The 57033-nt window shown below is 72.2% G+C and carries 54 protein-coding genes (1 of these 54 only partly in view); 19 read left to right on the forward strand and 35 right to left on the reverse strand.

Annotated features, from left to right (window positions below; genetic code table 11):
• Together dnaG and MXD60_RS13245 are read right to left on the reverse strand one after the other, a co-directional pair.
• The coding region (dnaG, locus tag MXD60_RS13240) for a DNA primase (protein ID WP_248819346.1) at window positions 1–1048 on the reverse strand (1048 nt) is incomplete at its 3' end.
• Between the two features lie 417 nt (window positions 1049–1465).
• Window positions 1466–2728, reverse strand: a complete 1263-nt coding sequence (locus tag MXD60_RS13245; RefSeq protein ID WP_248819347.1) for a deoxyguanosinetriphosphate triphosphohydrolase — start codon at window positions 2726–2728, stop codon at window positions 1466–1468.
• A gap of 94 nt (window positions 2729–2822) precedes the next feature.
• Between MXD60_RS13245 and MXD60_RS13250 the strand changes: the two genes are divergently transcribed.
• Window positions 2823–2978, forward strand: a complete 156-nt coding sequence (locus MXD60_RS13250) for a hypothetical protein (RefSeq protein ID WP_248819348.1) — start codon at window positions 2823–2825, stop codon at window positions 2976–2978.
• Between the two features lie 40 nt (window positions 2979–3018).
• Window positions 3019–3558, forward strand: a complete 540-nt coding sequence (locus MXD60_RS13255) for a PH domain-containing protein (RefSeq protein WP_248819349.1) — start codon at window positions 3019–3021, stop codon at window positions 3556–3558.
• A 185-nt stretch (window positions 3559–3743) separates the two neighbouring features.
• Here the strand turns inward: MXD60_RS13255 and MXD60_RS13260 are convergent, their stop codons facing one another.
• The 6 genes from MXD60_RS13260 to recO all read right to left on the reverse strand — a co-directional run bounded on the left by MXD60_RS13260 (window position 3744) and on the right by recO (window position 12293).
• Window positions 3744–5618 carry a transketolase gene (locus tag MXD60_RS13260; RefSeq protein WP_248819350.1) on the reverse strand — a complete coding sequence of 625 codons (1875 nt, stop codon included), beginning with the start codon at window positions 5616–5618 and terminating at the stop codon, window positions 3744–3746.
• Window positions 5619–5978: 360 nt separating this feature from the next.
• Window positions 5979–6665 (reverse strand): YdcF family protein, encoded by a 687-nt coding sequence (locus MXD60_RS13265; RefSeq protein WP_248819351.1) that lies wholly within the window; start codon window positions 6663–6665, stop codon window positions 5979–5981.
• 91 nt (window positions 6666–6756) lie between these two features.
• The gene (locus MXD60_RS13270) at window positions 6757–9810 is read right to left on the reverse strand and encodes a glycine--tRNA ligase (RefSeq protein WP_248819352.1); all 3054 of its coding nucleotides are present in this window, start codon (window positions 9808–9810) and stop codon (window positions 6757–6759) included.
• Between the two features lie 325 nt (window positions 9811–10135).
• Window positions 10136–10570, reverse strand: a complete 435-nt coding sequence (locus MXD60_RS13275; RefSeq protein WP_248819353.1) for an antibiotic biosynthesis monooxygenase — start codon at window positions 10568–10570, stop codon at window positions 10136–10138.
• Window positions 10563–11360: an isoprenyl transferase gene (locus tag MXD60_RS13280; protein ID WP_248819354.1), complete on the reverse strand. Its 798-nt coding sequence runs from the start codon at window positions 11358–11360 to the stop codon at window positions 10563–10565. The genes MXD60_RS13275 and MXD60_RS13280 overlap by 8 nt, the downstream gene beginning before the upstream one ends.
• A 201-nt stretch (window positions 11361–11561) precedes the next feature.
• The gene (gene recO / locus MXD60_RS13285) at window positions 11562–12293 is read right to left on the reverse strand and encodes a DNA repair protein RecO (RefSeq protein ID WP_248819355.1); all 732 of its coding nucleotides are present in this window, start codon (window positions 12291–12293) and stop codon (window positions 11562–11564) included.
• A gap of 181 nt (window positions 12294–12474) precedes the next feature.
• On the opposite strand from recO, the gene MXD60_RS28780 reads away from it, so the two are divergent.
• A complete protein-coding gene (locus tag MXD60_RS28780) occupies window positions 12475–13404 on the forward strand; it encodes an NUDIX domain-containing protein (protein WP_308222463.1) in 930 nt (309 codons plus the stop codon).
• A 36-nt stretch (window positions 13405–13440) separates the two neighbouring features.
• Here the strand turns inward: MXD60_RS28780 and era are convergent, their stop codons facing one another.
• The 9 genes from era to hemW all read right to left on the reverse strand — a co-directional run bounded on the left by era (window position 13441) and on the right by hemW (window position 22469).
• A complete protein-coding gene (era, locus tag MXD60_RS13295) occupies window positions 13441–14388 on the reverse strand; it encodes a GTPase Era (protein WP_518467890.1) in 948 nt (315 codons plus the stop codon).
• Window position 14389: 1 nt separating this feature from the next.
• Window positions 14390–14794, reverse strand: coding sequence for a cytidine deaminase-like protein (locus tag MXD60_RS13300; protein ID WP_248819356.1), 405 nt, complete (start codon window positions 14792–14794; stop codon window positions 14390–14392).
• Window positions 14791–16209 carry a hemolysin family protein gene (locus MXD60_RS13305; protein WP_248819357.1) on the reverse strand — a complete coding sequence of 473 codons (1419 nt, stop codon included), beginning with the start codon at window positions 16207–16209 and terminating at the stop codon, window positions 14791–14793. Before MXD60_RS13305 ends, MXD60_RS13300 begins: the two co-directional genes overlap by 4 nt.
• A gap of 19 nt (window positions 16210–16228) precedes the next feature.
• Window positions 16229–16783, reverse strand: coding sequence for an rRNA maturation RNase YbeY (gene ybeY / locus MXD60_RS13310; RefSeq protein ID WP_248819358.1), 555 nt, complete (start codon window positions 16781–16783; stop codon window positions 16229–16231).
• A gap of 28 nt (window positions 16784–16811) precedes the next feature.
• Window positions 16812–17855, reverse strand: a complete 1044-nt coding sequence (locus MXD60_RS13315) for a PhoH family protein (protein ID WP_248819359.1) — start codon at window positions 17853–17855, stop codon at window positions 16812–16814.
• A gap of 189 nt (window positions 17856–18044) precedes the next feature.
• Complete coding sequence (locus MXD60_RS13320) at window positions 18045–18803, reverse strand: 16S rRNA (uracil(1498)-N(3))-methyltransferase (protein WP_248819360.1); 759 nt, start codon at window positions 18801–18803, stop codon at window positions 18045–18047.
• Window positions 18804–18848: 45 nt separating this feature from the next.
• Window positions 18849–19988 carry a molecular chaperone DnaJ gene (gene dnaJ / locus MXD60_RS13325; RefSeq protein ID WP_248819361.1) on the reverse strand — a complete coding sequence of 380 codons (1140 nt, stop codon included), beginning with the start codon at window positions 19986–19988 and terminating at the stop codon, window positions 18849–18851.
• Window positions 19988–21007, reverse strand: coding sequence for a heat-inducible transcriptional repressor HrcA (gene hrcA / locus MXD60_RS13330; protein ID WP_248819362.1), 1020 nt, complete (start codon window positions 21005–21007; stop codon window positions 19988–19990). The genes dnaJ and hrcA overlap by 1 nt, the downstream gene beginning before the upstream one ends.
• Window positions 21008–21233: 226 nt before the next feature.
• On the reverse strand, window positions 21234–22469 hold the full coding sequence (gene hemW, locus MXD60_RS13335; RefSeq protein WP_248819363.1) for a radical SAM family heme chaperone HemW: 1236 nt from the start codon (window positions 22467–22469) through the stop codon (window positions 21234–21236).
• A gap of 223 nt (window positions 22470–22692) precedes the next feature.
• Here hemW and MXD60_RS13340 point away from each other — a divergent pair, with 223 nt between their 5' ends.
• On the forward strand, window positions 22693–22854 hold the full coding sequence (locus tag MXD60_RS13340) for a hypothetical protein (protein WP_248819364.1): 162 nt from the start codon (window positions 22693–22695) through the stop codon (window positions 22852–22854).
• Window positions 22855–22935: 81 nt separating this feature from the next.
• Here MXD60_RS13340 and lepA read toward each other — a convergent pair whose 3' ends face one another.
• Window positions 22936–24783, reverse strand: a complete 1848-nt coding sequence (gene lepA / locus MXD60_RS13345; RefSeq protein ID WP_518467894.1) for a translation elongation factor 4 — start codon at window positions 24781–24783, stop codon at window positions 22936–22938.
• A 359-nt stretch (window positions 24784–25142) separates the two neighbouring features.
• On the opposite strand from lepA, the gene rpsT reads away from it, so the two are divergent.
• Window positions 25143–25412 carry a 30S ribosomal protein S20 gene (gene rpsT, locus MXD60_RS13350; RefSeq protein ID WP_248819365.1) on the forward strand — a complete coding sequence of 90 codons (270 nt, stop codon included), beginning with the start codon at window positions 25143–25145 and terminating at the stop codon, window positions 25410–25412.
• Window positions 25413–25574: 162 nt separating this feature from the next.
• Here the strand turns inward: rpsT and MXD60_RS13355 are convergent, their stop codons facing one another.
• The 4 genes from MXD60_RS13355 to MXD60_RS29390 are packed head-to-tail and all read right to left on the reverse strand — an operon-like array spanning window position 25575 to window position 30845.
• On the reverse strand, window positions 25575–25997 hold the full coding sequence (locus MXD60_RS13355) for a hypothetical protein (protein ID WP_248819366.1): 423 nt from the start codon (window positions 25995–25997) through the stop codon (window positions 25575–25577).
• Entirely contained in the window at window positions 25994–26992 is a 999-nt protein-coding gene (gene holA, locus MXD60_RS13360) for a DNA polymerase III subunit delta (protein ID WP_248819367.1), read from the reverse strand. The genes MXD60_RS13355 and holA overlap by 4 nt, the downstream gene beginning before the upstream one ends.
• A gap of 12 nt (window positions 26993–27004) precedes the next feature.
• The gene (locus tag MXD60_RS13365; protein ID WP_248819368.1) at window positions 27005–29560 is read right to left on the reverse strand and encodes a ComEC/Rec2 family competence protein; all 2556 of its coding nucleotides are present in this window, start codon (window positions 29558–29560) and stop codon (window positions 27005–27007) included.
• A gap of 19 nt (window positions 29561–29579) precedes the next feature.
• Window positions 29580–30845 (reverse strand): ComEA family DNA-binding protein, encoded by a 1266-nt coding sequence (locus MXD60_RS29390; RefSeq protein WP_248819369.1) that lies wholly within the window; start codon window positions 30843–30845, stop codon window positions 29580–29582.
• A 366-nt stretch (window positions 30846–31211) separates the two neighbouring features.
• Between MXD60_RS29390 and MXD60_RS13375 the strand changes: the two genes are divergently transcribed.
• The 3 genes from MXD60_RS13375 to MXD60_RS13385 all read left to right on the forward strand — a co-directional run bounded on the left by MXD60_RS13375 (window position 31212) and on the right by MXD60_RS13385 (window position 32817).
• Entirely contained in the window at window positions 31212–31775 is a 564-nt protein-coding gene (locus MXD60_RS13375) for a YceI family protein (protein WP_248819370.1), read from the forward strand.
• 125 nt (window positions 31776–31900) lie between these two features.
• Window positions 31901–32095: a ferredoxin gene (locus MXD60_RS13380; protein WP_248819371.1), complete on the forward strand. Its 195-nt coding sequence runs from the start codon at window positions 31901–31903 to the stop codon at window positions 32093–32095.
• A 146-nt stretch (window positions 32096–32241) separates the two neighbouring features.
• Window positions 32242–32817, forward strand: coding sequence for an HdeD family acid-resistance protein (locus MXD60_RS13385; protein ID WP_248819372.1), 576 nt, complete (start codon window positions 32242–32244; stop codon window positions 32815–32817).
• 72 nt (window positions 32818–32889) lie between these two features.
• Here MXD60_RS13385 and MXD60_RS13390 read toward each other — a convergent pair whose 3' ends face one another.
• The 3 genes from MXD60_RS13390 to MXD60_RS13400 form a co-directional block, all read right to left on the reverse strand.
• A complete protein-coding gene (locus tag MXD60_RS13390; RefSeq protein ID WP_248819373.1) occupies window positions 32890–33678 on the reverse strand; it encodes a tyrosine-protein phosphatase in 789 nt (262 codons plus the stop codon).
• A gap of 224 nt (window positions 33679–33902) precedes the next feature.
• A complete protein-coding gene (locus MXD60_RS13395; protein WP_248819374.1) occupies window positions 33903–34820 on the reverse strand; it encodes an SOS response-associated peptidase in 918 nt (305 codons plus the stop codon).
• A gap of 77 nt (window positions 34821–34897) precedes the next feature.
• Complete coding sequence (locus MXD60_RS13400; protein WP_248819396.1) at window positions 34898–35590, reverse strand: M50 family metallopeptidase; 693 nt, start codon at window positions 35588–35590, stop codon at window positions 34898–34900.
• A 324-nt stretch (window positions 35591–35914) separates the two neighbouring features.
• On the opposite strand from MXD60_RS13400, the gene MXD60_RS13405 reads away from it, so the two are divergent.
• Window positions 35915–36631 (forward strand): lysophospholipid acyltransferase family protein, encoded by a 717-nt coding sequence (locus tag MXD60_RS13405; protein WP_248819375.1) that lies wholly within the window; start codon window positions 35915–35917, stop codon window positions 36629–36631.
• A 213-nt stretch (window positions 36632–36844) separates the two neighbouring features.
• Entirely contained in the window at window positions 36845–37423 is a 579-nt protein-coding gene (locus tag MXD60_RS13410; RefSeq protein WP_248819376.1) for a hypothetical protein, read from the forward strand.
• A 121-nt stretch (window positions 37424–37544) separates the two neighbouring features.
• On the opposite strand, the gene MXD60_RS13415 is transcribed toward MXD60_RS13410, so the two are convergent.
• Both MXD60_RS13415 and MXD60_RS13420 read right to left on the reverse strand, forming a co-directional pair.
• A complete protein-coding gene (locus tag MXD60_RS13415; protein ID WP_248819377.1) occupies window positions 37545–37844 on the reverse strand; it encodes a hypothetical protein in 300 nt (99 codons plus the stop codon).
• A gap of 113 nt (window positions 37845–37957) precedes the next feature.
• Complete coding sequence (locus MXD60_RS13420) at window positions 37958–39190, reverse strand: alkane 1-monooxygenase (protein WP_248819378.1); 1233 nt, start codon at window positions 39188–39190, stop codon at window positions 37958–37960.
• A 254-nt stretch (window positions 39191–39444) separates the two neighbouring features.
• Here MXD60_RS13420 and MXD60_RS13425 point away from each other — a divergent pair, with 254 nt between their 5' ends.
• The 4 genes from MXD60_RS13425 to MXD60_RS13440 all read left to right on the forward strand — a co-directional run bounded on the left by MXD60_RS13425 (window position 39445) and on the right by MXD60_RS13440 (window position 43002).
• Complete coding sequence (locus tag MXD60_RS13425) at window positions 39445–39642, forward strand: hypothetical protein (protein WP_248819379.1); 198 nt, start codon at window positions 39445–39447, stop codon at window positions 39640–39642.
• A 126-nt stretch (window positions 39643–39768) separates the two neighbouring features.
• Window positions 39769–40671, forward strand: coding sequence for an AEC family transporter (locus tag MXD60_RS13430; RefSeq protein ID WP_248819397.1), 903 nt, complete (start codon window positions 39769–39771; stop codon window positions 40669–40671).
• A gap of 189 nt (window positions 40672–40860) precedes the next feature.
• The gene (locus MXD60_RS13435; RefSeq protein ID WP_308222467.1) at window positions 40861–41766 is read left to right on the forward strand and encodes a 3-hydroxybutyryl-CoA dehydrogenase; all 906 of its coding nucleotides are present in this window, start codon (window positions 40861–40863) and stop codon (window positions 41764–41766) included.
• A gap of 72 nt (window positions 41767–41838) precedes the next feature.
• Complete coding sequence (locus MXD60_RS13440) at window positions 41839–43002, forward strand: acyl-CoA dehydrogenase family protein (RefSeq protein WP_248819380.1); 1164 nt, start codon at window positions 41839–41841, stop codon at window positions 43000–43002.
• Window positions 43003–43024: 22 nt separating this feature from the next.
• Here the strand turns inward: MXD60_RS13440 and MXD60_RS13445 are convergent, their stop codons facing one another.
• Window positions 43025–44869, reverse strand: coding sequence for an LCP family protein (locus tag MXD60_RS13445; RefSeq protein ID WP_248819381.1), 1845 nt, complete (start codon window positions 44867–44869; stop codon window positions 43025–43027).
• A 457-nt stretch (window positions 44870–45326) separates the two neighbouring features.
• Window positions 45327–46298: an NAD-dependent epimerase/dehydratase family protein gene (locus MXD60_RS13450; RefSeq protein ID WP_248819382.1), complete on the reverse strand. Its 972-nt coding sequence runs from the start codon at window positions 46296–46298 to the stop codon at window positions 45327–45329.
• A 254-nt stretch (window positions 46299–46552) separates the two neighbouring features.
• Between MXD60_RS13450 and MXD60_RS13455 the strand changes: the two genes are divergently transcribed.
• Both MXD60_RS13455 and MXD60_RS13460 read left to right on the forward strand, forming a co-directional pair.
• A complete protein-coding gene (locus tag MXD60_RS13455; RefSeq protein ID WP_248819383.1) occupies window positions 46553–47491 on the forward strand; it encodes a proteasome assembly chaperone family protein in 939 nt (312 codons plus the stop codon).
• Between the two features lie 235 nt (window positions 47492–47726).
• Complete coding sequence (locus MXD60_RS13460) at window positions 47727–48599, forward strand: hypothetical protein (protein ID WP_248819384.1); 873 nt, start codon at window positions 47727–47729, stop codon at window positions 48597–48599.
• A 168-nt stretch (window positions 48600–48767) separates the two neighbouring features.
• Here MXD60_RS13460 and MXD60_RS13465 read toward each other — a convergent pair whose 3' ends face one another.
• A complete protein-coding gene (locus MXD60_RS13465) occupies window positions 48768–49181 on the reverse strand; it encodes a DUF7715 family protein (RefSeq protein ID WP_248819385.1) in 414 nt (137 codons plus the stop codon).
• Window positions 49182–49382: 201 nt separating this feature from the next.
• Between MXD60_RS13465 and MXD60_RS13470 the strand changes: the two genes are divergently transcribed.
• The gene (locus MXD60_RS13470; RefSeq protein WP_248819386.1) at window positions 49383–50585 is read left to right on the forward strand and encodes a sensor histidine kinase; all 1203 of its coding nucleotides are present in this window, start codon (window positions 49383–49385) and stop codon (window positions 50583–50585) included.
• Between the two features lie 12 nt (window positions 50586–50597).
• On the opposite strand, the gene MXD60_RS13475 is transcribed toward MXD60_RS13470, so the two are convergent.
• The gene (locus tag MXD60_RS13475; RefSeq protein WP_248819387.1) at window positions 50598–52088 is read right to left on the reverse strand and encodes an MDR family MFS transporter; all 1491 of its coding nucleotides are present in this window, start codon (window positions 52086–52088) and stop codon (window positions 50598–50600) included.
• A gap of 210 nt (window positions 52089–52298) precedes the next feature.
• Here MXD60_RS13475 and MXD60_RS13480 point away from each other — a divergent pair, with 210 nt between their 5' ends.
• The gene (locus MXD60_RS13480; RefSeq protein ID WP_248819388.1) at window positions 52299–53141 is read left to right on the forward strand and encodes a TetR/AcrR family transcriptional regulator; all 843 of its coding nucleotides are present in this window, start codon (window positions 52299–52301) and stop codon (window positions 53139–53141) included.
• 21 nt (window positions 53142–53162) lie between these two features.
• On the opposite strand, the gene MXD60_RS13485 is transcribed toward MXD60_RS13480, so the two are convergent.
• The 3 genes from MXD60_RS13485 to MXD60_RS13495 all read right to left on the reverse strand — a co-directional run bounded on the left by MXD60_RS13485 (window position 53163) and on the right by MXD60_RS13495 (window position 55202).
• On the reverse strand, window positions 53163–53582 hold the full coding sequence (locus MXD60_RS13485; protein ID WP_248819389.1) for a pyridoxamine 5'-phosphate oxidase family protein: 420 nt from the start codon (window positions 53580–53582) through the stop codon (window positions 53163–53165).
• Window positions 53583–53668: 86 nt separating this feature from the next.
• Complete coding sequence (locus tag MXD60_RS13490; protein WP_248819390.1) at window positions 53669–54499, reverse strand: carbon-nitrogen family hydrolase; 831 nt, start codon at window positions 54497–54499, stop codon at window positions 53669–53671.
• On the reverse strand, window positions 54489–55202 hold the full coding sequence (locus MXD60_RS13495) for an MBL fold metallo-hydrolase (RefSeq protein WP_248819391.1): 714 nt from the start codon (window positions 55200–55202) through the stop codon (window positions 54489–54491). The genes MXD60_RS13490 and MXD60_RS13495 overlap by 11 nt, the downstream gene beginning before the upstream one ends.
• Before the next feature lie 46 nt (window positions 55203–55248).
• Between MXD60_RS13495 and MXD60_RS13500 the strand changes: the two genes are divergently transcribed.
• Entirely contained in the window at window positions 55249–55998 is a 750-nt protein-coding gene (locus MXD60_RS13500) for a MerR family transcriptional regulator (RefSeq protein ID WP_248819392.1), read from the forward strand.
• 55 nt (window positions 55999–56053) lie between these two features.
• Here MXD60_RS13500 and MXD60_RS13505 read toward each other — a convergent pair whose 3' ends face one another.
• Window positions 56054–57033: the 3' portion of a CE1 family esterase gene (locus MXD60_RS13505; RefSeq protein ID WP_248819393.1), read on the reverse strand. Its footprint extends 46 nt past the window's final position; the window shows 980 of its 1026 coding nt (coding positions 47–1026); its start codon lies beyond the right edge, outside the window; the stop codon is at window positions 56054–56056.

Below are 57033 nucleotides of genomic sequence, written 5' to 3' on the forward strand. Positions count from 1 at the left end.
CCGCGACGAACGTCTGCGTGGCGAAGCGCTCCTCGTGCTCGAAGGCGCGCATGGCCGCCTTCTGCCCGGCGGCGTCACCGTCGAAGGTGAAGATGACCTCGCCGCGGCGCTCGTCCGAGTCCATCAGCAGTCGACGCACGACGCCGACATGCTCCGGACCGAAGGCCGTGCCACAGGTGGCCACAGCGGTGGTCACGCCGGCCAGATGGCAGGCCATGACATCCGTATACCCTTCGACCACGACGACCTGGTAACGCCGGGCGATATCGCGGCGGGCCAGCTCGGCGCCGTAGAGCAGCGTCGCCTTCTTGAACAGCGGTGTCTCGGGCGAGTTGAGGTACTTCGGGCCCGCGTTCGGCGTTCCGTCGGCGGCCAGCAGCCGGCCGCCGAAACCGACGACCTCACCGGCGAGGTCCTTGATCGGCCACATGAGACGGTGGTGGAACCGGTCGATCAGGCCGCCCCGGGAACCCTGCTTCGACAGGCCGCCGAGCACCAGTTCCTCGCCGGTGAAGCGGCGGGCCAGCAGCTGCCGGGTGAGTGCGTCCCAGCCGGTCGGCGCGTAGCCGACGCCGAAGCGGCGGGCGGCCTCGAGGTCGAACCCGCGGGCGGTCAGGAAGTCCCAGCCGGCCCGGGCGTCAGGATGGCTGGTGAGCTGCTCGGCGTAGAACTCGGCCGCGATCCGGTGCGCCTCCAGCAACCGCTGGCGCTGACTGGCGACCGTGCGGTCGGTGGTGCCGCCGCCCTCGAAGGTCAACGTGACGCCGGCCCGCCGGGACAGCCGCTCGGCCGCCTCCCGGAAGCTCAGCCCGTCGATCTCCCGGACGAAGGAGTAGACGTCGCCACCCTGCTGGCAGCCGAAGCAGTGGAACAGGCCGGTGGCGACGTTGACGTAGAAGGAGGGTGACTTCTCCTCATGGAACGGGCACAGCCCGACCAGCTCGTTGCGCCCGGCGGGGCGCAGTTGGACGTGTTCGGAGACGACGTCCGCGATCGGCGAGCGCTCCCGGACCAGGGCGACATCGGCATCACGGATGCGTCCGGCCATCCGCCCCTCCCCTCGTCCGTGCCGGGCGAGGTACCTCACCCGGGGCAGATCGCCCACCAGTCGTGTGCCAGGTCATACCCACTTGACCGATCTTCGGAACGCTGCCGCCGGAACCCCCGACCGAGGCCGGCGGCCACTTACGCGGCGCCCCGCACATCGGTCCTACCGGTGCGATGGTACGTGTCGTAAGCGCGACAGTACGGATCATGCCACGGGAATGTTGGGGACAGGGGCCGCGACCTGCGATCCCATCCGGTTCGGCGCCGCCGCGCGCGGGGCTCGCGAAGCCGCCCGCACCCGGGGGCGCGGACGTCCCTCCGGCGGGGGCGGCGGGGGCACACCGACGGCGGAACGCGACGCAACCTTTTACCTCCCGCCGCGTCGCCGCGGCCGGGATGGTCGCCGCTGCCCGGACGGTCACAGGATCCGGGGCATCGGCCGACCGCGCAGCGTGGCGTGGCGCCGCTCGGCGCTGGCGTCGGTCAACCGGGCGACCTGGTCGATGACCACCCGTAGTCGGGCCGCGTCGTCCGCGGCGGCGGCGAAGAACGGCCGCAGCGACGGGTCCAGCGTCCGCGGGGCGCCGAGCAGGACCAGTTCCACGAGCTCGCCGATGACCTCCCGCTGCCGGGCCTGGCGCGCCCGCGCCCCCGGTCGCTCCATGACGTACCAGGCGGTGACGCCCTTGAGGGCCGCGCACTCGGCCACGGTGGCCGCGTCCACCGCCAGGTCCGCGCCGAAGCGCCGCGGTGGCCCGCTCGGGTGGCGCTCGCGGGTGGCGCGGACGGCGGCCCGGGAGAACCTGGCGATGAGTTCGCTCGTCATCGCCCGCAGCGCCGCCTGGCCGCGCGCCGAGGTGATCTCCGAGCGGATCCACCAGGGCTGGGCACGCAGTGCGTCCAGGGCGGCGGCGACCGCCGCGGCGGGAGACTCCGGGAACCGCAGTGCCGTCGCGGTGGCCAGTTCCTCGCGGTGTCCCGGGTCGTCGAGGGCCGCCAGTTCGATGTGGCCGGCGACGACTCCGTCCTCCAGATCGTGGACCGAGTAGGCGACGTCGTCCGCCCAGTTCATGATCTGCGCCTCGAAGCAGCGCCGCCCGGGCGGCGCGTCCGCCCGCAGCCAGGCGAGGACGGGCAGGTCCTCGGTGTACGCGCCGTACTTCGTCGCGACCGGGTCGGGCCCGTGGCCGCGGGCCCAGGGGTACTTGGTCGCCGCGTCGAGGCTCGCGCGGGTCAGGTTCAGGCCCGCGCTGCTCCCGTAGACGTCGACGATCTTGGTTTCCAGCCTCGTCAGCTCGCGCAGGCTCTGGGCGTTGCCCTCGAAACCGCCGCAGGCGGCGGCCGCCCTGTCCAGTGCCTGCTCACCGTTATGCCCAAAAGGGGGATGGCCCAGGTCATGGGCGAGACAGGCCGCGTCGACGAGGTCGGGGTCGGCCCCGAGCTCCGCCGCGAGCTCCCGCCCGACCTGCGCCGTCTCCAGCGAATGCGTCAGCCGCGTACGCGGGAAGTCGTCGTCGAGCGGGCCCACGACCTGCGTCTTTCCGGCGAGCCGGCGCAACGCGCTGGAGTGCAGCACCCGCGCGCGATCCCGGGCAAACGGGCTGCGCGACTGCGGTGTAGCCTTCGGACGTTCATCAACCCGACGGACGATGTCCAAGGCGTCATACCACTCAGCGACCACGAGCTTGAGCGTATCGGCGCGATTCGGGGACCTCGGCGGATCGCAGCGACGATACTTTGTGCGCACCCTTCACCAATCGGCCCGGAGGCCCGCCGTGGACAAGATCATCAAGTATGGCGCGATCGCGTTCGTCATCTTCTTCGTGGTGACCGCACCCAACAGTGCGGCCAGCATCATCGACCGCGTGTTCGGATGGTTGCAGTCCTGGGCGGATGGGGTGTCCCAGTTCGTCACCGACACCGCATTGTGATCCCTGTCCGGGCGGCCCGGATGTCTGGGACACTGCCAGCGTGGTGAGACTCCAGCTTCCGGATCCGGCGCAGCGCGACGCCAAGTACCTGGCATCCCAGGAGCGCCTGGTGATGATGGTGCGGCTGCACTGGGCCGTCCTGCTACCCGTGTTCCTGCAGACGCTGGGTGCCGTACTGCTCGCCCTGGTGGCGAACATCCTGTTCGCCGCCCAGGACGTCGACGCGGGCTTCATCACCCCGCTGCTGTGGTACTTCGCGCTGGTCATGATCCTCCGGATGCTCTGGAAGGTCGCGGACTGGCAGTTCGATCATCTGATGATCACCGACAAGCGGCTGCTGAAGGTGTCCGGGATCTTCTTCCGGAAGGTCCAGACGATGCCGCTGTCGAAGATCACGGACCTGACCTACAACCGGGATCCCCTCGGCCGCCTGCTCGGGTACGGCGAGTTCGTGGTCGAGTCGGCCGGCCAGGACCAGGCGCTGTCGAAGATCCAGTTCCTGCCTCGGCCGGACCGGCTCTACCTCACCCTGGTCGACATGACCTTCGGTGGAGCGCCCTCCCCCGCAGGCGACGACTGAGCCGGTCACCGGCGGGACACGGTGGCCGGCAGGCACTGACAGGGCACGATTGATGACCGAGCACCACTGATGACAGCGCACCGCTGATACTGCACACCGTCGGCGCTGAACGCCATGAGGGGCCGGGGAGCAACTGCTCCCCGGCCCCTCATGGTTGTGCTGTCAGGCCGGCTGCCGCGGCGCGCTCAGCGCAGCAGGTCGCGCGCGGCGTCGACGATGTGCTTCGCCGAGATGCCGGCGGCGTCGAGCAGCTCGGTGGGAGTGCCGGAACCCGGCAGCGACCGCACCGCGAGGTGGCGCACGTTCAGCGCCAGGCCGCTGTCGTCCAGCGCGGACAGCACCGCGCCGGCCAGCCCGCCCTCAGGGTAGTGGTCCTCCGTCACGACGATCTTCCCGCCGGTGGCCCGGGCGGCCTCCAGCAGGGTCGCGGCGTCCACCGGCTTGACCGAGTAGAGGTCGATCACCCGCGCGGCGACTCCCTCGGCGGCCAGCGTGTCGGCCGCGGCCAGGGACTCGTGCAGGGTGACCCCGGCACCTACGAGCGTGACGGTGTCGCCATCCGAACGGCGCAGCACCTTCGACCCGCCGGGCGCGAACGGCTCGTCCGGACCGTAGAGCACCGGGTAGGCACCGCGGGTCGTGCGCATGTAGCTCACGCCGGACAGGTCGGCCATCGCCTCGATGAGCGCGGCGGCGGACGTCGCGTCGCTCGGGTACAGCACCGTGGACCCGCCGACGGCCCGCATCATCGCGAGGTCCTCCAGCGCCATCTGCGACGGGCCGTCCGCACCGATCTCCACGCCGGCGTGGCTGCCGGCCAGCCGGATGTCGACCTGGGAGATCGCGGCCATCCGGATGAAGTCGTAGGCGCGGGAGAAGAACGCCGCGAACGTCGACGCGAACGGCACGTAGCCGCGCACCGACAGACCGACGGCCGTGGCGACGAGCTGCTGCTCGGCGATGAAGATCTCGAAGAAGCGGTCCGGGTAGGCCTTGCCGAAGTCCTCGGCGTACGTCGAGTTGCTGACCTCAGCGTCCAGGGCGACGACGTCGGTGCGGGCACCGAGCGCCGCGAGCGCCTGCCCGTACGCCCGCCGGGTGGCCACCTTGGCACCCAGCTCGTAGCGGGGCAGGGTGATCGCGGGGCGCTGGATCGGCTCCGGCCGGGGCTGGTCCGCCGCCGGGATCGGGCCGCGCACGCGCAGGTCGCGCTCACCGCCGAGCTCGGCGATGGCGCGCTCGGCCATGTCGGCGGGCAGCGGCTTGCCGTGCCACCCCTCCGCGTCGGCGACCTCGGAGAAGCCCTCGCCCTTGCGGGTACGGGCGAGGATGACCGTCGGCCGGGAGGCGTCCTCGGCGTCGGCGAGGGCGGCGTCGATGGCGTCGACGTCGTGGCCGTCGATGACGACCGCGCGGGCACCGAACGCCTCGACCCGCTTGGCGTAGCGGTCCATGTCCCAGCCGAACTCCGTCGGGCCGCGCTGGCCGAGCCGGTTGACGTCGACGATCGCGACGAGGTTCGACAGCTTGTAGTAGGCGGCCTTGTCGAGCGCCTCCCAGATCGAGCCCTCGGCCATCTCGCTGTCACCGCACAGCACCCAGACGCGGTACGGCGACTTGTCGAGGTACTTGCCGGCGATCGCGACACCGACGGCGTCCGGCAGGCCCTGGCCGAGCGAGCCGGTGGCGACGTCGACCCATGGCAGGATCGGCGTCGGGTGCCCCTGCAGGCGCTCGCCGAACCGGCGGTAGCCGTTCATCAGCTCGTCGTCGCTGACGACCCCGACCGCCTTGTAGACCGAGTAGAGCAGCGGGGAGGCGTGCCCCTTCGAGAAGATGAGGTGGTCGTTCGCCGGGTCCTCGGGGTTGTCCCAGTCGTAGCGCAGGTGCCGCGCCACCAGCACGGCCAGTATGTCCGCCGCGGACATCGATGAGGTGGGATGCCCGGAGCCAGCCGACGTGCTGCTGCGCACCGAGTCGACGCGCAGCTGCGCCGCGAGTTCGCGGACCGTCTTCAGATCAGCCGTCCCGACCGCGCTTTCGGATACGGGAGTTGCCACACCAGTCTCCTTATTGTGATCCGCAGGGTGTTGTCACACGCGTCGCGTGCCCGTCTCCGCCGGTTGCATCGCCGCCGCCTGTCGCACTACCCTTTCGCCCGGCGATCCGAACCGTACCAGCGTGGGTGAGCACCGAAGAGGGTCGATGGGATCCCGCATAGGTCACACTCACGATCCACCCGAGCCGGCCCCGGTGGCGCGGCGGCCGATCTCGCCACCGGTGTCGACGTCCGCGCCGGTGGGAACCGTCCACGCACCGGCAGCCGGGGCGGGTCGCTCGCCGGATGGTGGCGCCGGGCGCGACGCCGGTCGGTGCCGCCGCGCCCGTGTCGGCAGCGCGGACAGGCCCCGGCGGCACTCTCACACCCCTGGGGTTTTCGCCTCCGGCGGTGAGGCCCGGTGGAAGAGCTGGTACCAGCGATAACCCAGGCCCTCCCGGATGATGTAGTGAATCTTGGTGTCCACTCCGTGGACGGACGGCCCGGTGGTGACCGGCGACGTGCTCGCGGTCAGGCCCAGGTCACGGGCCATCGTGCGGGACCGCAGGCTGTGCCAGGGATCGGTGACCAGCACCGCCGAGCGCCAGTGCCGCGAGTTCATCACCCCGGCGACCGCGGTCAGCGAGCCGAGCGTGTCCGATCCCTCCGGCACGACGATCACCTCGCCCGCCGGCACGCCCCGGCGGCGCAGGTAGGCCGCGCCCGCCTCGGCCTCGGTGTAACGGTCTCCCGGCTGCTTGCCGCCGATGGTGATCACGGTGGGTGCCACCCCTTCGCGGTACAGCGCCAGGGCGTGGTCGAGCCGGGTGGCGAATACCGCGGAGGGGCGCCCGTCGTACTGGGACGCTCCCAGCACGACCAGCACGTCGGAGCGCGGGTGATGGTCCTCCCGGCCGACCCACCACACCTGGACGAGCGTCGTCAGGGACGCGACGACAAGGGCCGCGACGAGCGCGGCCACCACCCGCACGGCCCACCGCCACCACGGCACCCGGTACCAGTCGGCGTGAAACGGACGGATGGCGAGACGAGGACGGGACAGACCCACGCAAAGGACGTTAGACCCCTACGGCGCATTCCATCGTGCCCGGGACCACCTCCGCCCGCCCCTTCCGCCCGACGGCCCGTAGCTGCCGGCCTCAGTGACCGGCTGATGCGAGAGAGCCGAGGGCCTCCCAGTCAAGAGTGCCCGCGGTGAGGTCCCGGATGGTGGCGAGCAGACCGAGGCGGGCCTGGCGGACAGCCGGGTCCGGGTCCATCACCATCAGCGCGTCGAAGAAGCCGTCCACGGCAGCCGGCAGGTCCGCGGCGACGGTGACCAGGTCCGCGAGCGGGACGAACGCCGCGCTGGCGGGCGTGCCAGCGGCCACCGCCCGGTCGCCGAGCTGGCGGGCGAGGTCCGTGACGACGCTCAGCAGCCGCTGCGCGGCCGGCTCGACGAGCCGTTCGCCGTCGAGGACGGCCGCCGTGCCCGCCGGCACGATCCGGCGCACCCGCTGCAGCGCGGCGGCGAGGGCGGCGAAACTCCTGCTGTCCGCCGGCGCCGACGCACTGCCGGTCAGCGTCCGCAGCGTCGCGAGGGTGGCCGCCGCGCGGGCCGGGATGCCGGTGAGCGGACCGACGGCGCCGACCAGCCGGTGGTCCACCCCGCCGTCGAGAAGCTGCTGGGTGTACCGGCCGCGGATGAACGTCTCGGCCGCGGCGAGCGCGTCGGCGGACACCTGCACGGGGCTCAGCCGGGCGGCCCGGGCGAGCAGGTCCGCGAGGTCGAGTCCGGCGAGCTCGGGCTGGCCGGCGAGGATGGCCGCGGCGCCGAGCGCGGCGCGGCGCAGGCCGAACGGGTCGGAGCTGCCGCTCGGTGCCGCGTCCAGGGCGAACAGCCCGACGAGCAGGTCCAGGCGGTCGGCCAGGGCAAGCAGGGCGCCGGGGACGGTGCCGGGCAGGTCGTCACCGGCGCGACGCGGCAGCTCCATCTCGTAGAGCGCGGTGGCGACCGCCTCGGGCTCGCCGGCCCGGCGGGCGTACTCCCGCGCCATCGTCCCAGCGAGACTGGACAGTTCGATGACCATCTGGGTGGCGAGGTCGAACTTGGCGAGCGCGGCGGCCCGGTCCAGCGTCGCCCGCGTCTCGCCGGCGAGGCCGATCTCGCCGCCGAGCGCCCGGGCCAGCGCGCCGATCCGGTCGGCGCGGTCCGCGACCGAGCCGAGCCGCTGTTCGAAGGTGAGCTTCGCCAGGCCCGCCCGGAACGTCTCCAGGGGAACCTTGACGTCCGCGTCGTAGAAGAACGCCGCGTCGGCGAAGCGGGCCCGGATGACGTCCTCGTTGCCGGCGCGGACCAGCGCCTCGTCGACCTCGCCGTCGGCGACGGCGACGAACGCGGGCAGCAGCTCGCCGGCGGCGTCGCGCACCGGCAGGTAGCGCTGGTGCCTGCGCATGACGGTGGTGAGGATCTCGGCGGGCAGGTCCAGGAACCGGGCCTCGAAGGCGCCGAGCAGCGGCCGTGGGTACTCGACGAGGTTCGTCACCTCGGCGAGGGTGCCGGCGTCGGCGACGGGGTCGATGTGACCGCCGGAGTCGGCGGTGAGCTTGGCCGCCGCGTCCACGATGAGTTCGCGCCGCGCGGCCGGGTCGATCATGATCGAGCGGGTGGCGAGCAGCTCGGGATAGCCGTCCGCGGCGGCGACCTCGATCGCCGGCGAGCCGGCCCGCCGGTGCCCGTGGGTGGTCCGCCCGGCGGCGAGGCTCGACACGGCGACCGGCACGACGGTCTCGCCCAGCAGGGCCACCAGCCAGCGCACCGGGCGGCTGAACGACAGCGTGGGGTCACTCCAGCGCATGTTGCGCTCGGCGCGCAGCCCGGCGACCAGCTCGCCGAGCAGGCCCGCGAGCACGTCGAGCGCGTCCCGGCCGGCCTGGGTGCGCACCAGGGCGACGTGCTCGGCGCCGCGGTGCGTCACGACGCGCAGGTCCGCCAGCTCGCCTCCCTGCCCCCGCAGGAAGCCGGTCACGGCCTTCGTCGGCTCACCCGCGGCGTCGTAGGCGGCCGAGACCCGCGGGCCGCGCACCTCCTGCTCGACGTCGGGTTCGCGCGGGGCCACGTCCTCGACGATCGCCACGATCCGCCGGGGCGTACCCGAGACCCGAACCTCGCCGTGGGTCAGCCGGGTGGCGGCCAGCCGGTCGAGCAGGCCGGCGCGGACCGCTTCGGTCGTGCGGGTGACCTCGGCGGCCGGCAGCTCCTCCGTCCCGATCTCGAACAGCAGGGTGGCCGGCTCGGTCACCGCCGCCGTCACCTCCGCCGGCACGGCCGGCGCCGCCGGACTCGCCACCCCCAGCGGATACCCAAGCTCCTCGCGGCGGTCCCGCCACAGCGCGGCGACCTCCCGGGACAGCCCGCGCATCTGGGTGAACGCGGTCGCCCGCTCGGTGGTCGAGACCGCGCCGCGGGAGTCGAGGATGTTGAACGCGTGCGAGCACTTCAGCACATAGGAATGGGCCGGCACCGGCAGCCGCGCATCGACCAGCCGGCGGGCCTCGGCGGCGTAGTCGGCGTACATCCGGCGCACCGTGTCGATGTCGGCGTCGTCGAGGTAGTACCGCGACATCTCGTACTCGGCCTGGCCGAACACCTCGCCGTAGGACACGCCCGGGGCGTACGCCAGCTCGCTGAAGTGGCGCACCCCCTGCAGCGCCATGAGGATGCGCTCCATGCCGTAGGTGATCTCGACGCTGGTCGTGTCGAGGGTCTGGCCGCCGGCCTGCTGGAAGTAGGTGAACTGGGTGATCTCCAGCCCGTCGAGCCAGACCTCCCAGCCGAGCCCCCAGGCGCCGAGCGCCGGCGAGGCCCAGTTGTCCTCGACGAAGCGCACGTCGTGGGCGGCGGTGTCGACCCCGATCGCGGCCAGGCTGCCCAGGTAGAGCTCCTGGGCGTTGCCCGGGTCCGGCTTGAGGATCACCTGGAACTGGGTGTGCGTCTGCAGCCGGTTCGGGTTCTGGCCGTAGCGGGAGTCGTCCGGGCGGACCGAGGGCTCCACGTAGGCCACCTGCCACGGCTCCGGGCCGAGCACCCGCAGGACCGTGGCGGGGTTGAGCGTACCGGCACCGACCTCGGTGTTGAACGGCTGCATGATCATGCAGCCGTGGTCGGTCCAGTAACGGGTCAGCGCCAGCAACGCGTCCTGCATGGTCAACATCGGGTAGGCCTCGGCTTTTCACGATCACGGTCACGGACGGAGCGGGACGCCCCGCCCGCCGGTGGGACTGCGGGCCGCGGACGGGCGGCTCCCGCGGGCGGGCCGGTCCGGCGATCACGGCCGCGCCGACCGGCGAACCGGGCGGGCAGGTGCCGCGCACCCGCGCCCGGAGCGCACGAAGCCGCGTGGCCACGATGCCGATTCGAGGCTACCGGTCGGCGCCGACAATCCGGCGGCAGGCCGCACCGCCCGATCATCCGGAACTCGCGCGAGGAGGCGGGGCGAGCGGGAACCCGGCGTCGCGGGCGAAGAGGCGGGGGTCGGGTCAGGGGCGGCGGGGCGCGGCGGTGTCCGCGTCGACGGCGCGGTCGGAGCGGAAGGTGCCGGCCGCGGGGCCCACGGCGGAGAGCACCTCGAAGGCGCCGGGCGCGTCGACGGCATGCGCCAGCAGCGGCGTCAGCGTGCGCCGGACCTCGAAGGAGGACAGCGCCCGCCGCCACGGGCCGGGACCGTCCCACTCGGTGGTCAGCAGCCAGGACTCGGGGGCGTCGAGCGCCCGGGCGAGGCGGCCGGAGCGGAAGCCGCGGGCCTCGGCGAGCGCGTCCAGTGCCGCACGCGCACCCGCGGGGAACTCCGCCGCCGCGGCCGGTGGCAGCACGAAGGCGATCTGGGCGACCACCGGCGCCCCAGCGCCCGCCGCCCACCCGCCCGGCCGCGGCGGCCTGCCCGGGTGCTCGGGGCTGGCCGGATCCTCAGGCACGATGCGCGACCGTGCCGCCGTACCGCCGGTCGCGCCGGGCGAAGTCCTGGCACGCCGACCACAGGTCGCGGCGGTCGAAATCCGGCCACAGCGTGTCCACGAAGGAGAACTCGGCGTACGCGGCCTGCCAGAGCAGGAAGTTGCTCAGCCGCTGCTCACCGGAGGTGCGGATGACCAGGTCCAGATTGGGCATGTCGGGCTCGTCGAGATAGCGGCTGACCGTCGCCTCGTCGATCCGGTCGGCGCGCAGCCGGCCGTCGCGCACGTCCCGGGCGATCGCCGCCGCCGCGTCCGCGATCTCCGCCCGCCCGCCGTAGTTCACGCACATCACCAGCGTGAGCCGGTCGTTGTCCCGGGTGAGCTGCTCGGCGGACTCCAGTCGGCGGATGACGCTGCCCCACAGCCGGGGGCGCCGGCCCGCCCAACGCACCCGCACGCCGAGCGCGTCCATGTCATCGATGCGCCGGCCGAACACGCCGTCGGTGAAGCGCATCAGGAACGCGACCTCGTCGGGCGAGCGCTTCCAGTTCTCCGTCGAGAAGGCGTAGACCGACAGCCAACGCACGCCGAGCTCGATGGCCCCCTCGACGCAGTCGAACAGGGCGTCCTCGCCGGCCTCGTGGCCCTTCGTCCGAGCCAGGCCGCGCCGCTTCGCCCAGCGACCGTTGCCGTCCATGACGATGCCCACGTGCTTCGGGACCAGGCTGGCCGGCATCACCGGGGGACGGGCGCCCGAAGGGTGAGGGTGCGGATCCCGGAACCGCGCCCCCAGCTCATTGCGCACAGTCACGGCCTACCTCCCCAGATCGGGCCAGGGCTGCGCCGAGCCGTCGTCATCCGTTGCACTGGTACCTGCCATCGCCACACCGTCCCCCTGCAGACGCCCGAACTGCGCGGGAAGCTGCCCACTGTCGCCGTCCACCTCACCATGTCCGCCCTCGTCGGCATTCAGCGCGTCCCCCCGCTGCCCGAACCCGCCGAGGCGGCCACGTCAAGCCCGTTCCAGATGCGGCAACGCGCGCAGTCCCCGCTCGAGATGCCACTGGAGATAGGCGGCGACGATGCCACCTGCCTCCCGCCGGGCCCGGAGGTCGCTGCGCAGCGCCCCATCCCAGTCGCCACGCAGCAGATCCGTCAGCAGCCGCACCGCTCCCGCCGAGACCGACGCCGCGCCATGTGGCCGACATTGCGCGCAGACTACGCCGCCGCCCCCGACGGTCAGCGACAGGTGCTGACCCGGCTCCCCGCACCGGGCACAGTCGTCCAGCGCCATGCCGTACCCCGACACCGCCAGCGAGCGCAGCAGGTAGGCGTCGAGCACCAGCGCGGGCGGCCGCTCCCCCGCCGCCAGCGTGCGCAGACCCCCGACGAGGAGCAGGAACAGCCGCAGCGCCGGCTCCCGCTCCTCGCTGGTCAGCCGCTCCGCGGTCTCCAGCATCACGGCCGCGGCGGTGTGCCGGGCATAGTCGAGCGCGATCGTCGTCCCGTAGGGGGAAATGATGTCGGCCTGCGTGACCGTGTCCAGCGACCGGCCGGAATGCAGCATCAGGTCGACATACGTGCCGGGCTCCAGCCGGGAGCCGAACCGCGAGGTCGTCTTGCGCACACCCTTGGCGACGGCCCGCACCCGGCCGGTGCGACGAGTGAGCACGGTGATGATGCGGTCAGCCTCGGCGAGCGGAGTCGTTCGCAGGACGACCCCTTCGTCGCGATACACCGGCACCCGCCCATGGTTGCACGAGCCCGACCCGGCGGGGTAAGGCGAGGTCATCCGGTGCCCCGCCGAGACCGGGCCATCCCGGATGGCGACCTCCGGTAACGCCACCCCTACCGACCGTCGTCGGCGACCGATTTCACCGGACTCACCCGCGCGGCAGGCCGCTGCCTTGCCGGATGATGGCGCAGTGCGGGTTGTACGGCGGACGGCGCGGGCGATCCTCATCGACGAGGAGAGCCGGCTGGTCCTCTTTCGGCGGACGTTGCCCAAGCGCAAGCCCTACTGGTCCACGCCGGGCGGCGGGGTCGACCCCGAGGACGACTCGATCGAGGCGGCGCTGCACCGCGAGCTCGCCGAGGAACTCGGCGCGACGGTCGACCGTGTCCAGCAGGTCTTCCTCACCAGCCCGCCGCGTGGCGACGGCATCGCGGTGGCGCACTTCTTCGTGTGCCGGCTCGTCTCCATGGATCTGTCCCTGCGCACCGGGGAGGAGTTCAGCAACCCGGCGAAGGGCCGTTACGACGTCGAGCGGATCGACCTGCGCGGCAAGAAGCTCAGCCGCTACGCCCTGCAGCCGCCGGAGGCCAAGGAGTTCATCCTGGTGAACCGCCACGCCCTGCTCGAAACAGCCCTCGACGCCAGCACACCGCCCCTGACGAGCACCAACGGCCACGCCGCCGACGCGACACCAGAAACCCCGGCTGCTCAGACCCCGGCCACTCAGACCCCGGCCACTCAAGCCGCGATCACGACGACGCCGTCACCGTCCGCATCCGTACCGGATGCCGAGCCGACGCCCGCAGACACCCCGGGCACGGCACCGCGCACCGCGTCCCCGTGCGCAGCGACGCCGCGCGAAGGGGCCCCGCGCGAAGGGACGCCGGAGCCCGTTCCCCGGCTGCCGGGTGACGGCGTCCGCGTGCCCTGGGTGCCGGCGCCCGCGGCGGACACCGTGGCTGCCGCCCGGCCGCCCGGCGAGCCCGCCAGATCTCGGCGGCGGGGACGACCGGCGCCGCTGGAGATCGTGGACGGTGACGGGGCCGGTGCGGCGCCCCCGGCCGAGCCGCGCGAGGTGGTGCAGCGACCGGGCTGGTGGCGCCGCCTTACCCGCCGGTGACGGGCCGCCCCGGCCCGCGGTCGGACAGCGGCCGCGTCAGAAACCGAGGCGGCGCAGCTGGCGGGGGTCGCGCTGCCAGTCCTTGGCGACCTTGACGTGCAGGTCGAGGTAGACCGGCGTACCGAGCAGGGCCTCGATCTGGGTACGCGCCCGGGTGCCGACCGCCTTGAGCCGGGAGCCGCCGGCACCGATCACGATCGCCTTCTGGCTCGACCGCTCGACGAAGACATGGACCCGGACGTCGAGCAGCGGGCGGTTCGCCGGGCGGTCCTCCCGCGGCACCATCTCCTCGACCACCACCGCCAGCGAGTGCGGGAGCTCGTCGCGCACGCCCTCCAGCGCCGCCTCCCGCACCAGCTCGGCGACCATCACCTGCTCGGGCTCGTCGGTCAGCTCACCGCCGGGGTACAGCATGGGGCCGGTCGGCAGCCGGGAGACCAGCACGTCGGCGAGGACGTCGACCTGGTAGGTGCGCACCGCGCTCACGGGCACGATGTCGCTGAACTCGCCCAGGCCGGAGACCTCGAGCAGGCGGGCCCCGATCCGGTCCGGATCGGGCACCTTGTCGGTCTTGGTGAGGATGGCGACGACCGGCGTGCGTTTCGGCAGCCGGCCGAGCTCCTCGGCGATGTAGCGGTCACCGCGGCCCACCGGCTCGTCGGCGGGCATGCAGAAACCGACCACGTCGACCTCGGACAGGGTGGCCCGCACGACATCGTTGAGGCGCTGGCCGAGCAGGGTCCGCGGCCGGTGCAGACCAGGGGTGTCGACGAGGACGAGCTGCGCGTCGTCGCGGTGCACGATGCCGCGGATGGCGTGCCGGGTGGTCTGCGGCCGGCCGCTGGTGATGGCGACCTTGGTGCCGACCAGCGCATTGGTCAGCGTCGACTTGCCGGCATTGGGCCGGCCGACGAGGCAGGCGAAACCGGAGCGGAAGTCGGCCGGGGTGATCCCCGGAGCGGCGGCGCCGCTGGACACGGCCACGTTAGCTGGTCGTCCGGGCGCGGGCGGTGCCGTCGGGGCCGCCGAGGTACACCGGGATGCCACTGCCGAACTCGGCCAGCGTCGCGAGATCGTCGCCGGCGAACGCGTCGCCTTCCGTGACCACCGCGGCGGCCTCGAAGCGGCGCGCGCCGCTGGACACGGCGGCGGCGACCGCCGCGCGCAACGCCGAGATCGCGAGCTCCGGACGGGCTGTCCCGACGGTGGCGGCCGCGTAGGTCCGCCCGTCGGTGTCCCGCAGGGCCGCACCCTGCGCGAGGCTCCCGTCGGGCACGTAGGCGCGCAGCCGCGCCGAACGGGCCAGGACGAGCAGCTTCGCGTCCTCGGCCGTCAGGTCGAGGACAGGCCCGGGCGCCGGGGCGCCCGGCTGGGGCGGATCAGCGGTCACGAGGTCACCTTTCCGTGCTGCGTGGAGCTGCCGGGCTGCGTGGAGCTGCCGGCCGGGGTGGAGCCACCGGTCGGTGCCGCGCCGCCAGCGGGATCGCTGTCGGCGGCACCGTCCGGGGACCGGTCCCCGGTGGCGCTGGTCGGTCGGCCGGCGATCCGCGCCGCGACGACCGTGCCGATCTGGTTGCGGCGGCCCGCGGCGCGCTCCGCGGTCAGGCGCAGACCGCCGACCGTCACCGTCGCTCCGGGGATCGGAACCCGACCCAGCGCGCTGGCCAGCAGACCGCCGACCGTCACCGAGTCGTCGGCGCCAGGCAGTTCGTCAACGTCGAGGTCGAAGAGCTTGCCGAGATCGTCGACGTCGAGGCGGGCGGTTACCCGGGCGGTGTCGGCGTCGAGCCACTCCACCGGCGCCACCTCGCTGTCGTACTCGTCGGTGATCTCGCCGACGATCTCCTCGAGGATGTCCTCGATGGTGACGAGCCCGGCGGTCCCACCGTACTCGTCGATGACGATCGCCATGTGGGTCCGCGAGGCCTGCATCTCCCGCAGCAGGTCGTCCGCGGGCTTGCTCTCGGGCACCAGCGCCGGCGATCGCATGATGTCCGCGACGGGCGCGTCCTCGTCGCCCTCCCGCTCCTGGCGGACCATGTCCTTGAGGAACGCGATGCCCACCACGTCGTCGACGCTCTCGCCGATCACCGGCATGCGGGAGAAGCCGCTGCGCAGCGCGAGCGCGACGGTCTGGCGGACGGTCTTCGTCGACTCGATGAACACCATGTCCGGGCGCGGCACCATCACCTCGCGCACGAGGGTGTCCCCGAGCTCGAAGACGGACGCGATCATGTCGCGCTCGCCGCGCTCGATCACCTCGTTCTCCTCGGCGAGGTCGACGAGGTCCCGCAGCTCGGCCTCGGAGGCGAACGGCCCGTCGCGATAACCCGGGCCGGGCGTCACGGCATTACCCAGCGCGATGAGCAGGCGGGGCAGCGGTCCGAGGATCCGGGCCAGGCGGACGGTGAGCCCGGCGGTGGCCAGGGCCACGGCGGGCGCGTGCTGGCGGCCGAGGGTCCGGAACATCACCCCGACCAGGATGTACGCGACCAGAGTGGCGACCAGTGCGCCGAGCCCGACGGCGGCGAAACCGGCCCCGTAGGCGTGCACGAACAGGACCGTCAGACAGGCCGCGGCGAGCATCTCGCCGATGATCCGCAACAGCAGCAGCATCGCCAGGAACCGGCCGGGATCGGCCACGACCGTGGCCAGGTTGGCCGCCCCGCCCCGCCCCTGCCGGGCGAAGGACTCCACCGACACCCGCGACACCCGGGTCAGGGCCGCGTCCACGCAGCCGAAACCCGCCGCCGCGAGCGAACCGACCACGGCGAGAAAGACGAGCAGAAGATCGCCGGAGCTCATCGACGCCCTCGGCGGGCTGTCAGTGCGCGGCGGTCGGACCGGGCTCGCTCGCGCCGTCCGCACCGCCGGTACCACTCGCGCCGCCGGCGGGACGCTTCCCACCGGCGGTCCTCGCCGCGGCCTCCCAGGAGGCCAGCAGCTTGCTCTGGATCTTCCACATCTCGCGCTCCTCGTCCGGCTCGGCATGGTCGTACCCGAGCAGGTGCAGGATGCCGTGCGTGCACAGCAGGTGCAGCTCGCGCTCGAAGGAGTGGCCCGCCTGCTCGGCCTGCCGACGCGCGACATCCGGGCAGAGCACGACATCGCCGAGCAGCGTCGTCGGGTCGTCGTCACCCGACTCCGACCAGGACGCGTCGAACGCCTCGTCCTGCGCGAACGACAGGACGTCGGTCGGGCCCTCCTCGCCCATGTACCGCACGTGCAGGTCGGCCATGGCCTTTTCCTCGATCAGCATCACCGACAGCTCGGCGAGCGGGCTGACCTTCATCGCGTCCAGGACGAAGCGGGCAAGCGCCGTCAGGCGCACCTCGTCGACGTCGGCGGCGCTTGACTCGTTGGCAACGAACACGGCCATCAGCGGTCCTCTCCCACCGCGGGGACGGTCACCGTCGGTCCCGGCGGGCGGGCCGGGCCGGCGCCGCCGCGGCGCTGGCCGCCTCATCGGCGTCCCAGCGGGCGTACGCGTCGACGATCTCGCCGACCAGCCGGTGGCGGACGACGTCGGAGCTGGTCAGGGTCGCGAAGTGCACGTCATCCACACCGTCGAGGATCTCCCGGACGACCCGCAGGCCACTGCGGGTCCCGCTGGGCAGGTCGACCTGGGTGATGTCACCGGTCACGACGATCTTGGCGCCGAAGCCGAGGCGGGTGAGGAACATCTTCATCTGCTCGGCCGAGGTGTTCTGCGCCTCGTCCAGGATGATGAACGCGTCGTTCAGGGTGCGGCCGCGCATGTAGGCCAGCGGGGCGACCTCGATCGTGCCGCTCTGCATCAGCCGCGGGATCGAGTCGGGGTCGATCATGTCGTGCAGCGCGTCGTAGAGCGGGCGCAGGTACGGGTCGATCTTCTCGTACAGGGTTCCGGGCAGGAAACCGAGCCGCTCCCCCGCCTCCACCGCCGGGCGGGTGAGAATGATCCGGTTGACCTTCTTCGCCTGCAGCGCCTGCACGGCCTTGGCCATCGCCAGATACGTCTTGCCGGTGCCCGCGGGGCCGATCCCGAACACGATCGTGTGCTGGTCGATCGCGTCGACGTAACGCTTCTGGTTGAGCGTCTTCGGCCGGATGGTCCGGCCCCGGTTCGACAGGATGTTGAGGGTGAGGACCTCCGCCGGGCGCTCCTCGGCGCCGCTGCGCAGCATCGCCAACGAGTGGTCCACATGCTGCGGGCTGAGTTCCGTACCCGCGTCGAGCAGCGCGACGAGCTCCGCGAACAGCTTCGACGCCAGCTCGATCTCCGCCGGCGAACCCGTGATCGTGATCTCGTTGCCGCGCACGTGGATGTCGGCGGAGAAGGCTCGCTCGATCGTGCGTAGCAACTCGTCCTGGTGGCCCAGCAGGCTCACCATGTTGTGCGGACCGGGTACAACGATGCGCGTCGTGGCGGGAGCGGCCGACGCGACGGATGGCGTGACGGATTCGGGCATAGAAAGCGACCAGCTACGGCCGCGGCACCTCTCGGGATCGATGACCGTGGTGGGTGGTGCGACGCGCGGCGGACGGGCATCTGGATCAGCACATTCCTGGTCAGAGCAGCCTGGTCATCAGAGCCAGCCTGGTCAGGAGCCGCCTACCGAACGCCAGCCACGGGCGCTACCCACCCAGTCTATCCATCATCACGCCGGGCCGTCCCAACGACCTAGCTCGGCCAGCACGACCGACGCGGCGACCACCCCGGCGGTGGAGGTGCGCAGCACGGTGGGGCCGAGCCGGGCCACCACCGCGCCGGCGTGGCGCAACGCCGCGACCTCCGCGTCGGCGAGGCCGCCCTCCGGCCCGACGACCAGCAGAATCTCCGCCGCGGCGCCGTCGCGCGCGGCGACGCCGGGCAGCTGGCTGCGGACCAGGCCCACCAGCGGCAGCTCGGCCTGCTCGTGCAGCGCGACGGCCAGCGTCGCCGCCGACACCCGCCGGGCCAGCTCTCCCGGGCCGACGAGCTCCCCCACCACCGGCCAGTGCAGGCGGTGGGACTGCTTGGCCGCCTCCGTCGCGGTGCGGGCCCAGCGCTCTCGGGCACGGACGCCCCGCTCGCCCTCCCAGCGGACCACCGACCGCCCGGCCGACCACGGGACGATCTCGTCGACGCCGACCTCGGTCAGCATCTCCACGGCGCGCTCGCCGCGGTCACCCTTGGCCAACGCCTGCACGATGACCACCCGCGGCCGCGGCGCGACCGCGTCGGCCCGCTGCCGGACCGCACAGTCGATCTCGTCTCGCCGCACGGCGACGACCTCGCACTCCAGGACCCGGCCCTGACCGTCGGTCACGTCCACCGGCTCGCCGGGACGAAGCCGGCGCACGGTGGCGGCGTGCCGACCCTCCGGCCCGGCCAGGGTGAACAGGTCCTCGGCCGGCAGCGGCGACAGCCAGAACAACGCGCTGGTCAGCGACTTCCCTCTCCGCAGCGGGCCGGGCGCCGGCTAACGGCCGCGCCGGGAGCCCCGGCGGCGGAACAACCCGCTCCCGCCGATCGAGGAGCCGCCCACGATCGCGGGCGCCTCCTCCTCCCGCAGCTTGGCGAGTTCCCGCAGCAGGCGCTCCTGCTCGGCGTCCAGCTTCGTCGGCGTCTCGACGTTGATGTGAATGTGCAGGTGCCCACGGCCGGCAGCCCGCAGGTGCGGCACTCCGCGACCGGCCAGCCGGATGACCTCGCCGGGCTGCGTCCCCGCCTTCACCGCGATCGACTCGGTGCCGTCCAGGGTCTCCAGGGTGGCGGAGGTTCCCAGGGCGGCCGAGGTCATCGGCAGCGGCAGCTCGCAGTGCAGGTCGTCGCCCTCCCGGGTGAAAACCGGATGCTGCTTCTCGGAGACCTCGACATACAGGTCACCGGGCGGCCCGCCCCCGGGCCCGACCTCGCCCTCACCGGACAGCCGGATACGCATGCCGTCCTCGACGCCGGAAGGGATCTTCACGGTCAGGGTCCGGCGCTTGCGGACCCGCCCGTCGCCCCCGCAGTCCCGACAGGGGTGCTCGATCACGGTGCCGGTACCCGTGCAGCGCGGGCACGGGCGGGAGGTGACCATCTGACCGAGAAATGACCGGGTGACCTGCTGGACCTCACCGCGACCGGCGCAGGTGCCGCAGGTCGACGGATGGGTGCCGGGGGCCGCCCCGGCACCGCTGCAGGTCGAGCACACCGCGGCGGTGTCGACGGTGATCTCGCGGGTAGCGCCGAAGGCGGTCTCGGCCAGTTCGAGCTCGATGCGCAGCAGCGCGTCGTTGCCGCGGCGGACCCGCGAGCGGGGGCCGCGGTTCGCCCCGCCACCGAAGAAGGCGTCCATGATGTCGCCGAGGCCACCGAAGCCGGCGCCGAACGGCGAGCCGCCCCCGCCCCCACCGCCGGGGGCGAGCGGGTCACCGCCGAGGTCGACGATCTGGCGCTTCTCCGGGTCGGACAGCACCTCGTAGGCCGCTGTCACTCCCCGGAAGCGTTGCTGCGCCTCGGGGTCGGGGTTGACGTCCGGATGCAGTTCCCGGGCAAGCTTGCGGTAGGCCCGCTTGATCTCGTCGTTCGACGCCTCTCGACGCACGCCGAGAACAGCGTAGTAGTCCACGGCCATCAGTCGGCACCCAAGAGTTCACCCACATATTTGGCGACGGCCCGGACGGCCGCCATCGTCCACGGATAGTCCATCCGCATCGGCCCCACGACACCCATGCCGCCCAGCGCGAAGGGCCCGCGGCCGTAGCCGGTGGCCACCACCGCGGTCGACCGCAGAGCATCGACGTCTGTCTCTCGACCGATGCGTACCGTTACAGTACCGGTCTCCCGGGCCGTCCCGATGAGCTTCATCAGCACGACCTGTTCCTCGAGCGCCTCCAGGATCGAGCGCAGCGAGTCCGCGAAGTCGACCGTGGCGCGGGTCAGGTTGGCCGTGCCGGCCATCGCGACGCGTTCCTCCTGGCGCTCGACCAGAGCCTCCAGCACCGCTCCGGTCATCGTCGCCACGCACGGTCGCAGCTCGGGGCGCGTCCGGTCGGACAGCGCGATCACCACGTCCGAGGCCTCCGCCAGCCGCTGCCCGACGAGGTCGCGGTTCAGCGTGGAGCGAAGCTCGCCCGCGATCTCGTCATCGACCGGCGTGAGGCTGTCGATGATCCGCTGCTCGACCCGACCGGTGTCCGTAATGATCACCATGAGGAGTCGGCGCGGCCCGAGCGTCACGACCTCGATGTGCCGCACACTGCTGCTCGTCAGCGAGGGATACTGCACCACGGCGACCTGGCGGGTCAGCTGGGCGAGCAGTCGGACCGAACGACGGACCACATCGTCGAGGTCGACCGCGCCCTCCAGGAAGCTCTGGATGGCCCGCCGCTCGGCTCGCGACAGCGGCTTGACCCCGGACAGACGGTCCACGAACAGGCGGTAGCCCTTGTCGGTCGGGATCCGGCCCGCACTGGTGTGGGGCTGCGTGATGTAGCCCTCTTCCTCCAGCGCGGACATATCGTTACGCACCGTGGCAGGCGAGACACCCAGACTGTGACGTTCCGCCAGTGCCTTGGACCCCACCGGCTCGTTGCTCAGGACGAAGTCCTCCACGATCGCTCGAAGAACCTCGAGGCGCCGATCCTCCAACACGTGGTCGCACCCCCTTCGGCGGGCGGGACATGGCCGGACCACGGTGCGTGTCCCGGCGGCCACCGGTCTGGCACTCGGCCACGGCGAGTGCCAAGTGTAGCCGCCGCTTCCGCTCGAGGCACACGACATCAACCGACCCACAGGTGACCGCCAGGGCGCGGCCGCCTCCATCCACAGAACGCCCGCCCGCCCCCGCGCGTTCCTACCGTGGCGCAGGGCGCGCCGCTCAGGTGGGCAGCAGCGCGCGCACCACCGTGTCGGTAAGCAGCCGGCCCCGCCTGGTCAGGCGAATCCGACCGTGCTCGAGCCCGCCGGCCTCCACCAGCCCGGAGTCGACCAGGTCGCCCGAGGCGGCCCGGCCGGCGTCGTCGAGCTCGTCGACATCCAGCCCGTCGGCGAGCCGGACCCGCAGCATCACCCGCTCGACTCTGCGGGTGTCCTCGTCGAGTTCCTCCCGGGCCAGGGCCGGGCTGCGACCCGCGCCCAGCCGGGCAGCGTACTCGGCGGGATGGCGCACGTTCCACCACCGCACGCCGCCGACGTGACTGTGCGCGCCCGGACCGAAGCCCCACCAGTTGCCACCGCGCCAGTAGCCGAGGTTGTGCCGGCAGCGCGCGGCGGGCCCCCGCGCCCAGTTGCTGATCTCGTAGTTCGTCAGGCCGGCGGCGCCAAGCAGCTCGTCCGCCAGCAGGTAGCGGTCGGCCAGCAGGTCGTCGTCAGGCTCGAGCAGCTCGCCGCGACGCACCCGGCGGGACAGCTTGGTCCCCTCCTCGACGGTGAGCGCGTACGCGCTGACATGATCCGGCCCGAGCGCCACGGCAGCCCGCAGGCTGGCCTCCCAGTCGGCCTCCGACTCCCCGGGCGCACCGTAGATGAGGTCGAGGCTGACCTGGTCGAACCCGGCCTTGCGCGCCCAGCGCATCACCTCCGACACCCGACCTGGGGTATGCCGCCGATCCAGCGCCGCCAGCACATGCGGCCGGTCGCTCTGCATGCCGAAGGAGATCCGGGTGAACCCGGCGGCCCGGAGCTGCTCGAGCTGGGCGGGGTCGACCGATTCCGGGTTCGCCTCAGTGGTCACCTCGGCATCGGCCGCCAGCCCGAACTCGGCCGCGAGCGTGCGCAGGAGCCGGGCGAGATCGTTCGCCGGCAACAGGGTCGGCGTGCCGCCGCCCACGAAGACGGTGGACAGGGGCGGGGTGCCGTCCGCGAGCACCCGGCGCGCGAGCCGGATCTCCTGGACGGCGATGTCGACGAAGGTCGTCAGGCCCACCGAGGAGATCAGGGCGCCACCGAGATCGGCCGCCGTGTAGGTGTTGAAATCACAGTAGCCGCAGCGCGCCGCACAGTACGGGACGTGCACGTACGCCCCGAACGGTCGAGCCGCCAGCTCGGCCAGCGAGGCCGCGGGCAGCGCTCCGTCGTCGGGCGGAGGTGCCCCGTCGGGAGGCATTTGTGGCATGCCCCCAGTGTGCCCCCAACCGATGGGTTTACGGCAACGCAATGTTTGTCAAGCGCACGAGCGAGCCGGATCTGGCCACGTCAGGACCACGTGCGGATAACCCCGAACGCGCACCCTTGGGGTGACCCGGTTGACCGTGATGTTTTGCCCTCGTTGTGGCAGAGCGGAGGATTATGGGCAAGTCATCGTGGAACGGTCGACCCCGGTACGAAAAGATCCGTTCATGGACGATGACGTCAGGGCCCTTCTGGAGACGATCTCCGAACTGCTCCCGCCCCGGACCACTGTGTATCGTTCCAGCGCCGCCACGTCCGCCGAGGGCTGTCCACTCGTCGAACCGGTCACCGAGCCGATCCCGCTGCCCGTGGCGCTGCCAGCGAGCTGACGGCCCCCGCACCTGGCCGGGCCCGAGCTCCCCCGGCCAGGTCGTCCGGGGCAGTTCGCGTTCGGGTGACCCGAAGGTGCCCTACTTGCTCGGGGCGGCCTTCCCGGTGTCCGTGGACAGTGCCGCGATGAACGCCTCCTGCGGGACTTCGACCCGCCCAATGGTCTTCATCCGCTTCTTGCCCTCCTTCTGCTTCTCCAGGAGCTTGCGCTTGCGGGTGATGTCTCCGCCGTAGCACTTGGCGAGCACGTCCTTGCGGATGGCGCGGATGTTCTCCCGGGCGATGATCCGGGCACCGATCGCCGCCTGGATCGGCACCTCGAACTGCTGGCGCGGAATCAGCTCGCGCAGCTTCGTGGTCATCGACACGCCGTAGGAGTACGCCTTCTCCCGGTGGACGATCGCGGAGAAGGCGTCGACCGTCTCGCCCTGTAGCAGGATGTCCACCTTGACCAGATCGGCGAGCTGTTCGCCCGCGGGTTCGTAGTCGAGGCTGGCGTAACCGCGGGTCCTGGACTTCAGCGAGTCGAAGAAGTCAAAGATGATCTCCCCGAGGGGCAGGGCGTACTTCAGCTCGACCCGGTCGCTCGACAGGTAGTCCATCCCGCCCAGTACCCCGCGCCGCCCCTGGCACAGCTCCATGACCGCGCCGACGAACTCGGTGGGCAGCAGCAGCATCGCCTCCACCATCGGCTCGTGGACCTCGGCGATCTTGCCGCCCGGCCAGTCGCTGGGGTTGGTGACGGTGACCTCCGAACCGTCCTCCATCACCACCCGGTACACGACGTTCGGCGCGGTGGAGATCAGCGTGAGGTTGAACTCCCGCTCCAGCCGCTCCCGGACGATCTCCAGGTGGAGCAGGCCGAGGAAGCCACACCGGAACCCGAAGCCGAGAGCGGCCGACGTCTCCGGCTCGTAGGTGAGGGCGGCGTCGTTGAGCTGGAGCTTGTCGAGCGCCTCCCGCAACGCCGGATACTCACTGCCATCTATTGGATAGAGGCCCGAGTAGACCATCGGCAGCGGGTCCCGGTAGCCGCCCAGCGGCTGCACCGCCGGCCGGCGGCTGGTCGTGATCGTGTCGCCGACACGCGCCTGCCGGACGTCCTTCACCCCCGGGATCACATACCCGACCTCGCCGACCGACAGCGAGCCCGTCGGATGCGGATCGGGGGAGATCACGCCGACCTCGAGTGTCTCGTGGCTCGCGCCGGTCGACATCATCAGACAACGGTCGCGGGTGGTCAGCGTGCCGTCGATGACGCGGACGTAGGTGATGACGCCGCGGTAGATGTCGTAGACGCTGTCGAAGATCATGGCACGGGCCGGGCCGTCCGGGTCGCCGACGGGCCCCGGCACCTGCCGGACGATCTCGTTGAGCAGCTCCGGCACGCCCTGGCCGGTCTTGCCCGACACCCGCAGCACGTCGTCCGGCTCGCAGCCGATGATCGAGGCGATTTCCTCGGCGTACTTCTCCGGCTGGGCCGCCGGAAGATCGATCTTGTTCAGGACGGGGACGATCGTCAGGTCGTTCTCGATGGCGAGGTAGAGATTGGCGAGGGTCTGCGCCTCGATGCCCTGCGCGGCGTCGACCAGCAGCACCGCCCCCTCGCACGCGGCGAGCGACCGGCTCACCTCGTAGCTGAAGTCGACGTGCCCAGGCGTGTCGATGAGATGCAGGATGTAGTCCCCGCCGTCGTCGGCCCGCCAGGGCAGCCGGACACTCTGGGCCTTGATGGTAATCCCGCGCTCGCGCTCGATGTCCATCTTGTCGAGGTACTGCGCGCGCATGTTGCGCGCCTCGACGACGCCGGTCACGCCGAGCATCCGGTCGGCCAGGGTCGACTTGCCGTGGTCGATGTGCGCGATGATGCAGAAATTACGGATCATCGTGGGGTCGGCGCCGGGCGCCAGGTGCGGGGCTGCGGACACGCGGAGAGTTCTCGTTTCGCTCGCGGTGGTCACGGGAGCGGTCCCGTGCCGAGATCAGGGTGCGGCCTTCACCTTCATCGTGCTCGCCTTCATCGTGCCAGGAGCCGGCACGGGTCGGCTCCTGGCACTGGTCGACGCCGGGTTTGATAATCTGGGTGCCGCCCGGGTGTGCCGCCCCGGGTGGGCCACATTGTCGTCCCGTCGCGCCTCCGGTCGGTCCCACGGCCCGCGTGGCGTCGGACCAGACGAAGGTGGCAGCCTCGCCAGGCCCGGTACCCCAGGCCGCTGCCCGCGGCCCGCGGCCCCGTGACATGATGTGTCCGCACCATTCCGACTCGACAACCCAGAGGTTCCTTCGCGTGGCCAACATCAAGTCGCAGATCAAGCGCAACCTCACCAACGAGAAGCGGCGGCTGCGCAACAAGGCGGTCAAGTCCGAGCTCAAGACGCATGTCCGCCGGTTCCGCGAGGCGGTCGAAGCGGGCGACGTCGCGCGCGCCAGCGAGACGCTGCAGATCGCTTCCCGCAAGCTGGACAAGGCAGTCAGCAAGGGCGTGATCCACTCCAACCAGGCCGCGAACCGCAAGTCGGCCCTGGCTGTCGCGCACGCGAAGCTGACCGCCAGCTGACTCCCGCGGCTTAGCCGGGGCCTGATGGGGCTCCGGCTTTTCTGCGTGCCGTCAGATGGGGCAGTGGGGGCGCTTTCCCGCACCTGGACGGTCTCGGGTTTCGAGTGCGGATCCCGCCGGGCCAGCCGGTGCCCGCGGGCCTCGACGCCGCCGCGCCTCACCTCACCGTGGGATCCCCGCGTTCGTGCGGGAGGTCTCGTTCCCAGGGCCGCTTTTCGGCTTGATCAGGCGTTCCAACGCCTCGTGGTAGGCAACTCCCACGGCCACCGCCGCGGGCAGGACCAGCACCACCCAGGCGCTCGCCAGATCGCCGAGGGCCACGATGACGGTCAGCAGCGCGGTCACGGTCGTCAGTGACGCCCGCATCCACCCGGCCGGCAGTACCCGCAACCGGAACCAACCGCCGGGCGGCAGCACCTCCGCCGCCGCGCCGCCGCTCGCCGCACCACCGGCCGCCGCACCACCAGCCGCCGCACCACCAGCCGCTGGGTCACCGGCCGCTGGGCCACCCGCATCTCCGCCACCCGCCGCCGGGGCCGGGTCCCGGCCCGAGTTCGGGTCCGATGTCGACGGCGGCTGGCTCATCGCCGCCCCCCGCGATGCTCACGATCCCGCGGAAGTGACCGGGCGGTGGCCACCTCACGCAGGAGCTTCTCCAGCGCATAGCCGGCGTCCACCGACGCGCCCTTGACGCCGGCATCGGCCGTGGCCGCCGCCCGCAGCGCCAGGCCGAGGCCCGGGTCCGACCAGGCCCGGACCGCGCGTTGGGCCTTCTCGACCTTCCAGTCCGGCATGCCGAGCGCACGGGCCAGATCCCATTTGCTGCCCGGCCCCGCCGAACCGACCTTGGCGAGATCACGAAGCCCGCCGGCGACCGCGCTGGACACCAGCACCGCCGCCGTGCCGCCCTCCAGCGCCTGGCGCAACAGGGTCAACGCCTGCGGCAGGTCACCGCCGATGATCGCGTCGGCGACCGCGAACCCGCTGGCCTCGGCACGCCCACGATGAAATCGGCCCACGGCCGCCTCGTCGAGCATGCCCCCGTCGGTGTCCGCCACCAGCTGGTCGCAGACCGCGGCGAGCTCCCGGAGGTCCCCGCCCACCGCGTCGAGCAGAACCCGCACCGCGCCATCGCTGATGCGACCGCCGAGCCGGCGGACCTCGGCCACGACGAAGTCGTGCCGGTCACGCGCCTTGGTGATCTTCGCGGCGGGAACGACACGGGCCCCCGCGTCCTTCATCGCGTCCGCGAGTTTGCGGTTCTTCACACCGCCGCTGTGCACGAGGACGAGTACGACGTCGTCCAGCGGCCGGCCGAGGTAGGACAGCAGCGCGTCCCGCAGTTCCTCCCCGAGATCCTGCACACCCCGCACGATCACGACACGGCCGCCCCCGAACATGGCGGTCGAGCCCAGATCGACCAGATCCGCGTCGGTGAGTTCGCCCGCCGCCCGGTCGACGATCTCCACCTCGGGATCGTGTCGCCGGGCGGTCTCGATTACTTCTCGAACGGCGCGCCCGACGAGGAGGTCCTCGTCGCCGGTGACGAGAACGAGGGGGGCAGGCGTGGAGGCAGCCACCCGAGCAGCATGTCACGATCCGTCCGCCGCCCGTTGGCGCACCACCGTGACGGTGGCCCGTCCCGGCGCCGAAGGACCCGAGCCGGGATCCGCACCCGGCGGTGAGCACCCGCCGATCGCCGGACCGGCGGCGTTCGCACCACCCGGCCCGACGACGGCGAGCGCGCCGTCGCGGTCAGTCCGGGCCACGGCCGCGCCGGCCCGCGCGAGCGCGCGAAGGGTCGACGCGGCCGGGTGGCCGTAGTCGTTCCCGGCTCCGACGCTGATGAGGGCATAGCGGGCGCCGGTCGCGGCGAGGAACCTGGGCTCCTGGTTGGCCGAGCCGTGATGAGGCACCTTGAGCACGTCGGCGCGCAGCTCGGCCGACACACCGGGCAGCTCCAGCAGCAATCGCTGGGCGACAGCCTCGACGTCACCGGTGAGCAGGATCCGCACGCCGCCCACCCGCGCGGCGAGCACCAGGCTGTCGTTGTTGGGGTCGCTGTCGGTGCCGTGCAGCGTCGTGCGGGGGGCGAGCACCGACCAGCAGGATTCGCCAACCCGGCCACCTGATCCCACCTCCGCTGCCCGCAGCGGCACACCCGCCTGCTCGGTCCATCGACGCACCAGCCGCCACTGCCCGATCGGCTCGCGTAGCGGGCCGATCAGCACCTCCCCTACCGGCATCCGGCCAAGCACGCCGGGCAGGCCGTCCACGTGATCCGCGTGCAGATGACTCAGGATGATCACCGGTAGTCGCCGCACTCCGAGCTCGTGCAGGCAGCGCTGGAGCAGATGCGGGTCCGGCCCGGCGTCGACCAGAACGCCGCTGCCCGGTCCCGTCCGCAGCACCAGCGCGTCCCCCTGGCCGACATCACAGGCAACCACCCGCCAGTCGGGTGGCGGCCATCCGATGATCCGGTCGACGACGACGCAGCGGGCCATCAGCAGTCCGGCGAGCGCCGCGGCGGCAACCCGTCGTCCCCACCGCCGACGCACCATGGCCACCACCGCCACCGCGACCGCCGCGGCCGTGACCGCGCCGACCGTCCCGCCCGGCCAGTGCAGGTTCGCTGCCGGTAACGACGCGCCCCGGTGCGCCACCGCGACCAGCCACCAGCAGGGCAGACCGGCGACCTGGGCCAGCACGTGGGCCAGCGGCGGCGCGGGCACGGCGGCGGCCAGCGCCAGCACGCCCAGCACCGTCGCGGCCGGGACCGCCGGCGCGGCGAGGATGTTCGCCGGGATGGCAACCAGGCTCACCCCACCGCCGATCCACGCGATCAACGGCGTGCAGGCGATCTGCGCGGCCGCGGCGACCGCGAGTACCTCGGCGACCCGCTCGGGCAGCCGCCGGGCGAGCGCTGTGTGCCAGCCCGGCGCCAGAATGATCATTCCTGCGGTCGCCTGCACGGACAGCGCGAACCCCACCGACAGGGCCAGCGTCGGCATGGCCAGCACGAGCAGGGTCACGCTGGCGGCCAGCGCCGGCAGCACTGCCCGCGGCCGCCCAGCGGTGACCGCCGCGAGCCCGACCAGACCCATCACCCCGGCCCGCAGCACGCTCGGAGACGGTCGGGCCAGGACGACGAAGGCGAGCAACGCGCCCGCGCCCACCGCACCGCGCAACCGCAACCCGCGCCGGGCCCACGCCGCCACCAGGACCGCCGCCGCCGTGACGATGGCCACGTTGCCGCCGGAGACTGCGGTCAGATGTGTCATTCCGGCCCGGCGGAAGTCCGTCCGCAGGTCCGCGTCCAGGTTCGAGAGATCGCCGACGACGAGGGCCGGAAGAAGGCCCCGGCGGGGCTGCGGGAGACCGCCCGCCGCGGCACGCAGCCCCGTCCGGAGCCGTCCGGCGATCCGCTGCACGGCGCTCGGCCGCCCGACCGGCGCCGGCGCGCCGCTTACCAGCACGACCGCGGCGACGGTGGGATCGGACCGGGGCGTGGCGAGCCGGCCTGACACCGCCAGGTGCTGGCTGGGCAGCAGACCGTTCCACCCCGCGCCGCGGCCGAGCAGCACCACCGGCACGCGGGTCCGCACGGTGACGCCGCGCACGGTGGCGGATTCCAGCCGCGCCGCGACGACGAAGGACGGTTCGGCCCGCGGGCCGGACGAGTCACCCACCACCGGCCGCGGATCGTCGGTGAGGACCACCGACATGGTGCCTGCCGCTCCCCCGCGGGCCAGGTCGGCGAGCAGGCCATGGTGGCCGGGACGCGTCGCCAGGCCGCCCGAGAGAAGACCGGCGGCGAGAAACGCGGCCGAGGTCGCCAGAACAGCGATCACGGCGGGCAGACGGTCGCCGTCCGCCTCAGCCAGCCCGCCTGGGCCGCCTTCGGCGTCGCTGGGAGCGCTCCGAACCGCTCGACCTCGAGTCCGGACGACGACCCGGGACCAGACCACCAGCAGCGCCGGCACGGCGATGGTCACGCCGCCCGCCAGCACCATCGCGGCGCCCGGCATGGTCCAGCTCACCGAGACCGCGGCTCCGGCCCACGCGGCCAGCGCCGGGACGACAAGCCGGGCATCGACCACAGCCGCGGCCGGTTCGGGACGTTCGGGCAGCGCCAGACCGATTTCCATGCCGACGGCGACCACGGGATCAGACCCGGACCAGCGGCAGAAGATCCGCGAGACGCCTGTCGCCCACTCCCGTGACCTCGCCGAGCTGGTCGGGAGACCGGAACGGCCCGTGGGCCGCACGCCACTCGACGATCCGCTGTGCCAGCACCGGGCCGACGCCGGGCAGGCCGTCGAGCTGCTCGACACTGGCGTTGTTGAGGTCGACAGGATCGCCCGTGGTGCCGCCCGGGCCCGCGCCACCAGTGCCGCCCAACGCGGACCCGGCCGTACCTCCCCCGGCAGGCGGCCCGGCCGCGGGCGCGGGCGGCCCGGGCTGGCCGTCGACGAGAATCTGCTCGCCGTCGACCAGCACCCGGGCGAGGGGGATCCCGGTGGTGTCCGTGCCAGGCAGGGCCCCCCCGACACGGTCGATTGCGTCGATCACCCGCGAGCCGGCCGCCAGCCGCACCACGCCGGGATGGCTCACCCGCCCGGCGACGTCGACCACCACCTCGCCGACACCGGTTGACCTGGCCGCAGCCGTGGCCTCGGCCGGATCACCGCGAAACGGGGTGGCAGCGCCGCCACGCGCGGCCGGCTCGCCCGAGACCGCGACCGGCGTGGCGGCGACCGCGGACGCGGTGGCCGGCGCGCTCACGGCAACCGGACGGTGTTGCCAGGCAAGCCACGTCGCCGTGACGGCGGCGACGAGCGCCACCATCGCGAGGACCAGTGTGGCGCTCGCGGCGGGCGTCACCACCGCTCCCCGCAGACCGGCCGGCAGCCAATCGGCCAGCCGTTGCCGGACCAGGCGCCAACGGCCCACGGTCAATCGGTCGACGTCCGCGCCCCGGCGCCCGACGACCGGGGAGAGGGAGCCGCCTGCGCGTCCGGCCGCACCCGCGACCGCCCGCGGCGCGGCGCGCTCCGTCGATCGGGATGCGAGGTCGAGACGGTGCTCCGTGTGGCGAAGGGCATCAATGTCGGCGTTGGTGGGGATGGCGCCGAGAGCGGTGCGCGCGGCGTCGGTGCGCGGGACACGGGCATGGAGCACGTCGTGGGCACTGCTGGCGGCCTGCTGCTCGGCATCGCTGGCGTCGTCCCCCGCGGGCTGGAGAAACGTCCTGTCGTCCGCCCGCGGATCGTCATCGGCCGCGAAGAAGCCCTCCTGCACGCGCGGTCGCGTGTCCGTCGGGGCCGCGGGTACGCCGTCCTGGCCGCGGGAGGCGGCGATGTCCGCCGGCGGGCCGGAGCGGAGCTGGGTGATCGGGCTCGCGTCCCTCGACCGGCGCGGCGCGGAGAACACGACGATCGGAGGTGCGGCAGCGGCGGGAAGGGGTGGGAGCGGATCGGGTGGACGCCGCAGCGGATCGGGGCACCCGGGTCCAGGGGTGGTTGTGACCATGGGGTGGACCGTAGAAGGGACGTCGCCTCAGTGGCAGGGCCCGCGCTCGCCCTGTGGACGCAGCGGAGATATCCACAGGACAGGAGTCGAGGCCCGACCGAACCCGGTCGGCCCGGTACGGTCACGCCAGACAGTCGAGGGCGACGGAATACCCGTCGGAGCACCGCGTTGGATGACAGAAGTTGCGCATGCAACCAACTGCGGGCGCGCCTCGCCGGGGGGAACGCGGCAGGGGGCCGACCCGCCCAACACATCTTGGAGGACCCGATGACGGCTCCCACGACGGACCTGACCAGCCTGACCGGTACCTGGACGATCGACCCGGCGCACTCGCGGATCGGATTCGCCGCGCGCCACGCGATGGTCACCACCGTGCGCGGGCAGTTCTCCGCTGTCGAGGGCTCGCTCAACCTCGACGGCACGGAGCCGACCGCGTCCACCGCGACCGTCACCATCCAGACGGACTCCTTCTCCAGCGGAGTCCCGGATCGGGACGGTCACGTGAAGTCCGCGGACCTCCTCGACGTCGCGGCGTACCCCACGATCACCTTCGTCAGCACCGGCGCCACCGCCGGCAAGGGCGACGACGAGTACGTGCTGACCGGCGATCTGACGATCCGCGGCGTCACCCAGCCGATCGACATCGACATCACGTTCGAGGGCAGCTCCAAGGACCCGTTCGGCAACGTCCGCGCCGGCTTCACCGGTACGACGGCGCTGAACCGCAAGGACTTCGGCCTCACCTTCAACGCCGTGCTGGAGACCGGCGGTGTACTGATCAGCGACAAGGTGAAGGTCGAGCTGGACATCTCCGCGATCAAGGCATCCTGACCCTGTCAATGGCCATCGGCGACCTCGCTGTGGTCTGCTGGGGGACGTCGCTGTTCCCGCACGGACCACGGCGGTAGGGTCCACACGACTACGACATTCTGGAAGCATTACCGGGAGGTCCGCCGATGCGCGTGAACGTCGACTTCGACCGTTGCGCGAGCAGTGGAACATGTGTCCGGCTAGTCCCTGACATCTTCGAGATCCGCGATGACGGTTACCTCTATGTCCTGCAGGAGGAACCTGACGAGTCGCGGACAGATGACCTTCAGGAGGCGGTCGAGTGCTGTCCGACCGAGGCGATCAGCATCAGTGAAAGCTGACCGCTGCTAGATCGGCGCGCGCAGTACACCGGCTGGCGCCGGATCCGACGTGGAACGTCCGCAGCGGATACGGCGCCACCTGCCGGGTATTCCTCTCCCCGTGGACCCGCGCAACTCGCGGGGGTCCACGCAGGGGAGGTGCCACGATGGCAACGATCTACCGACAGCAGCGGCAACATGCCGCGCCCAGCGCGTTGTGGCCCGCGCTTCTGGCTCTCGGCACGGCCGTCACCATCCTGGGGCTGCTGCTCATCACCAATCCGTTCGCGACCGCCGGGGCACTGGCTGTGCTCGCGGGGATCGCGCTGATCCTGTCGGGGATCAGCGAGACGATCGCGGCCGCGCGGTCGAAGAACACGGCGACCGCCGCGTTCTTCGGGATGCTGCTGGTCCTCGGTGGAGTGATCGTCCTGGTGTGGCCGGGAGTCACTCTGCACGTCGTGGCTGTGGTCGTCGGCGCCGTTCTGATCGTCAGCGGCCTGGTGCGGGCGGCGATGATGCGACCATCATCATCACGGTCGTCGCAGGGCGGCTCTGGAGGAGCGGTCTGGGGCTACGTGCTTGGCGCGCTCAGCGTGGTGGTGGGGATACTCGCGCTCGTGTGGCCCGGAGTGACGATCGTCGTGCTGGCGGTTCTCTTCGGTATTCAGCTGATCGTCGCCGGCGTGGCGGAAATCGCGCTGGCGCTGGCGCTGCGGCCGCATCCGCAGCATCCAGCCTGACCTCGCCGGGCGGCCCGGGCCGGTGCCGCGCCGCCGGCCTCGGCCGAGCGCGACACCCACCCGCACCGGGAATCAGTCGAGGATGCGGTCCCGCCAGCGGCGGATCGACTCGTCGCTGGCCCCGTGCTCCAGGAGCCAGCCGGCGACCCCGCCCGGGTGCCCGTCGGTCGCGGCAAGCACCGCCTCGGCGGCCTCCGGCGAGATCCTGGTCAGCTCCCCGCCCGCCTCCACGGAGCCGGTGCCGGGCAGGATCGCGTGGCCCCGCAGCCTTCGCAGGACGCCTGGCATGTTCGGCCCGGTGGCGGCGTAGTCGTCGAGGATGTCCCGCTCGATCACGCCTGCCAGGCGCAGCAGCACGGCGACGGTGACGCCGGTGCGGTCCTTGCCCGCGGCGCAGTGGATGAGCACCGGGCCGGGCGCCTCGGCGACGAGGTTGACGATCTGCGCGATCTGCGGCGCCGCGTACTTCACCATCACCTGATAGAGCGCGCCCAGGCCGCGCTCGATGGCATTCTTCCTGGCGGCCGAGTGGCCGGCGGTGGGCTGGTCATCGAACAGCGGAATGACCACGACGGTGGCACCGAGGGCCGCAAGCGGATGCGCGTCAGGTCCCCGCTCGATCGCGGACCGCAGATCGATCACCGTGCGAGGCGGCCAGGTCAGCTCGGACGGCGGACGATCCTCGACCTTGGGCATCTCACTGCGGTAGAGCACCCCGGCACGGGTGCGCCGACCATCGTCGGTCGGCAGGCCACCGACGTCACGCAGGTTGACCAGCCCGGAGATGTCCGGCGGAGCCGGCGCCTCCAGCGGCACGGCGTCCGCGCCGCCCGGGACATCTGGATCGGTTACGGACGTCATGGGTTCCTCCTCCGGCCAGGCCGGAATGCTCGACAGCGCCTACCGTTCAACCGCCAGGACGACCACGTTCCGCTCCCGGACCAGGGCGCTGCGTCGGCACCATGCCGGTTCAGCCCACGGGCCCGCGCGCCCGGTCGGACCGCTCACCCCTCGGCCGCCGGTAGGCACCATACTTGCCGAACCGTGCATGATCCTGTGCCTATCACTCGATAGGCATCACGTTCTCACCGTGCGCGGACCGCCGGATCCAGACGCGCCCGCGCGCCGTCCGCGCCACGTTCGAAGCCCGCCAGGTCCACCGGCTCCGGCGCCGCGCCAGCGCTGCGCGGACCGGCGGCGAGGCCGTCAAGGGCCACGGCCGATGGCCCGCCGGCCGCCGCGATCGCCTCCGCCACAGCGGGATCGAGGTCGACCGGATCGGACAGGTGCGATCCCCTGTTTCGCACATTGCCCACCTCGGCCACGACCGGATGCGCCGTGGCCACTCCGGCCGGGGCCGGGCGCAGCAGCGATTCCAGCGCGGCCGGGTCACCGGCCGGGTCGAGCCAGCGGTCCCAGGCGGTGGTCGGCAGGATCACCGGGGAGCGGTCATGCAGGAAGGCCAGCCCCTCCGCCGGCCCGGTGGTGAGAATGGTGAAGGTCACCAACGGCTCGTCCCCCTTCCGCCAGACCTCGTAGAGCCCGGCGAAGGCGAAGATCCCGCCGGACGCCGGATGTCCCGCCGGGTGCACGTAGAACGGCTGCCCGCGGCGGCCACCGCCGGCGGGACGGAACCACTCGTAGAAGCCGCTGGCGGGCACCAGGCAACGCCGGGACGCGTAGGCGGAGCGGAACGCGGGCTTGGTCGCCACCGTCTCCGCCCGCGCATTGATCATCTTGGCGCCGATCGAGCGGTCCTTGGCCCAGGACGGCACGAGCCCCCAGGTGGCCAGGCGCAGAGCCCGCCCACCAGCCGACCCGGCACCACCCGGCGCATCGGCCGTCGTGGCTGCCGAGCCACCCCCGCCCGGCACGACGATCGGCATCGTCGAGGTGGGAAAGACATTGTGGTTCTCCGCAACCCCGCCGTCAGTCTCGTCCCGAGCGGACATCGCCGCGACGAGATCATCGGACTTCAGCTTCTGCGTGTAGCGCCCGCACATGACGCCAGTGTCGCAGCCAGGTCCGACAGTTCCGGTGCTCCGGCGCCGCCGGACCTGTACCTCGGCCGTCCGGTGCGTCAGCCGAACAGCGCGACGGCCCCGCCAGCCGTGCAGGCCAGGCCGATCAACCCGAACAGCCCGACCCAGAAGACCCCGGTCAGCCCGGTGAGCCGGGCGAGCTGGTCGGGATCCGAGTCCCGGGCCCGCCGCCGTCGACGCTGCCGCTGCACCTCGACGACTGGTCGTAGCGCACCCAGCAGCAGAAAGCAGGCGATGTAGGCCGCGAAGCCGGCACGTGCGGTGGGTGGCGCGAACCACGAGATTCCGAGAATCGCCGCGGTACTGACCAGCAGCGAGACCACCCCGAAGCCATTGCGGATCACGATGAGCATCGTCAGCAGGAGTGCGACGCAGAGCTGGAGCACCAGGCTGGTGCGGCCGGTGGCCAGCAGGCCCGCCGCGCCGAGACCGATCAGGGACGGGGTCGGGTAGCCGGCGGCGACCGTGGCGATCACGCCCGGGCCGGTCGGCCGGCCGGAGGAGATTGTGACACCGGAGGTGTCCGAGTGCAGGCGGACACCGGCCAGCCGTCGACCGCTCACGACGGCGGCCAGGGCGTGTCCACCCTCGTGCGCGATCGTGATCACGTGCCGGGCGACCGGCCACACCCGGTCGCTGAGCACGGTCACCGCAGCGAGGACGGCGGCCACCACGAGCACCCAGCGCGGCGGATCCGCCTGCGCCTCGAGACTGCGCCGCAGGATGTCCATCCGATCCGCTCCCTCCGCCAGGTCGGCCGGCCCGTGCCCACCGACCGACCGCTGCCCACGGGCTGACCGGACCTGACGCCCGTCGCCGGCTTCGCCGATCCCGACATCATCCTGCTCCGGCATCGATATCCGGCTCCGACATCGATGTCCGTTCGGACATCATCGGCCCTGAAGCTGTGGACATCCGACGGCGCCCCGGGACGAGGCGGTCAGGTGCGCGACGCACCACGCCCCACCGGCGGGTTGCCCGGCGGTAGTGTCGGCACCGGACGGGAGCCGACCGGGAAGCCGATCCGGCGAGGACAAGCTGAGGGGTGGCCTGCCGTGGCGGAGTACGTCTACCGGCCGGTCGTCACCGTGGCGAAGGGCCTGTTCGGAGCGTTGCGGCTGCGGATCGACATGCAGGGCCTCGAGCACGTGCCCGCGTCCGGTGGCGCCGTGGTTCTGATCAACCATGTCTCCTACCTCGACTTCGCCCTCGCCGGTCTGCCGTTCTGGCAGGCCGGGCGCCGGCCGGTGCGGTTCATGGCGAAGAAGGCGGTTTTCGAGCATCGGATCGCCGGCCCGCTGATGCGCGGCATGCACCACATCCCGGTGGACCGGGAGGCCGGCGCCGGCTCGCTGCGCGAGGCGCTCGCGGCACTGCGCGCCGGCGAGCTCGTCGGTGTCTTCCCGGAGGCGACGATCAGCCCGAGCTACTGCCTCGCCCCGTTCAAGTCCGGTGCGGCTCGGCTGGCCGCGCACACGAACGTCCCCGTCATCCCCGTCGTCCTCTGGGGAAGTCAGCGCACCCTGACCAAGGGTCACCCGTTCCACCTGCGGGAGGCGATCGGTACGCCCGTCACCATCACGGTGGGCAACCCCGTGCCCCCGGAGGAGCTCGCCGACCGCCGGGCCGGGACCGACACGCTGCACAAGACAATGGCCGAGTTGCTTGACACCGCCCAGCGGCGCTATCCATACCCGGCGCCCGGGGAGCCGGACTGGTGGCTGCCCGCCCACCTCGGCGGATCCGCTCCGCCGCCGCCCACCACGGCGTGAGCACAACGGTCGCCACAGCACCAAGCACTCCGCGAATCCTGACAGGCTCTCGTCAGAGTCCTTGACCTGCCGCGCGTTTCTCCGGGAATGTTGGAGCCTGATATTCAGGGCTCGCGACGTACGAGCCGGATGGAACCGGGCAGGCAGCGATGGTGTGCAGCGATGGGACGTGAAAAGACTGTGGTCGGGGCGCCCCCTTTCAATACGGACGAGATGTTCGTCGACGCGCTACCCAAAGTGGATCTGCACAGTCGGCTGATTTTCCCGGAACCGCAGCGCACCGGAAACGACCGCGGGGGCGGTTCACCGCAATCTGCTGATGAAAGACGTTTCGCCACCGCGGCATTGCTGACCGCACGCCGGCTGGCTGCCCAACGGGTGAGGTACGCCGAGATAACCATCAGTCCGTGGGAACACGAGTCCCGTGGGGTGAACCCCGTGGCCATGTTCGTGGGCCTCGACCGCGGGCGCCGGGCGGCCGAGCGTGAGGCGGGGATCCAGGTCCGCCGGATTGCCGAGATTCCCGCCGCCGCCGAGCCCGGGCCTCGCGCGGCTCGGCCACGTCTGCGGCGCCCTTGCCGAGGCCGCGCTCCTCGACCACCTGCACCGCTGCCAGAGACCGGACGGGCGGTGTTGCGCGACGAACTCGCCACGACCGTGGCCGCGTGGGACCCGTCCGCATCGCCGTCATCCGCCCGACGGGCCGGCACCCGCGGGCCCGCGCTGGCCCGCAGGTGCCGGCACAGCACGGTCATCACCGGCGGATCCGGGTATCGTGCGCCCGGATCATGACCGGAAGAATGTCAGGCGGAGGTATTCCGTGCGCACCGTTGGGTGGGTCCTTCTCGTGATCTGCGCCATAACCCTAGTCTGCGCCGCCAGCCTGCTTGACCGCCGTGGCGGCCGTGCCACGCTACGTCGACGATTCGGACCAGAATACGACCGAGCGGTTGCCGAACACGGCGGCCGGCGGGCCGCGGATCGGTATCTCACCGATATCGTCGAACGACGCGAGGCCCTTACCATCACTGCGCTGAGTACAAGCGAGCGCAAAGCCTTCACGGACCGCTGGGCGAAGCTCCAGAGCCATTTCGTGGACGATCCTGCCGGCGCGACGTCGAAGGCGGATGATCTGGTCGCCGACGTCCTGCGAAGCCGTGGATATCCGACGGGCGACTTCGCCGAGTGCGCAGAGCTGCTCGGCGCCGACCATCCTGGGCTGGTCGCCAGCTACCGCGAGGCCCACCGCCTGGCCATGGCGACGTCGACACCTGGCGGCGACGGACGCCGACCGGACACCGAACGTCTGCGTTCCGCGTTCGTGCGTTACCGGGAGCTGTTCGGCGAGCTGGTGGGGGTGGGAGACACCGCCGTGGGGTCACGGACGGGCGCTGGACGGCCCGGATAGCGGGCAGCGAGAGCCCTCCGCCGAGGTGGGTGGACGTTGGCCCGGTCGAGATCACCGCCGTAGTGAGCCGCCACCCGGTCGTCCATCAGGCGGAACCACACCGGCGGCAGGAACGCGACAGGCAGCAGCGTGGCGTACCCCGCGGGCAGTTGCGGGGATTCCTCGAACGAGCGAAGTGCCTGGTATCGACGAGTGGGGTTGGCATGGTGATCGCTGTGTCGCTGGAGCTGGTACAACGCCAGGTTGCTGATCACGGCGTCGCTGTTCCAGCTGTGGCTGGGGGTGACGGCCTCGTACCGGCCGGCGTCGGTCCGGGCGCGGGCGAGTCCGTAGTGCTCGATGTAGTTCACCCCTTCGAGCAAGGTGATCCCGAACAGCGCCTGGGCGACGAGGAAGCCGAGTACCGAGGGCCCGAAGACCGCGGCCAGGGTGCCGAAGAGGACGGCGCTCAGAAGCCAGCCGAGCAGCACCTCGTTACGCGGCGACCAGACCCGTGCGCCACGCAGCCGCAGCCGGCGGCTCTCCAGCGTCCAGGCCGAGCGCGCGCCGCCGACGACCGTCCGTGGCCAGAACCGCCAGAAGCTCTCCCCCAGCCGGGCACTCGCCGGGTCCGGTGGCGTGGCGACCCGCACGTGATGGCCGCGGTTGTGCTCGACGTAGAAGTGACCGTAGGCGGTGGCGGCGAGCATGAGCCGCGCCAGCCAGCGTTCCAGGCGCCCGCGGCGGTGGCCCAGCTCATGTGCCGTGGTGATGCCGACTCCGGTGACCGTGCCGACGGAGATCACCGCACCGATCCGGGCGAGCACGGACAGGTGCCCGCTGTCCCAGGCCGACGCCCCGAGCACCAGACCGACGCCCGCCAGCGGCAGATAGAGGTAGGTGCAGCGGCGGTAGAACCGATCGTCCTCGAGCGCCGGGAGGATGTCCTCCGGCGGATTGACCGAGTCCGGCGGAGAGGTCAGATCCAGTATCGGAACCAGCATGAAGACGAACAGCGGGGTTATCCACCAGTGCACCCCCAGGCCCGTTCGGTGCCACAGGCCGTAGCCGACGATCGCCAGCAGCGGGACGATGACAGCCGTGAGCCACATGTAGCGTTTGCCGTCGCGCCAGGCGGGACAGCCAGGCGCCGAGTACACGGGAGCGGCCACCGGGACCTCCGATCCACCGGGCGACCGGCCTGCACCGGTCGCGCCAGTCCGGCCGCGAAAACGGGCGATGGGACAGTTCGGCAGAACCGACTGGTGAATCTGCCAGTCCGGCGGCGGAGACGACAACAGGATCTCCGACACATGACACCCAAAGGAAGTAACCGACAGTGATAACGGCGGGTGCGCCGTCCCGGCCGCCGAATCCGCGCAGATCCCGCTCGATGACGGACTCACCGCCCTGGGTCGGGGGCGTCATGGTCGCCACCCTCCTGTTGCCGGCCGTCATTCTGATCACCTACACGCTCGTGCCACTACCCGGTCAGGAACGGCTGGGAAGCGGAAACTATGTGCTCGCCGGCGCCGTGTTCGCCACGAACATCCTGCTGCCCCGAGTGCTGCGGCGGGCTCGCCGGCTGCGTCGCGCACTGCGCCGAACGCGCCCCGGCCCGTAGTACTAGGCCCGAACCACCGCACTCGTCCCCTTGCCCGGCCACCGCAGCCACCATCGGTGGCCGGGGGCAGGGTGGGGCGTGCCACGACCGGTCCTGTCCGCGCACGTGAGCTGCGACGATTGCCGGGTGTCCGCGCTGGTCGTCCTGCTGGTCGGCCTGATCGCCGGGATTGTGGTCCGGCGCTGGCGCAGACCGCCCGAGGGTGCCGCGGCGATGGTGAACACCTGGCTGCTGGACATCGCGCTGCCCGCGCTCGTCCTGCACGCCATGCACGAGGTGCGGTTCCCGGACAACCTCGCGCTCGTCCTCGCCGCGCCGTACCTGCTGTTCGCCGTGTCGACCGGGCTGTACCTGCTCGCCGCGCGGCCGCTGCGGCTGCGGCGGGAGACCGTCACGGCGTTGATCGCCGCCACGGCGGTGGCGAACACGAGCTTCGTCGGCTTCCCGATGGTCACCGCCTTCTACGGCGCGGACTCGGTGCCCATCGCCGTCCTCGTCGATCAGCTCGGCTCGTTCCTGCTGCTGAACACGGTGGTCCTCAGCCTCGTCACGGTGGTTGCCGGAGCATCGTTGCCGCGCGCGGAACTCACTCGACGGGTACTGACCGCGCCGGCGCTGCTCGCCCTGATGACGGCCCTGGTGCTGCGGCCGGTGAGCTTCCCGGGCTGGCTGGACAGCGCGCTGGTATCGCTCGGCGGCACCCTCACCCCGCTGGCGCTGTTCTCCATCGGCCTGCAGCTCGAGGTGCGTGCCGTACGACGGTGGTGGCGCGAGCTGGTGCTCGGCCTCGGGGTGAAGCTCGTGGCGGCACCCGCGATCGTGGTCGGCCTCTACGGTCTCGCCGGCGGGCTTGGCGACCATGCGGTCACGATCGCGCTGTTCGAGACGGCGATGCCCCCGATGGTCGCCGGCGCGCTGATCGCCGCGCGCCAGGATCTGGCCACCCCGTTGCCCAGCCTGCTGGTGGGGGTCGGAGTGCCACTTTCGTTCGTCACCCTGCCGTTGTGGTCGCTGCTGCTGGGGTCCTGACCTGGCCGGATCCTGGGCCGATCGGAATCTGGTGAGAGCGCCGAGCTCACGGGCTAGGGTGAGTCACGGGCACCGGCGCGGTGTTCGGCAAGCCGCCCCACGGGCGTCTTGCCTGGCGGATGACCATGCCGGATCGACGGCGGTTGCGGGCGCCGGCGTCCGAGAGGAGTGGATCCAGCGGTGAGTGCGGTGCAGACGGCCGATCGGGTGGACGGGGCGAGCGCGGGCCCGGTGTCGACGTTCTCCCGGCTGGGCGTGATCGGCTGCGGCCTGATGGGCTCCGGGATCGCGGAGGTGGCTGCCCGGGCCGGTCTCGACGTCGCCGTCCGTGAGGTCGACAGGTCGGCGCTGTCCGCCGGTCGGACGCGGCTGGTCGCGTCGCTGGACCGTGGCGTGCGCGGCGGCAAGATCAGCGAGGCGGAACGGGACACGGTGCTCGGCCGGCTCACGTTCACCACCGAGATCGACGCTTTTGGTGACCGTGACGTGGTCGTCGAGGCCGTCGCGGAGAACGAGCAGGTCAAGTCGGACATCTTCGCCGCGCTGGACAAGGTCGTGAGCCGCCCGGACGCCATCTTCGCGTCCAACACCTCGTCGATTCCCATCATGAAGCTCGGGATGGCGACGTCCCGGCCGGAGCAGGTCGTCGGCATCCACTTCTTCAACCCGGTGCCCGTCCAGAAGCTCGTCGAGATCGTCCCCTCGCTGCTGACCTCGGCCGAGACGGTGAGCGCCGCGCAGGGATTCGTCACCGATCGCCTCGGCAAAGAGGTCATCCGCTCGCAGGACCGCGCTGGCTTCGTCGTCAACGCGCTGCTCGTGCCGTATCTGCTCGCCGCGGTGCGGATGCTGGAATCCGGTTTCGCCGCGGCGGACGACATCGACCGGGGTATGGTCCTCGGCTGCGCCCACCCGATGGGGCCGCTGCGGCTGTGCGACCTGATCGGGCTCGACACGATCAAGGCGGTCGCGGAGTCGCTGTACGAGGAGTTCAAGGAGCCGCTCTACTCTCCGCCGCCGCTGCTCATGCGGATGGTCGACGCCGGCCTGCTCGGCAAGAAGAGCGGGCGGGGCTTCCACAACTACGCGGCCTGACCCCCGGCCCGGCCCTGACGGCGGGCCGACCGGCCGACACGAGCGCGAACCACGATCAGCGAGGCAGTCGCCGTGAACCCGAGTTTCAGTCTGTATCAGCTCGCCGAGGAGCATGTCGCGCTGCGTGAGACGGTGCGCGACCTCGCCGAGAAGGAGATCGCCCCGCATGCGGCGGACGTCGACGAGCGGGAGCGGTTCCCCGCCGAGGCGCTCGACGCGCTCAACCGGGCCGGGTTCGAAGCGGTGCACATCCCCGAGGCGTACGGCGGGCAGGGCGCCGACTCGATCGCGACCTGCATCGTCATCGAGGAGGTCGCGCGGGCCTGCGCGTCGAGCTCGCTGATCCCCGCGGTCAACAAGCTCGGCAGCATGCCGATCATCCTGTCCGGCTCCGAGGAGCTCAGGCGCCTCGTTCTGCCGTCGATCGCCAGCGGCGAGGCGATGATCTCCTACGCGCTGTCCGAGCGGGAGGCCGGTTCCGACACCGCCTCGATGCGCGCCCGGGCCCGCCTCGACGGCGACCACTGGGTCCTCGACGGGACGAAGACCTGGATCACGAATGCCGGCGTGTCGACCTGGTACACGGTCATGGCGGTGACCGATCCGAACGCGGCCCGCAAGGTCGACGGCATCTCGGCGTTCGTGGTGCACCGGGACGACCCCGGTTTCGAAGTCGGGACCAAGGAGCGCAAGCTCGGCATCAAGGGCTCCCCCACTCGCGAGATCCACTTCACCGGCTGCACGATCCCCGCCGACCGGATCATCGGCGAGCCGGGGACCGGCCTGCGCACCGCGCTCGCCACCCTCGACCACACCCGGCCGACGATCGGCGCGCAGGCCGTCGGCATCGCCCAGGGCGCCCTCGACGCCGCGCTCGCCTACGTCCAGCAGCGCCGCCAGTTCGGCCGCGCGATCGCGGACAACCAGGCCGTCCAGTTCATGCTCGCCGACATGGGCATGAAGATCGAGGCCGCCCGCCAGCTCGTGTACGTCTCCGCCGCCCGGGCGGAACGCGGCGAGCCGGCGCTCGGCTTCATCTCCGCTGCCGCGAAGTGCTTCGCCTCGGACGTGGCGATGGAGGTCACCACGGACGCCGTCCAGCTGTTCGGCGGCGCCGGCTACACCCGCGACTTCCCGGTCGAGCGCATGATGCGCGACGCCAAGATCACGCAGATCTACGAGGGCACCAACCAGGTCCAGCGGGTCGTGATGGCCCGCGCGCTGCTCAAGGGCTGACGCCGTCCGGTGGGGAACCGGGTCAGTTGATGCAGGCGGCGACCGCGGTCGTGGTCGGCACCGCCGGGCTCGCCGTCGTGGTCGGCGAGATCTCCGACAGGCCGTCGGTCGCTGCCGGGGAATCCGTCGACGGGGACGTCGCGGACAGGGCCGCGGCCGACACGGGCGCGGTCAGCGACGTCCCCGCAGTTGATGACGTGCCCGCGGTTGATGACGTGCCCGCGGTCGGGCTGGCCTGCGGGGTCTGGCCGGGCACGACGAGTGGTGCCGGCGTGGTGCCGTCCGGTTCCGGCGTGGAGGCGTCGCCCATCAGGGTGGCGAAGAAGGTCCGCACGGCTTCCGGGTCGTACATGAAGTAGAACGCCGGGTGGGCGACCTGGCCGGTGACGGGCACCGTCGCGAAGGTCACCGAGCCGGCGTCGATGCCGCGCAGCCGATCGGCGAGGCGGCGCAGGTCGGCGAGGTTCGTGCCGTTGTCGAGGACGGTCGACTGGGTGAGGGCGCTCAGGAACGCGCTGAGCTTCGCCGGGCGCAGCAGCACGTCGCTGGACGCCACCTTGCGGAACACCGCCGCGAGGAACGCCTGCTGGCGGTGGATGCGGGACAGGTCGCCGTCGAGGAAGCCGTGGCGCTGCCGCACGAACGCCAGCGCCTGCGCGCCGACGATGTGGTTCAGCCCGGGCTGGCCGACGAACCCGGAGCTGGGGTCGTTCAGGTTCGTCGCATGGACCCGCCGGCCGTTGTCGAGGGTGAGGGGCTCGACGTAGGGCGAGGCGGTCAGGCACACGTCGACCCCGCCGATCGCGGTGGTCATCGCCTGGAACCCGCCGAAGTCGACCTCGGCGTAGTGGTCGATGCGGACACCCGTGAGCTGCTCCAGGGTGGCGACCAGCAGGGCCGGGCCGCCACTGTTGAAGGCGCTGTTCACCCGATCGTGGCGCTCCCGGTGCCGGGTGCCGTCGGCGTCGGTGTACGCCGGGATCGGCAGGTAGAGGTCGCGCGGGATCGACACGATGGACGTCCGGCCGTCGCTGTCCAGGTGAGCGATCATCATCGTGTCGGACCGGGCGCCACCGACCTTCGCCGCGTCGGTGCCGGTCCGCACGTCCGAGCCGACGAGCAGCCAGTTCTCGGTCCCCGCGGGCACGGCCGGCGGACGGGACGCCTCCACCCGGGGCAGGCCGATGTCGGCCCGGTCGATCTTCCGGTCGTAGACGGTCAACGCGATCCAGCCGGCCACCGTCGACGCGAGGATCGCCACGCTCAGCACGCCGGCCAGCAGGAGAACGATCCGGTATCGCAGTCCACGCCGGCGTGGTGGCGCCGGGGTGTCGCCGATCAGGGCCCGGAGCGGATCCGCCGCCTCCACCGCGGACGCCGCGCCGGAGGTCACCGCCGTCGCGGCCGCCACCGCTGCCATGGCTGCCGCAGCGGTCTGCGCGGCGGAGGCCGGGTCCTCGGAGCCGGCGCGCGAACCAGCGCCCTCCGGGTGGACGGCTCCCGGCGGGACGGCGGGCGCGCTGCCCGCGGTGGCGGCTGCGCCGCCGGGAGACACCTCGGGTTCGGGCCGCGCGGTCGCGGCCCGCCCGGCCATGGAGGTACCCGCCACGGGGCTGGCCACGGCGGTCGATCTGGGAGAGGGCAGACCGGTGGCGCCGGGGGTGGTGAGCGGCACCGTTGCCGCCTCGCCGGCCGGCCCGGCACGCCGGATGGGCTTCGTCTCGTCCTCAGCCGGCTGGTTGGGAGCCTGCGGGTTGCGCGCGTCGCGGTCCGAGCCAGCGACACCACTCGGATCGGGCGACGCGTCGGCGGACTTCGCCTCGCGCTCGTCGGCCGGTCCGCGGTCGGCGGAGCGTCCCAGCTTCACCCGTCAACCCGACAAATAGAGCATTTCTTGATCAGTGCCGACATCGGGGAAGGGAAGGAGGTCGCGACATGCTTCACCCGCCACCCCTCCCCCACACGGATACCACTTAATAGCCGGATAGGCCCACTACCATAAGCAGGCTCTCCGGAACCTTGGCGATGTGGGCCGCACATGTGACGACGACCGCTTTTAGCTGACAAATGCCCACGCGCCGCAGCCTGGTGGCCACCCAGGAGACACGTGCTTCGGCGAGGAGTGCAGCCGAGACGTCACTCCGCGGTAGACTCGGACATTTTTGGGCAATTAGTGCGAAAAATCCGTGGCGGAGCGAATCCCACTCTGCGCCGCATCCGGATCATCCCGAGTCCGGCGAGGCGGCCGGGCAGTCGCGGCAGGCGGAACGCCGCCGGGGGGCGGACCAGCGGATCGGGCGAGGTGGCGACCGCGCGCGGCGCGGTCAGCCTCGGTCCAGCTCCGCCAGGGTGCGTCGCAGGCCCTCCGCCAGCGGGGTCGGCTCCCAACCGAGCTCGGCGCGGGCCCGGCTGGCGTCCGGGACCGCGTTCCAGCGCAGGTAGTGGAGCTGCCCGCGGGCCAGCGGCGGAGGCTGGCGGATCATCCGGGCCACCAGCTCCCCGCCGGCGGCAAGTGCGCTGGCGAGCACGGGCGGGATCGTGGCCCGCGGCGGTCGTCCACGACCGGCCACCGACACCACCGCGGCGGTCAGTTCACGCAGGCTGACGTGGGCATCGGAGAGGATGTACCGCTCCCCGGGACGACCGGCGTCGGCGGCTGCGAGATGCCCGCGGGCAAGTCCTTCGGTGAACACCAGCCCGAACCCACCCGGCGGCACCACGGGCAGCCGGCCGCGCAGCGCCGGGCGGAACATCCGGCCCTCCATCGACGTGGGGCCGTAGGGCGGGAAACCGTAGACGGTGGCCGGGTTGACCACCACGACCTCGACGTCACCCGCGGCATCGAGGACGGCGCGTTCCGCTCGTTGCTTGGACCGCTCGTACGGGGTCTGCTTCGGCGCCGTCGCGAGGTTGGTCTCGTCGAAGTGGCCGCCGGGCAGGGCGTCGAACACGTCGATGGTGCTGGTGTGCACCAGCCTGCGTACCCCGGCGTCGGCGGCGGCGCGGGCCACGTTGGCCGAACCGGCGACATTGACCCGCTCGAACAGGCCGGGATCGGGCAGCCACTGCTCCGGGACACCCATGGCGTTGAACACGATGTCGACCCCGTCGACGGCGGGGCGCAGCGTCGCCTGGTCGGTGACATCACCGACCACGAGCCGGGCCGCACCGGGCAGCCGGCGGCCGCCCCGGGCAGGGTCCCGCACCAGGGCCCGCACTTCATGCCCGTCCGCGAGCGCGGCCCGCACGACCGCGCCGCCGACCTTTCCGGTCGCCCCGGTGACAAGGATCCGCACCGGACGCAGCCTATGCCGGCGGCACGCCCGCGGCCCCCACCCCCGCGGCAGGCCGGGACCGCGTTGCGTGCCGGTCAGGCCAGCCGGTAAGCCGGTAAAATCAGGACGAGACTCGGGCGGCGTCAGGCCGGTACAGCACCGGGACGGACCCGCCCGTCCTTCGGCGTTTCCCGGGCCGGCGGAATGCCGATGGCGCTGGTCGTGCTTCTTTTCAGGTGACGGAAGCGACCGGCGGTGTGAGGAGGACCTCGATCGTGCTGGATCCGCGAGAACTCTACGAGCTCACCGAGGAAGCATCGGACGACCCGATCGTCCAGCACCGCCCGGTCATGCTGGAAGCGATGACCGGAGTGGTGGATGCCGGCAACGCGGTGGGCCTGGCCGGGGAGCACCTGCTGACCGCGCTCGAGCATCGCGTCGTCGCGACGTTCGATATCGACCAGTTGCTGGACTACCGCTCACGCCGACCCGCCATGATCTTCTCGGAGGATCACTGGGAGAGCTACGCCGAGCCGGTGCTGGCGATCTACCAGCTTCGCGACGAGTCCGACGTGCCGTTCCTCCTGCTCACGGGGCCCGAGCCCGACCTGCAGTGGAAGCGTTTCTCGGCGGCCGTCCGCGGCCTCGTCGCCGAGCTGGGCGTGCGGCTCAGTGTCGGGATCAACGCCATCCCGATGGCGGTGCCGCACACCCGCCCGGCCTCGCTCACCGCGCACGCGAGCCGCAAGGAGCTCATCGTCGGTCACGAGCCCTGGCTGCGGCGTCTGCAGGTGCCGGGCAGCGCCGGCCACCTGGTCGAGTACGAGCTGGGACACGACGGTCGGGACGCCATGGGCTTCGCCGTCCACGTCCCGCACTACCTCTCCCAGACGACCTACCCCGCGGCCACGGAGGCCCTGCTCACCTCGATATCGAAGGCGACCGGGCTGATGCTGCCGCTGGACGGCCTGCGCTCCGCGGCCATGGCGGTCACCGACGAGGTCAACAACCAGATCGCGCAGGGCGGGGAGGCAGCGGCACTCGTCCAGGCGCTCGAGGAGCAGTACGACGCGTACCAGCGGGGCCGCCAGAACCCGGAGGCGCCGGCGGCCGAGAACGAGGAGAAGCTGCCGACCGCCGATGAGCTCGGCGAGGCGCTTGAGCGTTTCCTCGCGGAGCAGTCGGAGCCGGGCGGCCCCAACACGCTGCCCTGATGCACCGTGGGCGGAGCCCGGTCGTCTTTGCCGTGTTTCCGCCGCGGCTCCGGATGGCGGTTTCGATTTCCGCGGCCGGCCGTCGGCGTCCGGAAGTTGCCATTCTTTTGACTGCGGTTGGGTAGTAGCGTTCCGGTTCGCCGATCCGTCGAGTCATCCCAGGCGACAGAAATCTGTCAACGTGGTGACCCGCTGACCGAGAAAGCCGGACGATGCCCGCGCCCAGGACCGTCGCATGAGCGCCACCTCCGAGATAACGGCGTTCGCCAGCAGCACCATTTCAGGCGAGGATTCCGCCGAGGCTGGAACCGCCAGTCAAGAACCGGCCCGGCCGGACGTCGGGACGGCACCCGCACCCGCCTCGAAATCACGTGCGACGTCGCGGATCCCACCGGAAGCCGACCAGAACCTCCCGGCCGAATCCGCCGCCGCTTCCACCGCCGCCGGCACCGCACAGCCCGCCGGTGCGCCCGCGGGGCCCGTCGCCGATGCCCCCGTCGCCGATGCCGAGGCCACCGCCGGTGATGCCCCCGGCGTCGGCCGGGACCAGCGTCCCGACCGGCGTCGGTCCCGGCCCGGCCCGCGGCAGGTGGGGCGGCCGCTGCGCAGACCGGCGCGCCTGGCGCTGCTGACCCTGCACGTCGTCGTCAGCGTGAGCTGGAACGGTGTGGCGTTCGCGCAGCTCGCCCTGGCGTCGACAGCCATGGCGAATGCGGACCTGCGGCACGCGGCCTACGAACTGATGCACGTCGTCGACCGCGCGGTCGACATCCCACTGGCGCTGCTCACCCTGATCACCGGTGTGGTGATGTCCGTGGGGACCAGATGGGGTCTGCTGCGGCACTGGTGGGTCGTCGCGAAGCTCACGATCACGGTATTCGCGGTCATCAGCGGCGGTGCCGTCGTGCGGGCCCTCATCGTGTCGGCGGACCACGCGACCCGCGGCGCACCGGCCGCAGCGCCGACGCAGTCAGCCGCTCTGATCGTCTGCGCCTGCGTCATGAACGTCCTGTTCATCACCGCGACGGTGCTGTCCACGGCCAAGCCCTGGGGACGCACGCCCCGCGGTACCCGGGAGCTCACCGCGGCACTGGTACCAACCGGCTGATCACACCGCGCAGACGCCCGGACTCCGGGCCTGTGGGGGGGGGGGGGGGCCGCGCCCCCCCCCCCCCCCCCCGCCCCCGCGGGCCGCCCCGCCCCCGCCGGGGCCCACGGGCCATCGATCGCCCCGACCAGTGCACCCCGAGGGGTGGTACGTCTGGGCACCAGCCGCTCAGCGGCGGTCGGACACCCGGCCGATGTCGGCGTCGGACAGCGCCCGCACCGCCAGCTCGTCCACGAACCGTTCGACGATCGCCCCGACCGGCAGCCGACTCACTTCCGCGATCAGACGGGTGGCCTCCGTGTCCGCGCCGCAGGCGTCCCACCCCTGGGCGTCGAGGCTGTTACGGAGCGCGGCGCGATAATCCGCTTCGGTGATTTCGGGAAAGCTGCGAACCATGGCCGTGGTGGTTCCGTAATAGGAACCCAGGCCAACGAATACCCGGCCGCACTCGCACCGGCCGTGTGGCCGGTCCAGGTGCATGTCGCAGAACGCGCGCAGGGTGACGAGCTCGCCTTCCACCGCCCAGTGGAAATCATCGACCCGCAGGCCCTGCGCGTACGCGGTGGCCGTGAGAAGTTTCATGCTCCCAAGCTCCTCGTGGTCGCCCGACCGCTTCCGACTGGGAAGCGGGTGCCCTCCCGATCTACGAGAAGACAACCATCCCCCACCGGCAAAGTCTCGACTTAGCCATGATCGGGGTATTCTCTACCCCACGTTACGGTCCGGCCGCGCGCCGGTCGCAACGCGTCGGAGTCCGCGCGCGTGGTGGGAGGGCTGCAGCCGGTGAGCGTAATCGCCGCCGCATCGCCGGATCGCGCGGTCGCGGGTAGCCCCGGCGCCGACGGGCCTCCCGCCCCCACCCGCCCACCGCGGCGGGCCGCGGACGCCGCGACCTGGCGTGGCCTGCTGTATCTCCTGCTGAACTTTCCGCTCACCCTCCTCGGTTTCCTCTATGTGACGATCATGCTGTCCCTCGGTCTGGGCCTGGTCGCCACCGTGGTCGGGATACCGCTGCTCGCACTGGGGTTCCAGGTCTGCCGCTGGTTCGGCGACCTGGACCGGGCCCGCGCCGGGCGGCTGCTCGGGCTGCATATCCCGAAGCCGTCCCGTCCTCCGCGTCGGCGCGGGTTCGGCCTCGATGCCCTGGCCGACCCGGTCGCCTGGCGGCACGCGCTGTACCTGCTGATCCGGCTGCCCTGGGGGATCGTCTGCCTGGTCGCGGTCCTGCTGCTGGTCATCGTCGGCTGGGTGGTGCTGCCCTGGGCCACCCGCGGGCTGGTCGCGGTGGACAAGGCGATGGCCCGTGGCCTGCTCTCCCCGTCAGCAGAAGTGGAACAGCGGATCAGGGAACTGGCGGTCCAGCAGGCCGCGCAGGCCGACTCGGCGGCACATCTGCGGCGCATCGAACGCAACCTGCACGACGGCGCCCAGGCGCGGCTCGTGGCGCTGGCGATGGGCCTGGGCATGGCGAAGGAGAAACTCGCCGAGGATCCGCAGGCCGCCGCACTGATGGTGGCCGAGGCGCACGGCGAGGCGAAACTGGCCCTGCTCGATCTGCGGGACCTCGCCCGCGGCATCAACCCGGCGATCCTCACCGACCGCGGCCTGCCAGCGGCCCTCGCCTCCCTCGCCGACCGCTGCACGGTGCCGACCCGGGCCACGGTCGAGCTGCCGCACAGGCCAGCGGCAGCACTGGAAGGGATCATCTATTTCACCGCGTCGGAACTGTTGACCAACATCAGCAAACACAGCCAGGCCACGTCGGCATCGCTGGATCTGCGCGTGACCGGCGATGCGTCGCTGCTGCTCGAGATCAGCGACGACGGGGTCGGCGGCGCGGACCCCCGGGGTGGCACGGGCCTGGCCGGTCTGACCGGCCGGATCGGTGCGATCAACGGAGTGATGACCGTCGACAGCCCGCCCGGTGGGCCGACAGTGGTGCGGGTGGAGCTTCCGCGACCGGAGGGCCCCAGTACACGAAACTGATCCCGGCACGGCCTAGCCGGCGGCTGTCCGCTCTGCCTCCGAGCCCAGCGTGGCAGGCGGCGCGTCGCCCCGTTCCGCGGTGGTGCCAGCGCTCGCTGGCCGGTTCGGTAGCAGGAGGACGAGCGGGACGGCGGCCACAGTGAAGCCGAAGGTCCACCAGAAGGAAAGGGCGTAGGCATGCGCCTGGGCCGCCGAATCGGTCACACCGCGCAACCGACCGGCCAGCACGACGGCGAGCACGGCGGTGCCCAGAGAGGCACCGACCTGCTGGAAGATCCGCACGGCGGTGGTCGCCCTCGGGACCTCCGCAGGCGACAGACCGGCATACGCGGCGGACATGACCGGCACCATCGCCGCCGCCAGCCCAAGCCCCCGCACCGCCAGAGACGCTCCGAGCACGAGCTCGCTGGTGCTCGTCCCTACCTGCGTGTAGGCCGCCGATCCCAGCACGCTGAGCCCCAGCCCGGCCAGAACCGTCAACCGTGGACTCACCCGGTCCGCCACCCGGCCGAGCACGATCATCCCGATCATCATGCCCAGGCCCTGCGGAGCGAGCAGCAGGCCGGCACCGATCGCGCTGCGACCCCGCACCTGCTGCTCGTACAGCGGCAGGAGGAACATCGCTCCGAACAGAGAGGTCCCGAACAGGAACATCAGGCCAGCCGATCCGCGGAACGGTGCGGACCGGAACAGGCGCAGATCGATCAGCGGCACCCCCTTGACCCGCAGGGCGTGCACACCGAAGGCGACGAGCAGCACCACACCGACGGCCATCGGGACGAGCGTTGCCGCGGAGGCGAACTCACCGCGGCGCCCGGCCTCGGCAAATCCGTACACGACCGCCGCGAGCCCCGGCGAGAGCAGCGCGAAGCCCACACCGTCGAGAGGCTGGCGCCCGGAGACCGCCGTCGCGGGCAACGAGCGCCAGGCCAGCACGAACGCCACGGCACAGACGGGCACGTTGATCAGAAAGATCCACCGCCAGCTCACACTGTCGACGATCACGCCGCCGAGGACGGGTCCGAGCACCGGGGTCAGCAACGCCGGCACGGACACCGCGGCCATGAGCCGGCCGATCCGCTGTGGGCCCGCCGCCTGCACCAGGATCGTCTGCATCAGCGGCAGAAGCAGCCCGCCGCCCAGACCCTGCACCACGCGGAAGGCGATCAGGCTGCCCGCGGACCACGCGAGCCCACACAACGCCGAGCCGACCAGGAACAGGCCCAGCGCCAGCAGCCACATCCGCCGCCCCCCGTAGCGCTCCACCGACCAGCCGGACAGCGGGATGACCACGGCGAGCGCCAGCAGGTAGGCCGTGGTGACCCACTGGATCGTCGGGATGCCGACGTGGAACACGCCCGCCAGCGTGTCGAGCGCGACCGACACGATCGTCGCGTCGAGCTGCACCACGACCGCGCCGGCCAGAAGCACCAGGGCCAGGCGCACAAGCGCGCGGTCCAGCGGCGCCTCGGCGGCGGCCGGGGCCGCATCCGGCGTGGACATCCGTGTCGCCATGGGCCGACCTCCGCTCGACGTGCATCCCTGCCACGTGCATCCCTGCCACGTGCATCCCTGCCACGCACGGTGACGACCCGCTCGGGCGGACGCGCAATGCTGATGACGGCGATGACGATACACCGTATCGGTTGCCGATACACCGTCTCGGCCCGACGGTGAGTGACCTCGATGCGGCAGCCCACGTAACCTCGGGACATGGGCGACCACAACCGCGTGGAGGGCGACCCCCCGGGACTGAGCGCCCTGCTCCCCGCGGGCCCGGCGCGGCACCAGGCCGGACCCGCAGCCGATGCCGTCGAGATCTCCCCCGCCCCACCGACGGGTGACATGTCCGGGTACCGGCCCTCGAAGCTGCTGTGGGCCCGCTCGACGGGCCCACGCCGGCCGCGACTGACCCGCGAGGAGATCGTCGACGCGGCGATCGCCATCGCCGACGCCGAAGGGCTGACCGCCGTGTCGATCCGCCGGGTCGCCGCCGCCCTCAGTGCCCGGCCGATGAGCCTGTACTCGCACTTCGACCGCAAGGATGATCTCCTCGCGCTGATGAACGACCGGGTGGCGGCCGAGATCCTCGTGCCGGAGCCGCTCCCGGCCGACTGGCGCGACCGCCTGCGCGCGATCGCCCACCGAACGCGGGACAGCGCTCTGCGTCACCCCTGGATCCTGCAGGTCTACGTCGGCCCACCCCGCGTCGGCCCGAACGCGCTACGGCACGGGGAGCAGTCCGCGGCCGCCGTCGCGGATCTGCCGCTTCCCACGGCGCGCCGCGTCGCCCTGCTGCGGGCCGTGGACACCTACACCCTCGGCCAGGTCGCCGCCGAGCTCCACGAGCAGCTGGCGAACGACAGCGCCAACCCGGCCGAGGTGCACGACTATCTGGCCCAGGCGCTCGACAGCGGTCAGTACCCGCATCTGGCCGCGCTGCCCCGCGCGGACCTCGCCCTCGTCCGCGGCGATGCCGCCCGCGAGAGCTTCGACCAGGGGCTGGACTGGCTCCTCGCCGGGGTCACCGCGGAACTCGACGCGGGCGCCGCGTGAACCGGCCGCACAGGCGCCGGCTCAGACGCTGCCCAGTACCCGACTGACGCGCACTTCCAGCACCACGCGCAGCGGGTTGACCCGTGGCTCGCGGTACCGCTGGGCATAGCGGCGCACGGCGTCGGCGACGCTGTCCGCGTCGGCCCGCACCACGGCCAGCCCCTCCAGGGTCGACCACCGGGGGCCGTCGATCTGGCAGAGCGCCACGGCGGTGCCGCCGGCGGGCCCGGCCGCGATGATCCGCGCCTTACGGGACCGGGACGACGTGATGACCCGCGCGGTACCGGAGCCCGGGTCGAGCGTCGCGCCGACGGCCACCACGTGGACACCGCCGTCCGGGCGAACCGTCGTCAGGCTGCACAGGTGCCGCTCCCGCCAGAAGGCGGCGAACTCCTCGCCCCGTTGGGTGAGGTCCAGCGGCCCGGCGGGCGAACTCGGCATGCCGCCAGCGTGCCACGGTTCGGCTGGCGGCACGCCTCGCCCGCCCGTGCGCGGTCACCCGTCCGCGCCGGGCCCGGTCGAGGTCGTCAGGCCGGGTCCGTCAAGGGCCGCGCGGGTGGAGTCGGGAGACCGAGTCGGCGATGGGTGAGCACCGGGAACTCGGCGCGGACCTCGGCCGGGCGGTGCCGGTCGACCTCGGCCGTCACGAGGCCGGGCTCCTGATCGCCCTCGGCCAGCACCTGGCCCCACGGGTCGAGGATGACGCTCGTCCCGCCCAGGTCCTGGCCGGCGTGCCGGCCCGCGAGGTTGCAGGCGACGAGGTTGAGCTGGTTCTCGATGGCGCGGGCCCGGGTGAGCACCCGCCAGTGCGCCAGCCGGGCCGCGGGCCAGGCCGACACCACGGCGACGAGCTCGGCACCGGCGTCGGCGAGCAGCCGGAACAGCTCCGGGAACCGCAGGTCGTAGCAGGTGGCCAGGCCAATGGTGCCGATCGCGGTCGGCACGGCGCCGACCGCCGCGCCGGGCGTCAGCAGCCGGGCCTCCGCCGAGCCGTACCCGAACAGATGGATCTTGCGGTAGACGTGCAGGATCTCTCCGTCGGGGCCGAGCAGGGCCGTGGTGTTGTACAGCCGGCCGTCCTCCGCCCGCTCCACCAGACTGCCCGCGACCAGGTGGAAGCCGCGTTCCCGGGCCACCTCCCGCAGCGCGGTGAGCGTCGGGCCGGTCAGGGGTTCGGCCTGCGCCTCGTAGGCGTCGAAGTGGAAGTAGCCGGTGGCCCACAGCTCGGGCAGCACCACCAGGTCCGCCTCGATCTCGCGCAGCTCGGCGCGCACCCGGCGGACCCGCTGCGCGGCGCTCTCCCCGTCCGGACAGGCGAGCTGCAGGCAGACGGTCCGCGTGCCGCGCTCAGCCGACACCCAGCATCGCCTTCCACTGCTGGGCGCTGGACGGTCGGAAGACGTGGTTCATCCGCTTGACCACCTCGAGGTCCTCGGATGCCTTCGGCGAGTACTGGTGACCGGGGAAGACCGTCGTGGCGTCCGGCAGGGCGGCGAGTCGACGCAGGCTGTCGTACATCAGGCCGGCGTCGCCGCCCGGCAGGTCCATCCGCCCGCAGCCCTCCAGGAACAGCGTGTCGCCGGCGACGAGCCGGTTGTCGACGAGGAAGCACTGGCTGCCCGGGGTGTGGCCGGGCGTGTGCAGGAGCTGGATCGGAATCTGCCCGACGGTGACCACGTCCGCGTCGTCGTGTTCCACGAGGTCCGACGCGGAGACGTCCGTCGCCTGCCGGACCCATTCGGCTTCGGCCCGGTTGACGTGGATCGGCACGTCCTCGCGCGCGAGCAGCTCGCGGATGCCCTCGATCTCGAATCCGAACGCCGAGCCGCCGACGTGATCGGCGTGGTAGTGGGTGACGAGCGCGCCGGTCAGCCGCATGTCGTCGGCGGCGAGGAGGTCCAGCAGGTCACCCACCTTGTAGGCCGGGTCGATGAGCACTGCTTCGCCGGTCTCCCGGTCGCCCACGAGGTAGACGAAGTTGACCATCTGGGTTCCAACGGGATCGCCCACGGCGAAGTCACGGCCGGACAGCAGCTGACGGAAGTACAGGCGGTCGGTCATCCGTTCAGCGTACGAAGCCCCGGCCCCGCGGCGCGTCAGGTGGGACGTGCGGGCTACATTCGGCGACATGCCGGGTGAGCGGCCCACGCCACGGACGGCCGCCAGCCGTCCCCGCCCCGCCGACGCGCGGATCACCCCACGCCAGGTGGCGCACTGGCGACGGATGGGTCTGGTCCGCGGTGGCAGCCGGGAGCTGGCCGACCTGCGGATGATCGGAGCGCTGCGGCGGGCCGGCGTGAGCCTGGGCCGTATCCGGGCCGCGCTCGAACGCGGTCGCGATGCCGCCCGCGCGGGCGCGCGGCCCGACCTGGCACGTTTCGCGGTGTACGCGGGCGAGCTCTACGTCCGCCATCCCGACGGCAGCTGGGAGGGCGACCGCCGACCGGGCCAGTTGGTGCTGGACGGCGCCGTGCCGCTGCTGCCGGTCCGGGGCGCCGTCAGGCCCGATCCCCTCACCGCGCCGTCAGCCGACGGCCGCGCCCTGCACGCGAGCGGTTCCCGCACCACCACGTCGGACCGCGGTGCGTCGGACCGCGCCGGGTCGGACCGCGCCGGGTCGGACCGCGGTGCGTCGAACCGCGGTGGCTCGGTGGAAAGAGGCTCGGCGGGGGGCGGACCGGGCCGGGCCGCGCTGCCCGGCGACGTCGCGGCGATCCACCGCTTCCTGGCCCGCCAGAACGCCCTGCTCGCCCCGGAGCGCGGCGCGCAGGTTCAGGCTGCGCTGTCCCAGGAGGCTGCACTGTCCCAGGAGGCTGCACTGTCCCAAGGGCACGAGAACGGGGCGACGGGCGGCTGACCGTTGCCCCCCGCCCGTCGTTCCCACCCGGTCGTGGCTCGGCGACGGGTGCCGTCTACCGCGGCGCGGTCGGGGCGTGGTGCTCGGCGAGGAAGTCGAGGATCGCGCCGGTGGCGTCGAAGGTCCTGCCGGCCGTCGAGGTGTGCGGGTCGGCGCGGGCCTCCGGGCTCGCCGGCCAGAGGTGGGTGCCGCCGATGACCGTGTCCAGCAGCACGTCACCGCCCTGGGCGCAGCCGGTGTACCGCGCCGCGGTGACGCCCGGGGTCGGCTCGTAGCGCACCGGAGCCGACGCGCAGCCGTACCGGGCGGCGTAGTCCTGGATGACGGCGGACGCCGCGGGAACCGACACGGTGGCGCCGACCACCTGGCCCCCGTTGTAGGGCACCGACGGATCGGCCGTGCCGTGCACCGCCATCGTGGCCGGGGCACGGCCGGCCGGGCAGCGGGCATCGGAGGTCGACGAGACCATGGCGACGGCGGCGAACAGGGGGGACCGGCACACCAGCGCCGCGGCGAACTCCGCGCCGTTGGAGTGGCCGGTTGCGTAGACCCGCCCGGCGTCCAGGCAGTACCGGCTGGCGAGTTCCCCGAGCAACGCGGTCACGAATCCCACATCGTCCGCCTTGCCCGGATCGGCGGGGGTGTTCCACCGGCGCGGCGTCCCGAGTGCATCCGGAGTCACCACGACAAATCCCCGGGCGACGCCCAGGACACCCATTCTCGACCGCTGTTCCTCAAGGGCACCGTCCGCCTTGAAACCATGGAAGTCGAAGACCACGGGAAGGGCGTGGCGGCCGTCGTCCCGAGCCGGCACGAACAGTCGATATGTACGTGTCGTCTCACCGTAACGGTAGGAAAGAAGACCGCTGGACAGTGCCGGGTGCAGCCGGCTCGCGACGCAGGTGCCGTCGGTGGACAACCTGGCCGAGCCTGCCGTGGTGGCGGCGGAGGACACCGGGACGGACGCCGACGCCGCGGCGTCATGATGCTGCCGGGCCAGCACGGGGACGGCCGCCAGCAATAGCGCGGCTATCA

Origin of the sequence: Frankia sp. AgB32 (assembly GCF_023243045.1) — a bacterium.
In the GTDB taxonomy this organism is placed as follows: Bacteria; Actinomycetota; Actinomycetes; order Frankiales; family Frankiaceae; genus Frankia.

Bases quoted from the DNA above. Each gene is read 5' to 3' on its own strand.
- MXD60_RS13270 (WP_248819352.1), bottom strand. From the start codon at position 9,810: ATGTTGACCATGCAGGACGCGTTGCTGGCGCTGACCCGTTACTGGACC.
- MXD60_RS13305 (WP_248819357.1), bottom strand. From the start codon at position 16,209: ATGAGCTCCGGCGATCTTCTGCTCGTCTTTCTCGCCGTGGTCGGTTCG.
- ybeY (WP_248819358.1), bottom strand. From the start codon at position 16,783: ATGGCCGTGTTCGTTGCCAACGAGTCAAGCGCCGCCGACGTCGACGAG.
- MXD60_RS13315 (WP_248819359.1), bottom strand. From the start codon at position 17,855: ATGCCCGAATCCGTCACGCCATCCGTCGCGTCGGCCGCTCCCGCCACG.
- dnaJ (WP_248819361.1), bottom strand. From the start codon at position 19,988: ATGGCCGTGGACTACTACGCTGTTCTCGGCGTGCGTCGAGAGGCGTCG.
- hemW (WP_248819363.1), bottom strand. From the start codon at position 22,469: ATGCCACAAATGCCTCCCGACGGGGCACCTCCGCCCGACGACGGAGCG.
- MXD60_RS13340 (WP_248819364.1), top strand. From the start codon at position 22,693: ATGGACGATGACGTCAGGGCCCTTCTGGAGACGATCTCCGAACTGCTC.
- MXD60_RS13355 (WP_248819366.1), bottom strand. From the start codon at position 25,997: ATGAGCCAGCCGCCGTCGACATCGGACCCGAACTCGGGCCGGGACCCG.
- MXD60_RS13365 (WP_248819368.1), bottom strand. From the start codon at position 29,560: ATGGAAATCGGTCTGGCGCTGCCCGAACGTCCCGAACCGGCCGCGGCT.
- MXD60_RS13375 (WP_248819370.1), top strand. From the start codon at position 31,212: ATGACGGCTCCCACGACGGACCTGACCAGCCTGACCGGTACCTGGACG.
- MXD60_RS13380 (WP_248819371.1), top strand. From the start codon at position 31,901: ATGCGCGTGAACGTCGACTTCGACCGTTGCGCGAGCAGTGGAACATGT.
- MXD60_RS13385 (WP_248819372.1), top strand. From the start codon at position 32,242: ATGGCAACGATCTACCGACAGCAGCGGCAACATGCCGCGCCCAGCGCG.
- MXD60_RS13390 (WP_248819373.1), bottom strand. From the start codon at position 33,678: ATGACGTCCGTAACCGATCCAGATGTCCCGGGCGGCGCGGACGCCGTG.
- MXD60_RS13395 (WP_248819374.1), bottom strand. From the start codon at position 34,820: ATGTGCGGGCGCTACACGCAGAAGCTGAAGTCCGATGATCTCGTCGCG.
- MXD60_RS13400 (WP_248819396.1), bottom strand. From the start codon at position 35,590: ATGGACATCCTGCGGCGCAGTCTCGAGGCGCAGGCGGATCCGCCGCGC.
- MXD60_RS13410 (WP_248819376.1), top strand. From the start codon at position 36,845: ATGTTCGTCGACGCGCTACCCAAAGTGGATCTGCACAGTCGGCTGATT.
- MXD60_RS13415 (WP_248819377.1), bottom strand. From the start codon at position 37,844: ATGGTCGGCGCCGAGCAGCTCTGCGCACTCGGCGAAGTCGCCCGTCGG.
- MXD60_RS13425 (WP_248819379.1), top strand. From the start codon at position 39,445: ATGGTCGCCACCCTCCTGTTGCCGGCCGTCATTCTGATCACCTACACG.
- MXD60_RS13460 (WP_248819384.1), top strand. From the start codon at position 47,727: ATGAGCGCCACCTCCGAGATAACGGCGTTCGCCAGCAGCACCATTTCA.
- MXD60_RS13465 (WP_248819385.1), bottom strand. From the start codon at position 49,181: ATGAAACTTCTCACGGCCACCGCGTACGCGCAGGGCCTGCGGGTCGAT.
- MXD60_RS13475 (WP_248819387.1), bottom strand. From the start codon at position 52,088: ATGTCCACGCCGGATGCGGCCCCGGCCGCCGCCGAGGCGCCGCTGGAC.
- MXD60_RS13480 (WP_248819388.1), top strand. From the start codon at position 52,299: ATGGGCGACCACAACCGCGTGGAGGGCGACCCCCCGGGACTGAGCGCC.
- MXD60_RS13485 (WP_248819389.1), bottom strand. From the start codon at position 53,582: ATGCCGAGTTCGCCCGCCGGGCCGCTGGACCTCACCCAACGGGGCGAG.
- MXD60_RS13495 (WP_248819391.1), bottom strand. From the start codon at position 55,202: ATGACCGACCGCCTGTACTTCCGTCAGCTGCTGTCCGGCCGTGACTTC.